Annotated in this window: 49 protein-coding genes and 1 tRNA gene; 33 read left to right on the top strand and 17 right to left on the bottom strand. The window is 37.6% G+C overall.

Annotated features, from left to right (window positions below):
• The first annotated feature begins 626 nt into the window (after positions 1-626).
• The 6 genes from rho to AYT27_RS08690 are packed head-to-tail and all read left to right on the top strand — an operon-like array spanning position 627 to position 7,549.
• Entirely contained in the window at positions 627-1,892 is a 1,266-nt protein-coding gene (rho, locus tag AYT27_RS08715) for a transcription termination factor Rho (RefSeq protein ID WP_011181430.1), read from the top strand.
• Between the two features lie 32 nt (positions 1,893-1,924).
• Positions 1,925-3,232, top strand: coding sequence for a tRNA uridine-5-carboxymethylaminomethyl(34) synthesis GTPase MnmE (gene mnmE, locus AYT27_RS08710; protein WP_011181429.1), 1,308 nt, complete (start codon positions 1,925-1,927; stop codon positions 3,230-3,232).
• A 45-nt stretch (positions 3,233-3,277) separates the two neighbouring features.
• Positions 3,278-5,146, top strand: a complete 1,869-nt coding sequence (gene mnmG / locus AYT27_RS08705; RefSeq protein WP_011181428.1) for a tRNA uridine-5-carboxymethylaminomethyl(34) synthesis enzyme MnmG — start codon at positions 3,278-3,280, stop codon at positions 5,144-5,146.
• On the top strand, positions 5,146-5,793 hold the full coding sequence (rsmG, locus tag AYT27_RS08700; RefSeq protein WP_011181427.1) for a 16S rRNA (guanine(527)-N(7))-methyltransferase RsmG: 648 nt from the start codon (positions 5,146-5,148) through the stop codon (positions 5,791-5,793). Before mnmG ends, rsmG begins: the two co-directional genes overlap by 1 nt.
• 6 nt (positions 5,794-5,799) lie before the next feature.
• Positions 5,800-6,597 (top strand): ParA family protein, encoded by a 798-nt coding sequence (locus tag AYT27_RS08695; protein ID WP_011181426.1) that lies wholly within the window; start codon positions 5,800-5,802, stop codon positions 6,595-6,597.
• Positions 6,598-6,643: 46 nt separating this feature from the next.
• Positions 6,644-7,549, top strand: coding sequence for a ParB/RepB/Spo0J family partition protein (locus AYT27_RS08690; protein ID WP_011181425.1), 906 nt, complete (start codon positions 6,644-6,646; stop codon positions 7,547-7,549).
• A gap of 814 nt (positions 7,550-8,363) precedes the next feature.
• Here AYT27_RS08690 and gloB read toward each other — a convergent pair.
• The 5 genes from gloB to dapF are packed head-to-tail and all read right to left on the bottom strand — an operon-like array spanning position 8,364 to position 13,268.
• The gene (gene gloB, locus AYT27_RS08685; RefSeq protein ID WP_011181424.1) at positions 8,364-9,125 is read right to left on the bottom strand and encodes a hydroxyacylglutathione hydrolase; all 762 of its coding nucleotides are present in this window, start codon (positions 9,123-9,125) and stop codon (positions 8,364-8,366) included.
• A 57-nt stretch (positions 9,126-9,182) separates the two neighbouring features.
• On the bottom strand, positions 9,183-9,872 hold the full coding sequence (locus AYT27_RS08680; protein WP_011181423.1) for a septation protein A: 690 nt from the start codon (positions 9,870-9,872) through the stop codon (positions 9,183-9,185).
• Entirely contained in the window at positions 9,869-11,119 is a 1,251-nt protein-coding gene (gene ftsY / locus AYT27_RS08675) for a signal recognition particle-docking protein FtsY (protein ID WP_011181422.1), read from the bottom strand. Before ftsY ends, AYT27_RS08680 begins: the two co-directional genes overlap by 4 nt.
• 14 nt (positions 11,120-11,133) lie before the next feature.
• Complete coding sequence (gene mtaB, locus AYT27_RS08670; protein WP_011181421.1) at positions 11,134-12,417, bottom strand: tRNA (N(6)-L-threonylcarbamoyladenosine(37)-C(2))-methylthiotransferase MtaB; 1,284 nt, start codon at positions 12,415-12,417, stop codon at positions 11,134-11,136.
• The gene (gene dapF, locus AYT27_RS08665; RefSeq protein WP_011181420.1) at positions 12,417-13,268 is read right to left on the bottom strand and encodes a diaminopimelate epimerase; all 852 of its coding nucleotides are present in this window, start codon (positions 13,266-13,268) and stop codon (positions 12,417-12,419) included. Before dapF ends, mtaB begins: the two co-directional genes overlap by 1 nt.
• A 234-nt stretch (positions 13,269-13,502) precedes the next feature.
• Here dapF and AYT27_RS08660 point away from each other — a divergent pair, with 234 nt between their 5' ends.
• The 9 genes from AYT27_RS08660 (at position 13,503) to AYT27_RS08620 (ending at position 25,922) form a co-directional block, all read left to right on the top strand.
• Positions 13,503-14,039: an AprI/Inh family metalloprotease inhibitor gene (locus tag AYT27_RS08660; RefSeq protein WP_011181419.1), complete on the top strand. Its 537-nt coding sequence runs from the start codon at positions 13,503-13,505 to the stop codon at positions 14,037-14,039.
• A gap of 86 nt (positions 14,040-14,125) precedes the next feature.
• The gene (gene zapE, locus AYT27_RS08655) at positions 14,126-15,331 is read left to right on the top strand and encodes a cell division protein ZapE (protein WP_011181418.1); all 1,206 of its coding nucleotides are present in this window, start codon (positions 14,126-14,128) and stop codon (positions 15,329-15,331) included.
• Positions 15,332-15,606: 275 nt separating this feature from the next.
• Positions 15,607-16,569: a malate dehydrogenase gene (gene mdh / locus AYT27_RS08650; protein ID WP_011181417.1), complete on the top strand. Its 963-nt coding sequence runs from the start codon at positions 15,607-15,609 to the stop codon at positions 16,567-16,569.
• A gap of 95 nt (positions 16,570-16,664) precedes the next feature.
• A complete protein-coding gene (gene sucC, locus AYT27_RS08645) occupies positions 16,665-17,861 on the top strand; it encodes an ADP-forming succinate--CoA ligase subunit beta (protein ID WP_011181416.1) in 1,197 nt (398 codons plus the stop codon).
• Positions 17,862-17,864: 3 nt separating this feature from the next.
• Positions 17,865-18,767, top strand: coding sequence for a succinate--CoA ligase subunit alpha (sucD, locus tag AYT27_RS08640; protein WP_011181415.1), 903 nt, complete (start codon positions 17,865-17,867; stop codon positions 18,765-18,767).
• 157 nt (positions 18,768-18,924) lie between these two features.
• Positions 18,925-21,924, top strand: coding sequence for a 2-oxoglutarate dehydrogenase E1 component (locus AYT27_RS08635; protein WP_011181414.1), 3,000 nt, complete (start codon positions 18,925-18,927; stop codon positions 21,922-21,924).
• Between the two features lie 30 nt (positions 21,925-21,954).
• Complete coding sequence (gene odhB, locus AYT27_RS08630; protein WP_011181413.1) at positions 21,955-23,175, top strand: 2-oxoglutarate dehydrogenase complex dihydrolipoyllysine-residue succinyltransferase; 1,221 nt, start codon at positions 21,955-21,957, stop codon at positions 23,173-23,175.
• Positions 23,176-23,207: 32 nt separating this feature from the next.
• Entirely contained in the window at positions 23,208-24,614 is a 1,407-nt protein-coding gene (gene lpdA, locus AYT27_RS08625; RefSeq protein ID WP_011181412.1) for a dihydrolipoyl dehydrogenase, read from the top strand.
• Between the two features lie 1,125 nt (positions 24,615-25,739).
• The gene (locus tag AYT27_RS08620; protein WP_236087008.1) at positions 25,740-25,922 is read left to right on the top strand and encodes a DUF4102 domain-containing protein; all 183 of its coding nucleotides are present in this window, start codon (positions 25,740-25,742) and stop codon (positions 25,920-25,922) included.
• A 276-nt stretch (positions 25,923-26,198) separates the two neighbouring features.
• On the opposite strand, the gene AYT27_RS09025 is transcribed toward AYT27_RS08620, so the two are convergent.
• From AYT27_RS09025 to AYT27_RS08605, 3 genes are all read right to left on the bottom strand, one after another.
• On the bottom strand, positions 26,199-26,351 hold the full coding sequence (locus AYT27_RS09025) for a hypothetical protein (protein WP_155245613.1): 153 nt from the start codon (positions 26,349-26,351) through the stop codon (positions 26,199-26,201).
• Positions 26,352-27,142: 791 nt separating this feature from the next.
• Positions 27,143-28,375 (bottom strand): saccharopine dehydrogenase family protein, encoded by a 1,233-nt coding sequence (locus tag AYT27_RS08610; protein WP_011181410.1) that lies wholly within the window; start codon positions 28,373-28,375, stop codon positions 27,143-27,145.
• A gap of 56 nt (positions 28,376-28,431) precedes the next feature.
• The gene (locus AYT27_RS08605) at positions 28,432-29,529 is read right to left on the bottom strand and encodes a carboxynorspermidine decarboxylase (RefSeq protein WP_011181409.1); all 1,098 of its coding nucleotides are present in this window, start codon (positions 29,527-29,529) and stop codon (positions 28,432-28,434) included.
• A 168-nt stretch (positions 29,530-29,697) separates the two neighbouring features.
• Here AYT27_RS08605 and AYT27_RS08600 point away from each other — a divergent pair, with 168 nt between their 5' ends.
• From AYT27_RS08600 to mnhG, 7 genes are all read left to right on the top strand, one after another.
• Positions 29,698-30,183, top strand: a complete 486-nt coding sequence (locus AYT27_RS08600) for a BA14K family protein (RefSeq protein ID WP_011181408.1) — start codon at positions 29,698-29,700, stop codon at positions 30,181-30,183.
• A gap of 189 nt (positions 30,184-30,372) precedes the next feature.
• Complete coding sequence (locus AYT27_RS08595; RefSeq protein WP_011181407.1) at positions 30,373-33,294, top strand: monovalent cation/H+ antiporter subunit A; 2,922 nt, start codon at positions 30,373-30,375, stop codon at positions 33,292-33,294.
• Positions 33,294-33,635, top strand: coding sequence for a Na+/H+ antiporter subunit C (locus AYT27_RS08590; protein WP_011181406.1), 342 nt, complete (start codon positions 33,294-33,296; stop codon positions 33,633-33,635). Before AYT27_RS08595 ends, AYT27_RS08590 begins: the two co-directional genes overlap by 1 nt.
• Entirely contained in the window at positions 33,635-35,257 is a 1,623-nt protein-coding gene (locus AYT27_RS08585) for a monovalent cation/H+ antiporter subunit D (RefSeq protein ID WP_011181405.1), read from the top strand. The genes AYT27_RS08590 and AYT27_RS08585 overlap by 1 nt, the downstream gene beginning before the upstream one ends.
• Positions 35,254-35,739 (top strand): Na+/H+ antiporter subunit E, encoded by a 486-nt coding sequence (locus tag AYT27_RS08580; protein ID WP_011181404.1) that lies wholly within the window; start codon positions 35,254-35,256, stop codon positions 35,737-35,739. The genes AYT27_RS08585 and AYT27_RS08580 overlap by 4 nt, the downstream gene beginning before the upstream one ends.
• Positions 35,736-36,017 (top strand): K+/H+ antiporter subunit F, encoded by a 282-nt coding sequence (locus tag AYT27_RS08575; protein WP_011181403.1) that lies wholly within the window; start codon positions 35,736-35,738, stop codon positions 36,015-36,017. Before AYT27_RS08580 ends, AYT27_RS08575 begins: the two co-directional genes overlap by 4 nt.
• Entirely contained in the window at positions 36,014-36,424 is a 411-nt protein-coding gene (gene mnhG, locus AYT27_RS08570; protein ID WP_011181402.1) for a monovalent cation/H(+) antiporter subunit G, read from the top strand. The genes AYT27_RS08575 and mnhG overlap by 4 nt, the downstream gene beginning before the upstream one ends.
• A 17-nt stretch (positions 36,425-36,441) precedes the next feature.
• Here the strand turns inward: mnhG and AYT27_RS08565 are convergent, their stop codons facing one another.
• The 5 genes from AYT27_RS08565 to AYT27_RS08550 all read right to left on the bottom strand — a co-directional run bounded on the left by AYT27_RS08565 (position 36,442) and on the right by AYT27_RS08550 (position 39,400).
• Entirely contained in the window at positions 36,442-36,834 is a 393-nt protein-coding gene (locus AYT27_RS08565; protein WP_011181401.1) for an MliC family protein, read from the bottom strand.
• Between the two features lie 17 nt (positions 36,835-36,851).
• Positions 36,852-37,247: an MliC family protein gene (locus AYT27_RS08560; protein ID WP_011181400.1), complete on the bottom strand. Its 396-nt coding sequence runs from the start codon at positions 37,245-37,247 to the stop codon at positions 36,852-36,854.
• Positions 37,244-37,393, bottom strand: a complete 150-nt coding sequence (locus AYT27_RS08930; RefSeq protein ID WP_155245601.1) for a hypothetical protein — start codon at positions 37,391-37,393, stop codon at positions 37,244-37,246. Before AYT27_RS08930 ends, AYT27_RS08560 begins: the two co-directional genes overlap by 4 nt.
• 266 nt (positions 37,394-37,659) lie before the next feature.
• A complete protein-coding gene (gene aroB, locus AYT27_RS08555) occupies positions 37,660-38,793 on the bottom strand; it encodes a 3-dehydroquinate synthase (protein ID WP_011181399.1) in 1,134 nt (377 codons plus the stop codon).
• Positions 38,768-39,400, bottom strand: coding sequence for a shikimate kinase (locus AYT27_RS08550; protein WP_011181398.1), 633 nt, complete (start codon positions 39,398-39,400; stop codon positions 38,768-38,770). The genes aroB and AYT27_RS08550 overlap by 26 nt, the downstream gene beginning before the upstream one ends.
• A 258-nt stretch (positions 39,401-39,658) precedes the next feature.
• Between AYT27_RS08550 and AYT27_RS08545 the strand changes: the two genes are divergently transcribed.
• From AYT27_RS08545 to AYT27_RS08535, 3 genes are all read left to right on the top strand, one after another.
• On the top strand, positions 39,659-40,597 hold the full coding sequence (locus AYT27_RS08545) for a site-specific tyrosine recombinase XerD (protein ID WP_011181397.1): 939 nt from the start codon (positions 39,659-39,661) through the stop codon (positions 40,595-40,597).
• A gap of 73 nt (positions 40,598-40,670) precedes the next feature.
• A complete protein-coding gene (locus AYT27_RS08540) occupies positions 40,671-41,627 on the top strand; it encodes an acetyl-CoA carboxylase carboxyltransferase subunit alpha (protein ID WP_011181396.1) in 957 nt (318 codons plus the stop codon).
• Between the two features lie 37 nt (positions 41,628-41,664).
• The gene (locus AYT27_RS08535) at positions 41,665-42,408 is read left to right on the top strand and encodes a L,D-transpeptidase family protein (protein ID WP_011181395.1); all 744 of its coding nucleotides are present in this window, start codon (positions 41,665-41,667) and stop codon (positions 42,406-42,408) included.
• 996 nt (positions 42,409-43,404) lie between these two features.
• Here the strand turns inward: AYT27_RS08535 and AYT27_RS08525 are convergent.
• The 3 genes from AYT27_RS08525 to AYT27_RS08515 form a co-directional block, all read right to left on the bottom strand.
• Positions 43,405-44,466, bottom strand: a complete 1,062-nt coding sequence (locus tag AYT27_RS08525) for a CobW family GTP-binding protein (protein WP_011181393.1) — start codon at positions 44,464-44,466, stop codon at positions 43,405-43,407.
• Between the two features lie 5 nt (positions 44,467-44,471).
• Positions 44,472-45,578 carry a D-alanyl-D-alanine carboxypeptidase family protein gene (locus tag AYT27_RS08520; RefSeq protein WP_011181392.1) on the bottom strand — a complete coding sequence of 369 codons (1,107 nt, stop codon included), beginning with the start codon at positions 45,576-45,578 and terminating at the stop codon, positions 44,472-44,474.
• 978 nt (positions 45,579-46,556) lie between these two features.
• Positions 46,557-47,363 carry a lysophospholipid acyltransferase family protein gene (locus AYT27_RS08515; RefSeq protein ID WP_011181391.1) on the bottom strand — a complete coding sequence of 269 codons (807 nt, stop codon included), beginning with the start codon at positions 47,361-47,363 and terminating at the stop codon, positions 46,557-46,559.
• A 131-nt stretch (positions 47,364-47,494) separates the two neighbouring features.
• On the opposite strand from AYT27_RS08515, the gene thiD reads away from it, so the two are divergent.
• The 3 genes from thiD to AYT27_RS09610 all read left to right on the top strand — a co-directional run bounded on the left by thiD (position 47,495) and on the right by AYT27_RS09610 (position 50,582).
• Positions 47,495-48,358, top strand: a complete 864-nt coding sequence (gene thiD, locus AYT27_RS08510) for a bifunctional hydroxymethylpyrimidine kinase/phosphomethylpyrimidine kinase (protein ID WP_011181390.1) — start codon at positions 47,495-47,497, stop codon at positions 48,356-48,358.
• Between the two features lie 676 nt (positions 48,359-49,034).
• Positions 49,035-49,604, top strand: coding sequence for an NADPH-dependent FMN reductase (locus AYT27_RS08505; RefSeq protein ID WP_011181389.1), 570 nt, complete (start codon positions 49,035-49,037; stop codon positions 49,602-49,604).
• Between the two features lie 855 nt (positions 49,605-50,459).
• Entirely contained in the window at positions 50,460-50,582 is a 123-nt protein-coding gene (locus tag AYT27_RS09610; protein WP_263283916.1) for a hypothetical protein, read from the top strand.
• 353 nt (positions 50,583-50,935) lie between these two features.
• Here AYT27_RS09610 and AYT27_RS08500 read toward each other — a convergent pair.
• Positions 50,936-51,010 (bottom strand) — tRNA-Gly (locus AYT27_RS08500).
• Positions 51,011-51,203: 193 nt separating this feature from the next.
• On the opposite strand from AYT27_RS08500, the gene AYT27_RS08495 reads away from it, so the two are divergent.
• The 5 genes from AYT27_RS08495 to AYT27_RS08475 all read left to right on the top strand — a co-directional run bounded on the left by AYT27_RS08495 (position 51,204) and on the right by AYT27_RS08475 (position 56,485).
• The gene (locus tag AYT27_RS08495; RefSeq protein WP_011181388.1) at positions 51,204-52,181 is read left to right on the top strand and encodes an ABC transporter substrate-binding protein; all 978 of its coding nucleotides are present in this window, start codon (positions 51,204-51,206) and stop codon (positions 52,179-52,181) included.
• A 64-nt stretch (positions 52,182-52,245) separates the two neighbouring features.
• Positions 52,246-53,142: an ABC transporter permease gene (locus AYT27_RS08490; RefSeq protein WP_011181387.1), complete on the top strand. Its 897-nt coding sequence runs from the start codon at positions 52,246-52,248 to the stop codon at positions 53,140-53,142.
• Positions 53,135-53,929 carry an ABC transporter ATP-binding protein gene (locus AYT27_RS08485; RefSeq protein ID WP_011181386.1) on the top strand — a complete coding sequence of 265 codons (795 nt, stop codon included), beginning with the start codon at positions 53,135-53,137 and terminating at the stop codon, positions 53,927-53,929. The genes AYT27_RS08490 and AYT27_RS08485 overlap by 8 nt, the downstream gene beginning before the upstream one ends.
• A 4-nt stretch (positions 53,930-53,933) precedes the next feature.
• Positions 53,934-54,986, top strand: coding sequence for a DNA polymerase III subunit delta (holA, locus tag AYT27_RS08480; protein WP_011181385.1), 1,053 nt, complete (start codon positions 53,934-53,936; stop codon positions 54,984-54,986).
• Positions 54,987-55,552: 566 nt separating this feature from the next.
• Entirely contained in the window at positions 55,553-56,485 is a 933-nt protein-coding gene (locus AYT27_RS08475; RefSeq protein ID WP_011181384.1) for a prephenate/arogenate dehydrogenase family protein, read from the top strand.
• Positions 56,486-57,671 lie beyond the last annotated feature (1,186 nt).

Below are 57,671 nucleotides of genomic sequence, written 5' to 3'. Positions count from 1 at the left end.
AATAAATGTGCATATATAGTTTTAACCTTTTATAAAGTAAAAATTTAGAGAAATTTTTCCATTATTATGCACAAATTGAATAATTCTTATAACTAAAATTCTCTTAGAAAAAAGAATGGGGATAATATCCTTAAAGTAGAGTTCTAATTTATTTTTTTCTCTTTTCATTTGTGGATAAAACTGAGGATGAATGTAGTATAAATAATAATCCCCATTAAACACAGATTTAAATAAAAAAAATCATCAGTTCTTAAATTATTAAAGAAAAAATTTTGGAAAAAATAAAATTTCTTTTGAAGATTAATTAATTAAGGATATAAAGCATCCATATTTTTTCTTAACCTATTTGAGAATAGTGTATCACGTAAGTTCTTTAAAATATTATTAATTTTTTTTATGAATGATTTTCTTTTAAAAAGTTTTATGAATCATTTCAATTTGTAGAAGTGATTATTTTTTATATGGTTGTAGAATTGTATATGGAAAATAAATCTTATGAAGGACACTTGCAGTTTAGGAAAGTTAAGTATAGAATATTCCTACCTTACTAAAAGTGTTCTATTCTTTAAATTTCCCATAAATTGATTTTAAAAAACAATTTCCCCACCTACTAAAGAGCGTATTTCATGCAAGAAATGAAACTACAAGAACTTAAAAGTAAAAATCCCGTTGAACTTGTTTTTTTTGCTGAAACATTAGAAGTTGAAAATGCTTCTCTTATGCGTAAACAAGAATTAATGTTTGCTATTTTGAAAAAACTTGCTTTGCAAGATGTAGAAATTATAGGAGAAGGAGTTGTTGAAGTTTTACAAGATGGATTTGGATTTTTGCGATCTGCCGATGCAAATTATCTTCCCGGGCCTGATGATATTTATCTTTCACCTGCGCAAATTCAATCTTTTTCTTTAAAAACGGGGGATACTATTGAAGGTCCTATACGGAGTCCAAAGGAAGGAGAGCGTTATTTTGCTCTTCTCAAAATTAATACAATTAATTTTGAAAATCCCGAAAAAATTCGTTATAAAATACATTTTGATAATCTCACCCCTCTTTATTCAAACGAACGTTTTCAAATGGAAATACAAGATCCTACTGAGAAGGATATGTCATCACGGGTGATTGATTTGATCTCTCCCTTGGGAAAAGGACAGAGAGGTCTTATTGTAGCACCTCCTAGAACAGGAAAAACTGTTTTACTTCAAAATATTGCTCATTCTATTACCACTAATCATCCTGAATGTTATCTTATTGTCCTTTTAATCGATGAAAGGCCAGAAGAAGTCACTGATATGCAACGTTCTGTAAAAGGAGAGGTGGTTTCTTCTACTTTTGATGAACCAGCAATACGTCATGTACAAGTAGCTGAAATGGTTATTGAAAAAGCCAAACGTCTCGTTGAATATGGGCGTGATGTGGTTATTCTTCTTGATTCTATTACACGTTTAGGACGTGCTTATAATACAGTCGTTCCTTCATCAGGTAAGGTTTTGACAGGTGGTGTAGATGCAAATGCTTTGCAGCGTCCAAAACGTTTTTTTGGGGCAGCACGTAATATTGAAGAAGGTGGATCTTTAACTATTATTGCAACGGCTTTGATTGATACAGGTAGCCGTATGGATGAAGTTATTTTTGAAGAATTTAAAGGAACGGGTAATTCGGAAATTGTTCTTGATCGTAAAGTTGCTGATAAGCGTATTTTTCCTGCTATGGATATTTTAAAGTCAGGAACACGTAAGGAAGAACTTTTAGTAGCACGACAAGATTTACATAAAATTTTTGTACTTCGTCGCATTTTAGCACCTATGAATGTTACAGATGCAATTGAATTTTTGATTGACAAGTTAAAACAAACAAAAAACAATAGTGAATTTTTTGATTCAATGAATACGTAGAAGTTTTAAGTTTTTTGATTTAGGATAATCCTGTGGATACAATCTTTGCTGTTTCGAGTGGATTGTTGCCTTCAGGGGTTGCTGTCATTCGGCTTTCAGGTTCTCATGTTGTGCATGTTGTTACAACGCTTTGTGGTTGTTTACCTAAAGCGCGGTTTATGCATTATGGAAATCTTACAGCTCGTGATGGTAGTTTTTTAGATTCTGCTTTAACTGTTTTTTTTCCTGCTCCTCATAGTTTTACAGGGGAAGATTGTGCGGAATTTCATTTGCATGGAGGAAAAGCTGTTGTTAATCGTTTTCTTGATGAATTGTCCACATTTAAAGGGTGTCGCATTGCAGAGCCAGGTGAATTTTCACGCCGTGCTTTTATGGAGGGAAAATTAGATCTTGTTCAAGCAGAAGGTCTTGCTGATTTAATAGAAGCAGAGACGGAAAGTCAGCGACGTTTAGCAGTTATGGGTACAAGTGGGCGTTTAACGACGCTTTATCGTGATTGGCGTCATAAACTTATGAAAATTCGTGCTTTTATTGAAGCGGAACTTGATTTTTCTGATGAAGCTGATATCCCCAACACGGTATCTGATAAAGTTTGGAAAGATGTTGAAAATCTTTGCATTTCTCTTCGAGAACATATTGCTGAAGGGGAGCGTGCGAGTATTTTACGTGATGGGTTTAAAATTGTCATTGTAGGTGCTCCAAATTCTGGAAAATCAAGCATTATGAATCGTTTGGCTGGAAAACCTGTTGCTATTGTGACAGAAGAAGCAGGAACAACACGTGATGCTTTAGAAGTAAGACTTGTTTTGGGTGGTTTACCGGTTTTTTTAATAGATACTGCTGGTTTTAGAGAAACAGATAACAAAATAGAACAGTTAGGAATAGAAGTTGCAAAGCAGCATGTTAGGGACGCTGACTTGGTTATTTTAGTTTATGATATGCAAAATCCTAAGGAAGTTTATTTACCAGAAACGTCTGCTGAAATATGGCGTGTAGGCAATAAATTTGATCTTTATGAAGAGAATAAAGAGCCATGGTTAATACAATTTTCGGCATTAACGGGTTTAAATTTTGATCATTTTATGAAGGAACTTGAATCGTTTTGTTTACGTCGTGTTTCTGAGATTGGAAATCTTTTTCCTGCGCGTAAGAGACAACTTCAATTATTAAAAGAAGCTGTTAAGGAGATTGAAAATTCTGTGAATTATGACTCTCTTGATCTCAGTTTACGTGCAGAACATCTTCGTCGTGCCAGTGATTTTCTTGGAAAAATTACCGGAGATATAGATGTTGAGGATTTGCTTGATATTATTTTTTCAGAGTTTTGTATTGGCAAATAATGATTCACGTGAAACTTGAAAACAATTTTTTGTGGAATGAATTAAATGCAATTATATGATGTTGTTGTTATTGGAGGTGGTCATGCTGGCTGCGAAGCAGCTTATGCATCAGCGCGTGCTGGAGCACAGACAGCACTCATTACACATAAAATATCAGCACTAGGAACAATGTCGTGTAATCCGGCTATTGGAGGGCTTGGAAAAGGACATCTGGTTCGTGAAATAGATGCTTTTGATGGGCTCATGGGACGAGCAGCAGATGCAGCTGGAATTCAATTTCGACTTCTTAATCGACGAAAAGGACCAGCAGTAAGAGGTCCGCGCGCGCAAGCTGACCGACAACTCTATAAAGAAGCAATTCAAAAGCTTTTACAAAAACAAGATAATCTTATTCTCATTGAAGATGAAGTTATTGATCTGATTGTTAAAGATAAGAGTATTTCAGGTGTTATATTAAAAAAACAAGGAATACTCCCTTCTGGTGCTGTTGTTTTGACAACAGGTACCTTTTTAAATGGTTTTATTCATATTGGTGATAAAACATGGGCTGCTGGACGTATGGGAGAACAGTCAAGTATAAAACTTGCTGAACGTTTAAAAAGTTATGGCATAAATCTTGGTCGATTAAAAACAGGAACTCCTGCTCGTCTTAGCAAAAAAACAATCCGTTGGGAATGTCTTCCTAAACAGCAAGCTGACGAAAATCCTGTACCTTTTTCTCTTTTGACTGAAAAAATTGAACAGCCTCAAATTGAATGTGCCATAACACGTACAAATGCACAAACACATCAGATTATTCGTGAAAATATTCATCGCTCTGCTTTATATTCAGGAAATATTGAAGGATTAGGACCACGTTATTGTCCTTCAATTGAAGATAAGATTGTTAAATTTGGAGAACGTGATGGGCATCAGATTTTCCTAGAACCAGAAGGATTAAATGATGATACTATTTATCCAAATGGTCTTTCTACTTCTCTTCCTGAAGATGTACAAGTTTCTTTATTGAAAACAATTGAAGGATTGGAAAATGTTACAATTCTACAATCTGGTTACGCTATTGAATATGATTTTGTTAATCCACAACAGTTAACTAAAACTTTGGAGTTACGTTCTTTACCAGGATTATTTTTAGCTGGCCAAATTAATGGGACAACAGGATATGAAGAAGCCGCAGCACAAGGTCTTTTGGCTGGACTAAATGCCGCACGTAAGGTAGGTGGATTAGATGAAATACTTATAAGTCGTTCTACTGCTTATATTGGTGTTATGGTAGATGATTTAGTCTCGCGTGGGGTTTGTGAACCTTATAGAATGTTTACATCACGTGCTGAATTTCGTTTATCTCTGCGATCTGATAATGCTGATGCTCGTTTGACACCTTTAGCACAACAATTAGGTATTGTAAGTAAATTACGTTGGGAGTGCTATCAGAAAAAACAACAGCGTCTTGATCAAGCGCGATCACTATGCCAAGAGCTTTTTCTAACGCCTAATCAAGCATCTGCTCATGGGTTGCAAGTGAATCATGATGGAATTCGGCGTTCAGCTTATGATCTTCTTGCTTATCCTCATATGAGTATAGAGCGTCTTTCACATATTTGGCCACAGTTACAATCCATTGATTCTAAAACAGTTGAATCTGTAGAAATTGAAGCACAATATGCAGTTTATTTGGAAAAACAAGCACAAGATATCCTTGCTCTTCAACGAGATGAGCGTTTAGAAATTCCTTCTTCTCTTGATGTTCAGGCAATTTCTGGTCTTTCTAATGAGCTCAAAACAAAAATTCAAAAAATATCGCCACGTTCAATTGCTGATGCACAAAAAATTGATGGTATGACGCCAGCAGCATTATCACTTATTATCACTTATATTCAACGTCAAAGACGTGAAAAGGCTAAATCAGCTTAATGGATTTTTCTATAGAACAAAAATATCAAGAGCTTTTAAAAATAATTTCTTCTGTTTCACGTGAAACGATGCAGGATTTAATGCATTTTGAATCTTTGATAATACAATGGAATAAACATATTAATTTAATATCTTCTTCAACAATACCTCTTTTATGGACACGTCATATTTTGGATTCAGCACAAATCTACCCTTTACACAGTGATCTTCTGCATTGGTGTGATCTTGGATCAGGTGGTGGATTTCCTGCAATTGTTATTGCTATTTTTATGAAAGAAAAAAAAACAGGACATATTGATCTCGTTGAAAGCAATGGAAAAAAAGTAGCTTTTTTACGAACAGTTATTGCTCAACTTGATCTTCCAGCAACGGTTTATCATTGTAGAATTGAAGATGTAACTCAAAAAATAAAAAATCCAGAGGTTATAACAGCACGGGGATTAGCTTGCCTAGATGATCTTTTAAGGCTTATTTTTCCTTTATTAACACAAAAAACAATCGCTCTTTTGCAAAAAGGTCGGGATTACTCTAAAGAAATAAAAAATGCCTCTGCCAATTGGCAGTTTGATCTGCTAAAACATAAGAGTAAAATTGATGAAAATTCTGTTATTTTAGAAATTTCTCAGGTTCGATCATTTAGAGGGTAAAGCAAAATGAGCGAAATGCGGATTATCGCTATTGCAAACCAAAAAGGTGGAGTTGGAAAAACAACCACAGCAATAAATCTTGCAACAGCTTTGGCAGCCATTGGAGAAAATGTTCTCATTATGGATATTGATCCACAAGGTAATGCGAGTACAGGACTGGGAATTGATCGTAATAGCCGTCCTTTATCGTCTTATGATGTTATGATTTCAGGAATTTCAGTGACAAAAGCAGCTTTGAAAACAGCTGTACCCAATCTTTCTATTGTACCCTCTACACTTGATCTCTTAGGTGTAGAAATGGAAATTGCTTCTTCACAAGATCGTATTCAACGATTGCGTAAGGCTCTTTATGATGATCCTAAGATGGCTAAAAAATTTAGTTATATTTTGATTGATTGTCCGCCCTCTCTAAATCTTCTTACTCTCAATGCTATGGGAGCTGCAGATTCTGTTTTGGTACCTATGCAATGTGAATTTTTAGCACTTGAAGGTTTAAGTCAATTGCTTGAAACAGTAAAGCAAGTGCAATCTGTTCTTAATCCTTCTTTAGAAATTCAAGGTATTGTTCTTACCATGTATGATGGACGGAATAATCTCTCCAATCAGGTGGTTGAAGATGTACGCTCTTTTATGGGAGATAAAGTTTATCGTACTGTTATTCCAAGAAATGTACGTGTTTCTGAAGCCCCCTCTTTTGGTAAACCAGTTTTGCTTTATGATCTCAAATGTGCTGGTAGTCAAGCTTATTTGCGTTTGGCTTCGGAGGTGATACAAAGAGAAAAACAAGCACAGGCTGCTGCTTAGAAATATGAAAAATAATTTTTATAAAGAAAACTCAAAGAGTAAAATTATGAATGATGATCAATCAAAAAAAAGACTGGGACGTGGATTAGCAGCATTGATTGGCGATATCAATTTGAACAACAATCCTACACGTTCAACAAGTGCTGAAAAATTGTCAGAGTCCAGTACAGTTTCTACATTTTCTGAGAAGCTTGTTCCACTTGAATCCATTTTGTGTAATCCACATAATCCGCGGCGCCATTTTACCGAAGAAGAACTTGATAATTTGGCTCAATCAATTCGTCAACACGGTATTGTTCAACCTATTATTGTAAGACCTTCACGCAATCATCCACATTGTTTTGAATTGATTGCTGGTGAACGGCGATGGCGTGCTGCTCAACGTGTTCATTTAAGTCAATTGCCGGTTATTGTTCGCGATGTAGATAATAAAACGGCTTTAGAATTGGCAATTATTGAAAATGTTCAACGTGCTGATCTTAATCCTATTGAAGAAGCAATGGGATATGAAATTTTGCTGAATGAACATGGCTATACGCAAGCAGATTTAGCACAAGTGATTGGAAAAAGTCGAAGTCATGTTGCAAATACGCTTCGTTTGTTGAAATTGCCATCAAAGGTACAAAAATTTTTAACTGATGGACAACTTTCTGCTGGTCATGCACGCTGTCTTATAACTGTTGATAATCCATTGGACTTGGCAGAAAAAATTATTCGTGAAGGTCTCTCTGTACGCCAAACAGAAATATTAGTCTATGAGCAGGCAAATCCTAAGGTCAAAAAACGCACTTCTCTGGAAAAAGATGCAGAAACAAAATCTTTAGAAAAATTGCTTGCAGACGTAATTGGAATGAAAGTTATCATTCGGCATGGTAAAAAAGGTGGTGATTTAAAAATACACTATTCTTCTTTAGAACAATTAGATGATATTTGCAGACGTTTGCAAAGTTAACCGAATCAATTGTTTAAAATGGCAAGAATCCTATCAATGTGTTTTTGATTGAATTTTAAATTGTTAAAAAGACAGTTTATTGCTTTAGAAAATTTTTTGTCTTCAAAAACTATGATTGCAGTAAGTGTTTCTCGAAGTACTATGAAAAAAATAAAATAATCTTTAGGTGTGAGATTATTTTTTTAAAAAATATTCGTTAATTTTAGCTGCTTAGAAAAAGAAGCGGTGAAATTTTTAATACTTTTATCAATAAACACTTAGATTAGAACTCCGAATATAGTAAGATTCTCTAATCATAAGTCTTTTCATATTGAAAAAATTAAAATCACTTACTTGTCCGTCATAAGTGGAGTTGGTATGCAGATAAAAACTAGTGAAGCCAAGGAATAGAATGCTTCTTATGAATCTTTTCAATATAAGAATTGCTCAACATTGAGGATTGGTAAATAGTATGATGGTGTTGGCTTATTACTTCATGAGCTTAAAAATTGTGGTATACAATGGCTTTATCTTTACACTATTTGTAGGTGCTATCATAAAATGGGCTTACGAGTATTGAAAAATGTTTTTTTAAAAAAAGTGCATGAATTTAGTAACACAATGGCGTTCTGTTTTACATTTCCTATATGTGATTTTTCTGGTTTTTGAGGGAGTTTTTTAACTTATTTTTTCCTGTTAAGAGGTAAACTGCTACTATATTATATTTGGATTATTGATAGGTGATAAAACAAAATGGTTATCTATTTGTTTTGCAATTGATATTTGAGCGTATGTTATAAACGAAAAAGCAAATGCAATGCTAATTTAAATATACTTAAAAATTGTCCTTTCTTTTGCGGATTTCAGCAAAGACTTCTTCATCTGTTTCTTTTTCCATCCTAAGGGTTTTTCGCAAAGTTCTATTATCCCAGCGAAGAAAAGGATTGTTTTTTTTTTCTTGCCCTAATGTTACAGGTAAAGTCATGGCATTTTTTGCACGCAACAAAAAAACATCTTCTGCTCTTTGTTGAAGTTTTTGATTGTATGGATCAAGTGTCAATGCAAAAAGAGCGTTACTTTTAGTGTATTCATGGCCACAATAAAGAAGTGTTTCATCGGGAAGCTGACGAAGCTTTTTTAAAGAGTTTAGCATTTGTGCCGGTGTTCCTTCGAAAAGACGTCCACAGCCCAGTGAAAAAAGTGTATCTCCGGCAAAGAGTAAATTTTCTTGAGGAAAGTAATAGGATAATGCTCCTAATGTATGACCAGGTGTTGAAAGTGCTAAAATTGTGTGGGTACCAAATAAGAAGCTTTCATCAGGTTTAAGTGTTTGATCAATGTGACTAATTTTTTCTTTTTCTGCTTCTGGTCCAATAACAATGGCTTTATAAATTTGCTTTAACTCTGCTAGCGCTTCCACATGGTCATGATGATGATGCGTTAAAAAGATAGTCTGAAGCGTCCAGTTGCGGCGTTTTAGAGCATTTTGAATTGCGTTGCTTTCAGGTGCATCAATTGCTGCTGTGTAACCGCTCGTTTCATCATGAATGAGCACACCAAAATTATCTTCTCGACAGATGAACTGTTCAATTAACACTTCTTCCCTCCGTGAACGGTGGACAGTAATAAATCTATAAAATAATTTTATATTTGTTTAAGAATTAGTTTTATCCTCTTCTTTAAAAAGATCTTTTGAATGTTTCATTATAAGAGGCATTTGTGTTAACATAAAAAAAACTGTTATAGGCATAATGGCAAAGACTTTAAAATTTGTCCAAAAATTATCGCTAAAATTGCGCCAAATTACTTCATTTAAAACAGCGAGAAAAATGAAAAAAAATGCCCAGCGATAAGTAAGTTTTTTCCACCCTAAATCATCAAGTTTAAAAGTGGAATCAAAAATATAACGCAAAAGTGGTTTTTTAAAAAACAGACCACCAAAGAGAACAAGAGCAAACAAACTATTAATGATTGTCGGTTTCATTTTGATAAAAGTATCGTTATGAAGCCAAAGAGTTAAAGATCCAAAGACCAAAACAAATATCCCAGAGATAAGAGGCATAATAGGAATTTTTCGCGCAAGTATCCATGATAAGACTAAAGCAACAATAATTGCCATCATGAAAATAGCTGTGGCCGGAAAAAGAGGTTTATTAAATCTTTTAAAAATTTCAATATTGTTTATCAGCCATTCGCCTTTATAATTAGCAAGAAAAAAAATAACTAATGGCCCCATTTCTAAGAGAAATTTAAGTGTTGGTGAAAGAGGTGCTTTTTGATTAGTATTGATATTTTTTGAATCGTGGTTATTGTATGAATTATGCTCAAAAAAAGATTTTTTCATGAGTGTCTTCCTGCAATAGTTTTGGCAAAGTCAGAGGCAGAAAAAGGTTGGAGATCCTCAATATTTTCCCCTATACCTATAAAATAAACAGGTAATTTATATTTTGCTGCAATGGCAACAAGAATTCCTCCTCGTGCAGTTCCATCGAGTTTTGTCATGACTAATCCATTTACACCAGCAATATCGCGAAAAATGTCTACTTGATTGAGCGCATTTTGCCCAGTGGTTGCATCAAGGGTTTGAAGTATTGTATGAGGTGCTTGAGGATTATGTTTACCTAAAACGCGAATAATTTTTGCCAATTCGTCCATCAGTTCAGTTTTGTTTTGTAAACGTCCCGCTGTGTCAATGATCAAGACATCACTGTTTGCTTTTTTTGCTTTTTCATAAGCATCAAATGCTAAGCTAGCCGCATCTGCACCTAATTTCGTTGAAATAACAGGAGCACCTATGCGTTCACCCCAAATATGCAATTGCTCAATGGCGGCAGCACGAAACGTATCTCCAGCGGCAAGCATAACTTTTAATCCTCCTTTAGTGAGTTTTGCTGCAAGTTTTCCAATGGTTGTTGTTTTTCCTGTACCATTTACACCTACTAGTAAAATAACATGAGGCTTATGATTAAGATCAAGTTCCAGTGGAATTGCAACAGGTTTTAGCACTTTTTCGATTTCATTTGCTATGATGCTGTGAACGTCATCTGGAGATAGATTTTTTTTGTAACGACTAGAAGCTAAGGTATCGGTGATGTGAGTAGCAGTTTCCACACCAAGATCCGCTTGAATAAGAATGTCTTCCAGTTCTTGTAACTTGTCTTTATCAAGTTTTTCTTTAACAAAGACTTCGCCAATGGATTTACTTAAGCGCTGTGAGGAAAGAGCTAATCCTTTTTTAAGACGTCCAAACCACGCTCTTTTTTCCTGTTCAACAGAGGACACAGGCAAAATTTCTTCAATTTTTTTTTCACTGATTATATCTGTGATAATTACTTTACTAGAATGGTGTTCTTTGCTGGAATATGATTCAAAAGGTTGATTTTTTTCATCATATTTTGCAGATGCTATATTTTGATTTTCTGTTTGTTCCTTTGTTTTTCTGTCTATAGAGGATAAATCGTTTTTTGTGATTTCACTTTTATCCTTATTTTCGTCTACTCTATCGTTTTCATAAGGGGTGGAAACTTGTTCTATTTTCTGTTCTTTAGACTTGTTGAAGGAAAATATTTTTTTTATAAAGGGTTTTGTCATAAAGATTTCCCTACTCAGGCTGCGTTCAACTTTGGAAGGACAGCAATCAATTTATCTTTATCGTGGCCAACAATAAGAGCTTTAACAATTGTTCCGGCTTTAGCACCTTCAATTTTTGCAAGAGTATAATCTTCTGTTCGTCCAATACCATCTTTTTCAACGAGAATCTTTTGTTGACTATTTTGTAAGTGAAAAAGATGTTTTTGATAAGCTTTGTCACCTGCTTTGCGCAACCTTTCTGCACGCATTTTGATTATTTTACGATTGATTTGTGGCATGCGTGCAGCAGGGGTTCCTTCTCTTGGACTAAAGGGAAAAACGTGGAGATGTGTTAAATGACAATCATTTACCAACGAGAGACTATTTTGGAACATCTCTTCTGTTTCAGTAGGAAAACCAGCAATTAAATCAGCACCATATACCATTGTAGGACGTTTTGCACGTAAATCCTGACAAAATTGAATTGCATGTTCGCGTAAATGTCGTCGTTTCATTCTCTTTAGAATCATATTATCGCCTGCCTGCAAGGAGAGATGCAAGTGTGGCATAATTCTTTTTTCATAGGCTAAAAGATTGATGAGTTCTTCATCTGCTTCAATGGAATCAATAGATGAAAGACGTAGTCGAGGTAAATCAGGAATGTGATGTAAAATGGCTGAAGTTAATTTTCCTAGAGTTGCTTTTCCAGGGAGGTCGTGACCATAACTTGTAAGATCAACACCTGTCAGAACTACCTCTTGAATACCGTTGCCTGTCAGCTTTTTAATTTGTTCAATAACAGATCCCATGGGAACTGAACGTGATGGTCCCCGCCCGTAAGGGATAATACAAAATGTACATCGATGATCGCATCCATTTTGTACCTGCACAAAAGCGCGTGTGCGTTCTTCCATCGCACTTACCATATGTGAAGCAATTTTTTCTACTTCCATGATGTTATTAATACGCAATTTTTCAGAATGGTTTATACCAAAATCGGGGAGTTGTCGATAGGAATGAGCATGGAGTTTGTCTTCATTTCCTAAAACAAGGTCGACCTCTGTCATAGAAGCAAAATTTTGTGCTTCTGTTTGTGCGGCACATCCTGTAACAATAATGCGCGCATGAGGATTTTCACGTCTTGCTTTGCGGATAGCTTGTTTTGCTTGTCGCACAGCTTCAGCTGTGACAGCACAGGTATTAAAGATGATAGCGCCGTCTTTGAGTTGATCTAGTCCTGAAGAAGTACTTTCTTTGCGTATAATTTCCGATTCATAGCTGTTTAGTCGACAACCAAATGTTACAATTTCTATCGACATCAAAAATCATCCTTTTTGTAGCTTCCTGTTAAGGGGTTAAGAAAACCACTAAATCCATATTTGACTGGGCCTGTCATGATAATGTGATCGTCTTCTCTATAAAAAATATTAAGTGTTCCCCCTGGTAAATTCACATCAATATTGCGTTTTGTCAGTCCACGTCGATAGGCGGCTACTGCACTCGCACAAGCTGCGCTCCCGCATGCTTGTGTTAATCCAGCTCCTCTCTCCCATGTGCGTAAATTTAGGCTTTCCTGTGATGTTACACAAGCAATGGAAATATTGCATCGTTGTGGAAAAAGGGGATCGTGTTCAAGTTTTGACCCATATTTTTCTAAGGGAATATATTGAATATCATTTTCAACAAAAAAAATAGCATGGAGATTACCAATGGATACAAGGCAAGCATCTCTTAAGGGACCTGCAGTAAGTTCTACGTGATTGGTATCAATTATTTCACGTGAAACAGGCATTTCTTTTGCATTGAAATTTGGGCACCCCATGTCAACAGAAATGAGGTTATCGATTTGGCGTTTACCTTCAACAATTCCAGCAGGTGTCTCCAATCGAAAGATCTCACCATAATTGTGGTCTGTGAGCCATGCTATGACACAACGAGTACCGTTACCACATGCATTAGCCATTGAACCGTCAGCATTCCATATTTCGATGCGAAAATCAGCTTCTTTTTTCGTTGGTAGATGAATAGCCATAATTTGATCAAAATATGTTTGGGAATCTGCTGCTAAGGAAAGAATTGCTTGTGGTGTGAGAGCATGTGTGCTTTCACGCATATCAGCAACAATGATTTGATTGCCAAGACCGTCCATTTTGCTAAATGGCGTTTTCATGAAATTTCTCTATTTTTCTTTATTAGTCATTAAAGAGTATATGACTGAAAATCTTATGAACTTCCAGTGTTTAATGCAATATAAAACGAATAGAAAAATTATTATTTTTCAAAATAAGCAATTTTTAGCCTGTTCTTTTTAATTTATTAATTTATTTTTGTAGAATGCCCTATAAAAACTGTTTACTCATTTCTTTGAGTGAATCTATTTGTTGTCATGGGAAAGAGCATAGATATGATATTTTCAAAAAAAACATTTTTAATTGTAATATCGATTATAACGTTCTTAACGGGTTGTTCAACATCGCGGTTTGAGAATAATGATAGAGGTGGTTCTTTAGAGTTTTTTTACCCTGTTCAGTCAATATCAGTTCCTCAAACAATGTCTGATTTATCGTCATCTCCTCAGACAACAAATACTTTATTGTATGAAAAAGGAGATTCTCAAAGTGATGGACAAATGGCTAATCTCGAATTGCCAGGAAATGCCATTGATTTGTTTCCTGCAAGTATTGCTGGGGTGTGGAATCTTTCTATGGGTGGTAAGGTTTGCCGAATTGCAACGCCGCAAACAAAATTTGGACAAGGATATCGCGCTGGCCCTTTACATTGTCCAGGAATCTTTTCTCAAGTAAATTCTTGGACTGTTAAAGGAAAAAGATTATATTTCTATAATAATTCAGGACGTATTGTTGTTACCCTTTATTCTTCTAATGTTGATCGTTTTGAGGGATACACACTTGATGGTTATCCCGTTGTTTTAAGCCGTTAGATCATCTTTAGCCATTTATGAAAAAAAACAGATATATTAAGGAAGTCTTGAATTTCATTGATGGCAGTTGAAAAAAGGTTGTTTGGATGATTTTAGTCTCAACACGCTATCAAGAGCTGGTATCTAAAGGAGAAATCAGTTTGGACCCAGCTCAATTGGCTTTAACAGAACATTTTGATCATTTATTACAAAATGTTGCGGAACAAAACATTTCTCGGCCGTGGTGGGCTTTCTGGCATTTTTTTAAGAGAAAAAAACAAAACTCTGTTGCAAAACAAAAGAGTGCTGCTAATCCCTTTCAAGGATTGTATATTTATGGTGAAGTAGGACGAGGAAAAACCATGCTGATGGATTTGTTCTTTTCTTGTTTGCCACAAAAACGTAAAAAACGTGCCCATTTTAATGATTTTATGGCCGATGTGCATGAGCGCATTAATATTTATCGTCAAGCATCAAAAGATGGAAAAACTGGACAAAAGACCCCTATTTTAGCCGTTGTTGAAGATCTTGCACAAGAAGCACAGGTCCTTTGTTTTGACGAATTTAGCGTAACGGATATCGCTGATGCCATGGTGTTGGGACGTCTTATCTCTGCCTTATTTGATAAAGGGATTTTCTTTGTTGCAACTTCAAATGTTGCTCCTGATAATCTTTATTATAACGGTTTAAATCGAGAGCTCTTTTTGCCTTTTATCCAAGTTTTAAAAGCACATGTTCATGTGATCAATCTTGGTGCAAAAACAGATTATCGTCTTGAAAAATCAAATTTTCAACAGGTGTATATAACGCCACTAGGGTTGGAAGCAAATCAACGTATGGATCAGGCGTGGATGCTGGTCCTGAAAGGGCAAAAGGAAACATCTGATGAATTCTCCATAAAAGGGCGTGTTATTCATATTCCACGCTCTGGTGTTGGTTGTGCACGCTTTGATTATCAAGATTTATGTGCAAAGCCTTTAGCAGCAGTTGAGTATTTAGCATTAGGGGAACGGTATCATACGATTTTTGTCGATAATGTACCAGTGATGGATGATACATGTCGCAATGAAACAAAACGGTTTATTTTGTTTATTGATGTTCTTTATGAACGCTACATAAGATTGTTTATGTCAGCGGCGGTGAAGCTTGATGATTTGTATAAAGGGTATGCGCAAACGTCTGAAACATTTGAATTTCAAAGAACACAATCGCGTCTTTTCGAGATGCAAAGTCAGGATTATTTAAAAATTTGGGCAGAACGTTTTTGTGAAGGAGAACAATTAATCAGTGCTTTACCTTTACGTAAGCTGTAAAAACAATAACTCTTTGAATTTAAAAGAAGTGTAATAATTTTGTTGTATTTTTTTTAAATTCACTTTATCGATACACAATAGTAGTTTTCTCATTGCCTTTTTTGTGGAGGGGACTTTTTTCTATGAGAAGAAGAAAGAGAGAAAGTTGATGGATCTAGGGTCTTTCTCCTTTTTATGATAGTGTTGAAAAGATGGCTAAAATCAAAATAAATGTTTAGCGTACCAGCGGCACTGGATGATTATACGCTAAATTATCTAATGTTAGGAAAAATAAAATGGCACGAAAGAAAATAGCTCTTATTGGTTCGGGTATGATTGGGGGTACTTTAGCACATATAATTGGACTTAAAGAACTTGGTGATGTCGTCTTATTTGATATTGCAGAAGGTATACCACAAGGTAAAGCTCTTGATATCGCCGAATCTTCACCAGTTGACGGTTTTGATGTCAGTTTAACCGGTGCTAATTCCTATGATGTGATTGAAGGTGCCGATGTTGTTATTGTAACAGCAGGTGTTGCAAGAAAACCCGGTATGAGCCGTGATGACCTTTTGGGCATTAATTTAAAGGTAATGGAACAAGTTGGTGCGGGGATTAAAAAATATGCATCTTCAGCATTCGTTATTTGTATTACAAATCCTCTTGATGCAATGGTCTGGGCTTTGCAAAAATTTTCAGGTCTTCCAACACAAAAAGTGGTTGGTATGGCTGGTATTCTCGATTCAGCACGTTTTCGTCATTTCTTATCAGAGGAATTTAAGATCTCTGTTAAAGATGTGACTGCATTCGTTTTAGGAGGACACGGTGATTCAATGGTGCCTTTGGTGCGTTATTCAACAGTTGGTGGTATTTCTCTACCCGATCTTGTGAAAATGGGCTGGACGACGCAAGAAAAGATTGATCAAATTATTCAACGTACCCGTGATGGTGGTGCAGAAATTGTTAGTTTGTTAAAAACAGGTTCTGCTTTTTATGCACCAGCAGCTTCTGCTGTCTCTATGGCTGAAGCCTATTTGAAAGACACCAAGCGTGTTGTTCCTGTCGCAGCTTATCTTTCAGGGCAATATGGGGTCAAAGATACCTATGTTGGTGTTCCGGTTGTCATTGGTGCTGGGGGCGTTGAGCGCGTGATTGAAATCGATCTTGATAAAGAGGAGAAAGCTGCTTTTGAAAAATCAGTGAGTGCAGTGCAAAAACTTTGTGAAGCTTGTATTGCTGTTGCACCAGGACTCAAATAACTCAAGCAAGACCCTGTTCATTAAAACAGAATATTTAAAAATATTATGACGATTCAAAGATTAATTTAAGATCCATAAAAGAAAAGGACAAGTGAATGAATATCCATGAATATCAGGCCAAACGTCTGCTTCATGAATATGGAGCACCAATTGCAAATGGTGTTGCTGTTTATTCTGTAGAGCAAGCTGAAAAATGGGCAAAAAAATTGCCCGGGCCACTCTATGTGGTTAAAAGTCAGATTCACGCTGGTGGTCGTGGTAAAGGGAAGTTTAAAGAACTAGATCCTGATGCAAAAGGTGGTGTTCGACTTGCAAAATCCGTTGAAGAAGTCGTTGCAAATGTGAAAGAGATGCTTGGTAAAACTTTGGTCACTAAGCAAACGGGACCAGAGGGTAAGCAAGTCAATCGCCTTTATATTGAAGATGGTGCTGATATCGAACGGGAGCTTTATCTTTCGCTTTTGGTTGATCGTAACGTTGGTCGAGTGGCTTTTGTTGTTTCAACAGAGGGGGGAATGGATATTGAAACAGTGGCTGAAGAAACACCAGAAAAAATATTAACTCTCCCCATTAACTCTACCCAAGGTGTTACTTCTTCCGATTGTGCAAGGCTTTGTGATGCATTGGATTTACACGATAGTGCACGAGAAGATGGTGAAAAACTTTTCCCAATTCTCTATAAAGCGTTTTGTGAAAAAGATATGAGCCTTCTTGAAATCAATCCGCTTATTGTGATGACAAATGGTCATTTGCGTGTTCTTGATGCAAAAGTTTCTTTTGATAATAATGCTCTATTTCGTCATCCAGACATTTTAGAGTTGCGCGATACTTCAGAAGAAGATCCAAAAGAGATTGAAGCATCAAAGCATGATCTTGCTTATGTTGCTCTTGAGGGCACAATTGGTTGTATGGTCAATGGTGCAGGTCTTGCTATGGCAACAATGGATATCATTAAGCTTTATGGAGCTGAACCAGCAAATTTCCTTGATGTTGGTGGTGGAGCTTCAAAAGAAAAAGTAACCGCTGCTTTTAAGATTATCACTGCTGATCCAAATGTTAAGGGCATTTTGGTTAATATTTTTGGTGGAATTATGCGTTGTGATGTCATTGCTGAGGGTGTGGTTGCTGCTGTTCGGGAAGTTGGTTTAAAGGTTCCTTTGGTTGTTCGTCTTGAAGGCACGAATGTTGAGCAGGGGAAAGCGATTATCAGTGATAGTGGTCTGAACGTTATTCCTGCTGATGATTTAGATGATGCTGCTCAAAAAATTGTTGCAGCCGTGAAGGGAGCTTAAGCTATGTCAATTCTTGTGAATAAAGATACGAAAGTTCTCGTTCAAGGGCTTACAGGAAAAACAGGAACTTTTCATACAGAACAAGCGCTTGCTTATCATGGTACCCAAATGGTTGGCGGCGTTAATCCTAAAAAGGGTGGTGAGACATGGGAGGGTTCAAAAGGTGAAACTCTTCCTATTTTTGCTAGTGTTGCGGAAGGAAAAGAAAAAACAGGTGCAGATGCTTCCGTTATTTATGTTCCTCCTGCAGGGGCAGCAGCAGCTATTATAGAGGCTGTTGAAGCTGAAATCCGTTTAATTATCTGTATTACGGAAGGCATTCCTGTTATGGATATGGTGAAAGTAAAAGCGAGATTAGAAAAATCAAAATCACGTCTCATTGGTCCTAATTGTCCTGGCATTCTCACACCAAATGAATGTAAAATCGGTATTATGCCTGGTTCTATTTTTAGAAAAGGCTCTGTTGGGGTTGTCTCACGGTCGGGAACTTTGACTTATGAAGCCGTCTTTCAAACCAGTCATGAAGGTCTTGGACAGACAACAGCTATTGGTATTGGCGGCGATCCTGTTAAGGGCACTGAATTTATTGATGTGTTAGAAATGTTTTTAGCAGATGATGAAACTCAATCTATTGTTATGATTGGTGAGATTGGTGGTTCTGCCGAAGAAGAAGCAGCACAGTTTCTCCAAGATGAGGCAAAAAAAGGCCGTAAAAAGCCGGTGGTTGGTTTTATTGCTGGTCGTACAGCTCCTCCAGGACGCACAATGGGGCATGCGGGTGCTGTTATTTCTGGTGGAAAAGGTGGTGCAGAAGATAAAATCGCAGCAATGGAATCAGCAGGAATTAAAGTTTCTCCTTCACCCTCACAGATAGGAAAGACATTGATGTCAGTTTTGAAGGGATAAAAGAAAACTTTATTTGAATAAGCAGATATTTTCAGATGAAGTCTTGAATATAAAAAAGGTAGAACTTTTTAATATTTTCTAACCCTCATTTGCTTTATAAGCATTTAAAGATTGCAAAAGAATGTAAGGAGACGGAATAGATTTTCCGGAGAGATAGATGGCAAGGCAAGACGAAATAAATAGTCTTTTTGCGCAAACGTCGTTTCTGTATGGTGGAAATGCCGATTATATAGATCAACTTTATGCCGATTATGAAAAAGATCCCACCAGTGTGGATTCACAGTGGCGTACTTTTTTTGAAAACCTTCAGGATAAAAAAGAAGATGTTCTCAAAAATGCTCAAGGCGCTACGTGGCAACGTGATCATTGGCCATTAAAGGCAAATGGTGAGCTTGTTTCTGCTCTCGATGGTGATTGGCCTGTTCTTGAAAAGCATGTTGGTGATAAATTAAAAGAAAAAGCAGCAACCGGTGCTGTGCAAAAAGGAAGAATCTCTAGCGAACAAGACATTATTCGAGCAACGCGTGATTCTATTCATGCGCTTATGATGATTCGTGCTTTTCGAGCACGGGGGCATCTTCGTGCAAAACTCGATCCTCTTCAGTTGGCGGAAAAGATTGAAGATTACAAAGAACTTTCTCCAGAAGCTTACGGTTTTACTCCTGCTGATTATGAACGTCCAATTTTTATTGATAATGTTTTAGGACTGGAATACGCGACGATTCCACAGATGCTTGAAATCCTTAATCGTACCTATTGTTCAACAATTGGTATAGAGTATATGCATATTTCTGATCCTGTTCAAAAAGCATGGCTTCAAGAGCGTATTGAAGGACCAAATAATCACATCGCCTTTACGCAAAAAGGTAAGAAAGAGATCCTTAATAAGCTTATTGAAGCGGAAGGGTTCGAACAGTTTTTAGACACTAAATATAAAGGGACAAAGCGTTTTGGGATTGATGGTGGTGAAGCGCTGATACCTGCTCTTAAGGAGATTATTAAATGCGGTAGTTCTTTGGGTGTGCAGGAAGTCGTTTTAGGAATGGCCCATCGTGGTCGTTTAAACGTTCTTTCTCAAGTTCTTGCAAAGCCACATAGGGCTATTTTTCATGAATTCAAAGGGGGGTCTTATAAGCCCGATGATGTAGAGGGCTCGGGTGATGTCAAATATCATTTGGGAACCTCGGCTGATCTTGAATTTGATGGTAAAAAAGTTCATTTATCGCTTTTGGCTAATCCATCTCATCTTGAGATTGTTGATCCTGTTGTTATTGGAAAGGCACGCGCTAAACAAGACCAACTTATTGGGCCTACACGCACTGATACACTGCCATTAAGTGAACGTTCAAAGGTCTTGCCCTTACTTATTCATGGTGATGCTGCTTTTGCAGGACAAGGTGTTATTCAAGAAACTTTTGGTCTTTCTGGTCTAAAAGGTTATCGCGTTGCGGGTTCAATTCATTTTATTATCAATAATCAGATTGGTTTTACAACAAATCCACGCTTTTCGCGTTCTTCACCTTATCCATCAGATGTTGCAAAAATGATTGATGCACCGATTTTCCATGTGAATGGTGATGATCCCGAAGCAGTTGTCTTTGTTGCAAAATTAGCGACAGAGTTTCGTCAAATTTTCCATAAACCAGTGGTAATTGATATGTTCTGTTATCGTCGTTATGGGCATAATGAAGGCGATGAACCTTCCTTTACACAGCCGCTTATGTATAAGGCTATACGTAACCACAAAACGACTCTTCAGCTTTATGGTGATCAGTTGATAGAAGAAGGGGTGATTACTGTAGAAGAGATTGAACAGCAAAAGAAATTATGGCGTGATAAACTTGAAGTTGAGCTTGAAGCAAGTACTTCTTATAAGCCAAATAAAGCTGATTGGCTTGATGGTAGCTGGACGGGTCTTAAAGCTTCCAATAACGTTGATGAGCAACATAGTGGAACGACGGGGGTTGATTTAAAAACTTTAAAGGAAATTGGTGAAAAACTTGTCGAAATACCAGCGGATTTTCATGTTCATAAAACAATTCAACGCTTTTTAAACAATCGTGCTAAAATTTTTGAAACCGGTGAGGGGGTTGATTGGGCAACGGCTGAAGCTTTGGCTTTTGGTTCGCTTTGCTTAGAAGGAGCACCAGTTCGTCTTTCTGGTGAGGATGTTGAACGTGGAACTTTTTCACAACGTCATTCAGTTCTTTATGACCAAGAAAATGAAGCGCGTTATATCCCTTTAAATAATTTACAAAAGGGACAGGCACTTTATGAGGTGGTTAATTCTATGCTTTCTGAAGAAGCTGTTCTTGGTTTTGAATATGGATATTCCCTTGCTGAACCACGGGGATTAACGCTTTGGGAAGCACAGTTTGGTGATTTTTCTAATGGTGCACAGGTCATTTTTGACCAATTTATTTCATCTGCAGAGCGCAAATGGCTTCGTATGTCCGGTCTTGTCTGTTTGTTACCTCATGGTTTTGAAGGACAAGGACCAGAGCACTCTTCGGCACGTTTGGAACGTTTCCTGCAACTTTGTGCGGAAGATAATATGCAGGTTGCTAATTGTACAACCCCTGCAAATTATTTTCATATTTTGCGTCGACAGATTAAACGTGATTTTCGTAAGCCATTAATTTTGATGACACCAAAATCACTTTTACGTCATAAACGGGCGGTTTCTTTCCTCAATGAAATGGGATTAGAGACACGTTTTCATCGTTTATTGCTTGATGATGCAGAAGTTCTCAAAAATTCTGTGGTTAAATTGCAAAAAGATAATAAAATTCGCCGCATTGTTCTTTGTACAGGCAAAGTTTATTACGACCTTTATGAAGAGCGTGAAAAAAGGGGAATTGATGATGTGTATTTATTGCGCGTTGAGCAGCTTTATCCTTTTCCAGCCAAAGCTTTGGTAGATGTATTGTCTCGCTTCTTACAGGCAGAGGTTATTTGGTGTCAAGAAGAGCCAAAAAATATGGGAGCGTGGTCGTTTATTGAGCCTTATCTGGAATGGGTTTTGACGCATATTAATGCCCAATATTCTCGTGCACGCTATGCTGGGCGTCCTGCGAGTGCTTCACCAGCCACTGGATTGATGGTACAACATGCTGAACAGCTTGCCGCGTTTCTTGAAGACGCGTTAGGTTCTTAACTTAATTACTCTGATGTATGGAAAAATATTATGACTACTGAAATCCGTGTTCCTACTTTAGGCGAATCAGTTACTGAGGCGACAGTTGGTAAGTGGTTTAAAAAGCTTGGCGAAGCTGTGGCTGTGGATGAACCCTTGATTGAATTAGAAACTGATAAGGTAACCGTTGAGGTTCCTTCGCCTGTTGCAGGAAAATTATCTGAAATCATCGCAAAAGAAGGTGATACGGTTGAAGTAAAAGCTCTGTTAGGATTAGTGGAAGCTGGAGCTGCTGGTATTTCCCAATCATTTTCACCTTCTGCTACGCCTATTCCAGAAGTGCCATCTGAATTGAAGCAGTCTTCTTCCAGTGGTGCAATGCAGAAAGATACAATGCCGCCCTCTCCTTCAGCAGCAAAATTGATGGCTGAAAATAATATTGCAAAAAGCAATATTTCAGGTTCTGGAAAACGTGGACAAATCCTCAAAGAAGATGTTCTTGGTGTCTTAGAACAAGAAGTAAAAGCGCCATCTGTTTCTGCAGCTTCCTCTTCGGCTTCTCTTGTTCAAGAAAAGCATGAAGAGCGGGTTCGTATGACAAAATTGCGTCAAACAATTGCGCGTCGTCTTAAAGATGCACAGAATACAGCAGCAATGTTAACTACATTTAATGAGGTTGATATGTCGGCTGTGATGGATTTGCGCAAGCGTTATAAGGATCTTTTTGAAAAGAAACATGGTGTTAAACTCGGCTTTATGGGATTTTTTACCAAGGCTGTTTGTCATGCATTAAAAGAACTTCCTGCTGTTAATGCGGAAATTGATGGAACGGATATTGTTTACAAAAATTACGTCAATGTTGGAATTGCTGTTGGAACGGATAAAGGACTTGTCGTTCCGGTAGTGCGTCATGCAGATCAGATGTCGTTAGCAGAGATTGAAAAGGAAATTGGTCGTTTGGGGCGTCTTGCTCGTGATGGAAAATTAGCGGTTTCTGATATGCAAGGTGGAACTTTTACCATTACCAATGGGGGTGTTTATGGTTCGTTAATGTCGACACCGATTTTAAATGCACCACAGTCCGGTATCTTGGGAATGCACGCGATTAAAGAACGAGCAATGGTTGTTGGCGGGCAAATAGTCATTCGCCCCATGATGTATCTGGCGCTTTCATATGATCACCGTATTGTAGATGGACAAGAGGCTGTCACTTTCCTTGTGCGTGTTAAGGAAAGTTTAGAAGATCCGGAACGCCTGGTTCTTGACTTGTAAAAGTACAGTTTTCAGGATGAAAGGAAAAACAGATGTCTTATGATGTAGTTGTGATCGGGGCAGGTCCAGGTGGTTATGTGGCAGCAATCAAAGCAGCACAGTTGGGGCTTAAAACAGCGATTATTGAAAAACGTATGACACTAGGTGGTACATGTCTCAATGTTGGCTGTATTCCTTCTAAAGCATTGTTGCATGCTTCAGAAGTCTTTGCTGAGACGCAACATGGTTTTGAAACGCTTGGTATTTCTATTGCAAAATCTAAGCTTAATCTTGAACAAATGATGGCGCATAAAAAAGCTGTTGTCACTGCAAATACGAGTGGTGTTTCTTTTTTGATGAAGAAAAATAAAATTGACACTTTTTTTGGTACTGCCAAAATTTTAAACGCAGGTCAGATCGAAGTTGTTGCAAGGGATGGTAACAAACAAACGATTGAAACAAAAAATATTATTATTGCTACTGGTTCAGAGAGCTCAGGCATTCCGGGTGTGAATGTTGAAATTGATGAAAAGGTTATTGTATCCTCTACAGGAGCACTTGCTCTTGAAAAAGTTCCAACGCGTATGATTGTTGTGGGCGCTGGTGTTATTGGTTCAGAGCTTGGTTCGGTTTGGAGCCGTTTAGGGGCTAAAGTTACCATTATTGAATATCTTAATAAAGTTTTAGGATCAATGGATGGTGAAGTCTCACGGCAATTCCAAAAAATAATGGAAAAACAAGGAATTGAATATAAGATTGGTGCAAAAGTAACAGCTATTACACAATCTGGTTCAGTTGCTCAGGTGACTTTTGAGGCTGTTAAGGGTGGTCCTTCTGAAACTCTAGAAGCTGATGTCGTGCTTATTGCTACTGGACGTTTTCCATATACAGAAGGACTTGGCTTGGAAGAGGCTGGTGTTCAGTTGGATGAACGGGGGTTTATTACAATTGATGCGCATTGGCAAACGAATATTCCAGGAGTTTATGCGATTGGTGATGTCGTTAAAGGACCAATGTTGGCACATAAGGCAGAGGAAGAAGGCGTTGCTGTGGCAGAAATTTTAGCGGGTCAAAAGGGACATGTTAATTTTGATGTCATTCCTAGTGTTGTTTACACACAGCCAGAAATTGCTAGTGTAGGCAAGACAGAAGAAGAACTTAAAGCAGCCGGTATCGATTATAATGTTGGAAAATTTCCTTTCATGGCCAATGGTCGTGCGCGTGCCATGCAAAAGAGTGATGGATTTGTTAAAATTCTTGCTGATAAAAAGACAGATCGGGTTTTGGGCGGACATATTTTGGGGTTTGGTGCTGGTGAAATGATTCATGAAATTGCAGTTTTAATGGAATTTGGTGGTTCATCAGAAGATCTGGGACGTTGTTGTCATGCGCATCCTACTTTATCAGAGGCAGTGCGCGAAGCAGCTTTGGCAACATTTGCTAAACCCCTTCATATCTAGTTTCTGTGAACCTTCGTTAAAACTTGAGAGTAGAAGAGTTGGTAACATTCCATTTGTAACAGGTATGTTACTAAGGGCAAGTTCTCTCTCAAGTAAAGGAATCGGCAAAAGAGTTTAGCATTTAAGATAAACTTCTGATATTTGCGTGAGGGCTAAAAATTTCCCTGTCGTGTTTTTAAAGGTGTTTCTTCTTTTTTTAAATATGCGCTCAAAGATGAAGGTTTCCCTTTATCTTCAGGCAAGAGATTATATCATTTCTAAACGTTATGAGTCCTCTTTGTTCGAAGAGAATCTCATATTCGGTTTTGAAAGCGGTTGCCAAAGGCATTGTGGATTATGATGGCTAACTTTGTGGAGATTGATACGAGCCTGGCTCAAATTTACCCTGCACGGTAATTTGAGGTCAGCGTGAAAAGAGAAGTGTTGGCAAAAAGCAAGCTAAAATCGTATTTAAAAGTTTCATGCTGTGGTGAATTTAGCCAGGCTTTACATTTTCTTCTCACTTTGATGATTGGAATGATATTATCCAAGTATCCTCAGTTTTTTGAAGGAGATCAGGATATAAAAAATTATTACCGCTAAAAATTCTGTTTCAGAGCATAAAGAGAATGAGTAAGAAAAAAATAACCTCTCTGTTTTTCTGCTTTCTTTAACTAAGAAAAAATTGCGGTAGAGTGATGTATATTTTTTTAGAGATTGCTTTTTTAATGAAATTAAAAATTTCAGACATCTATTTTGGCGATTTGATAAAAAAGTTTTTTCTTTTATGGGGGGTGCTTCAATGGTCCTTCGGCTTAGAGAATTAAGTGCATAGAGTGAGAGAAGTTTTTTAGGAATTTTTGTTATGATTCTTGAAGAAGCATTAAAGGTGCTTTTTGTTTTTGTGGGTTGATATGTTGTAGTATATTTTACCATGCAATTTGCAGCAAGTGAACAACGGACAACATATTGATTTATAATGATAATTTAGCATTGTTCAACTTGAATGAAAACCCTGAATGCCGCAGGATTCTCTCATTTCAAATCTTTCCATGTTGAATTAATCAAAATCATTCGCGTGCATGTTACAAATGGGATGAGCGTGTGGATAAAAACTATTAAAGACAAGGAGTCAATATGCCCCTTATGAATCGTCTTAAGTGCCAAGGGTTGGTGCAATATTTTGAGTTGGTAAAATGGTATGATGCTGCTGGCTTGAAGCGTCATAATTGTAAAGAAGATGGTGCCCGATGGATTTATTGTTATATCCTTCATAGATGCCGTCGCGAAATGGGTTTGGATACATTAAGAGATGTCTCTTTAAAATAAATCCGTGAATTGGCAACCCAATGGCGTTCTGTTTTGCTGCAATAGGATCAAGACCTGTTGTAGAAAAAAAGAAATTATTGCAAGAAAGCAGAAGCGTTTGTTCCAAAGTTTTTAGAGCTTCTGATGATAAAGGTATGCGAAATTCTATTATAGTGTCACGCCTTCCTTTCATATTCTCAGTAGGGTTAGTTTGTATAGCGCCGTCAATCTGATTTTATGAATATGGTACAAAGGATTTGTACGAACACTTGTAAGGATAAGAAGATGCAAAGCCAGTTATGTCATTGTTATCGTTTTACTCAGTGTCTGATAAAAAGCCGGAATATCTCTCCAATCCATAGCTGGTCTATTAGTGGTTTTATCACCTTGTTTTCTTAGTAAAGCTCGTGCTTTTTCTTTTTTTTGTAAATCAATATCTAAACCTAGCACAGCAGCGTGTTTGAGATAAAGATTAAGGCAGTTTAGTGCTTTCTCTGCTGTTGCAGCTTTTGTATGCAGATCGGAAGAACATTGCGTATATCTATTTGTATAATCTCTGAAAAGGCAACAGCCTCATTGGGGAAGAATATGAAGTTGTACAGATAGAAACCAGCTCCCAGCCTTATCATCACCCTTTAATTCGGCTTACGGCTTTCAAAAGCATTGAAGAGTAATATCTTATTCAATAATGGAGAGTGCGCATTGCCTCACATTTTTGTTTCTCATGTTCTTAATAGGGTCATATGCCTCAACGTAAAACAGGACATCATTCTGTATTTCATTCACACACTTGTTTTAAAGAGACATCCAGCACACCTAAGCTCCTTTCACGATGATGACGGCGTTTTTTGTGAAGGATATAATGGGAAATCCGTTGTGCACTACCCTCTTTATGCTTATGAAGGAGTAAGTCGGCACTGTTATTCTCTTGGTTAGCGCAAAATGTTGTGACAGCCCTTGGTACTTAAGATGGTTCATAAGGGGCATTTTTATTTTTTTAAGTTGTTTTTATCCGCACGCCGCCCCGCCCCCTTTTTGTAACATGCAAGAGAATGGTTTTGAGTGATTCACGATGAGAGTGTTTGAAATGAGAAGATCTTAGGATATTCGGAGTTCTCATTCAAATTGCAAAGCGATGAATTATCTTTATAAATCAATATCTTGTCTGTTTTTTAAAAAACCGCTCTTTTTAGGAGCGGTTTTCTGCATCTCTCGTTAGTCTATAAAGAATAAATTTAAAATTATAATTTTTTCTCTTCTTGCTGTTCTCTTATAAAGGTAGGAAGCCCCATATAATCGAGATATTTGAGAAAAGGATGCGGTGGTAGTTCTTCTACGTTAGCCATGGTTTTAACATCCCATTTGCCAGTGGCAATAAGAAGGGCAGTTGCTGCTGCTGGTACACCCGCTGTATAGGAAATAGCTTGTGCACCGGTTTCATTAAAAGCTTGTTTATGATCAGCTATATTATAGATAAAAACTTCTCTTTGTTTTCCATCTTTTTCACCTCTAATGAGGTCTCCAATACAGGTTTTTCCTGTATAATCTGGCGCTAAAGAAGAGGGATTAGGTAAGACGGCTTTTACGACTTTTAAAGGAACAATTTCTTGCCCCTCTGCCGTTTTAATTGGTTGTTCGGATAAGAGCCCTAGTTTTTTCAAAACAGTAAAAACAGTAATATAACGTTCACTAAACCCCATCCAGAAGCGGATATTTTGAACATCAAGATTTTTGGATAATGAATGAATTTCATCATGTCCCGTCATATAGGCTTTTTGTTTTCCAACAACCGGGAGATCCCATTCACGGCTGATTTCAAACATTTGATTGGAAGTCCATTTTTTATTTTGCCATGACCATACTTGTCCTGTAAATTCGCGAAAGTTAATTTCTGGATCAAAGTTGGTGGCAAACCAACGTCCATGGTTTCCGGCATTAATATCAATGATATCAATATCTGTGATTTTGTCGAAATAATCATTGTTCGCTAAAGCTGCATAAGCATTCACGACGCCTGGATCAAAGCCTGCACCTAAAATGGCAGTTATACCAGCTTTTTCACATTCTTGACGCCTAGGCCATTCATAATTGCTATACCAAGGAGGTGTTTCACAAATTTTCAAAGGATCTTCATGAATTGCAGTATCGATATAAGCGCACTTAGTTTCGATACAGGCTGAGAGAACAGACATATTAAGAAAAGAAGAGCCAACATTGATAACAATTTCGCATTTGATTTTTTGGATGAGTTGTACAATTTCTCCTACATCCATTGCATTGAGTTTATGGCTTTTGAGAATGCCTTCTACTTTCATTGCTTTTTTATTTTTAATGGATGCAACAATTGCTTCACATTTTTTGAGTGTTCGTGAAGCGATATGAATTTCACCGAGAATATCGTTGTTTTGGGCGCATTTATGCGCAACAACTTGTGCAACACCTCCAGCACCAATAATGAGAATATTTTTCTTCATTTTTAGGTTATCTCCTTCATTAATATTGCCGCATGATGGTTTTTTGTAGATTTGAATTATGAAAGGCTTTTTTGATAATCATTATAACTAAATTGACGTTGAATTGTTAGAGCTCCATTACACTCTTTAATAACAATGGCTGGCATTGTAACGCCATTAAACCAGTTCTTTTTAACCATTGTATAGCCTGCAGTATCCTGAAAAGATAATCTATCACCTATTTTGAGAGGTTCAGGGAACCGAAATGTTCCAAAAATATCACCAGCAAGACAAGATTTTCCACAAACCATGATTTCATAGGGACCTTGATTTTGTTCTAGTTTTGCATTTTCACGATAGATTAAAAGATCAAGCATATGAGCTTCTATTGAGCTATCAACTATGGCAAGGTTTTTTTCATTATACAATGTATCAAGCACACTTACTTCTAATGTCGTGCTTTTGGTGATGGCGGCTTCTCCTGGTTCTAGAAAAATGGTGACGTCATAAGTTTTTGAAAAATGTTTTAAGCGTTCTGCAAAAGTTTCTAGAGGATAATTTTCAGCTGTAAAATGAATTCCACCTCCAAGGCTTATCCAGTCAACCGCAGCAAAGAGTTCTGCAAATCTTTCTTCCATATGCTTCAGCATTTGGTCAAAAAGATTAAAATCAGCATTTTCACAATTATTATGAATCATTAAGCCGTTTATAAGGGGCAAAACTTCTTTAATAGCCTTTTGATTGGTTTCGCCTAAGCGGCTAAAAGGGCGAGAGGGATTGGCAAGATCAAAGTTTGATGCGCTGATTCCTGGATTTAACCTTAAACCCCGTTGGATGGTTTTTGTCACATTGGCAAAACGTTGAAGCTGTTGGATGGAGTTAAAGATAATTTTATCTGCATAACTACAGGTTTCATCAATTTCATAATCTGCCCAAGCTACTGAATAGGCATGGGTTTCTTTGCCAAACTTTTCTTTTCCTAAACGGAGTTCATAAAGGGAAGATGAGGTCGTTCCATCCATGTATTTAGACATTAAATCAAAAACACTCCATGTGGCAAAGCATTTCAAAGCGAGCAAAACTTTTGCTCCCGACATTTCTCGTAAACGAGCGATAATTTCCATATTCCTTATGAGTTTAGATTTATCGATAAGATAATAGGGAGTTTTAATCATTTTTTATCCACTTTTTGAAGGATCTTATTCTTGAGACTAACGTTTAGTACATGGAGTAGCAGAATGTCTCAAGCGAAAAAGAATCGTAAAAGAGAATCTACGTATCGTTTTGTGATGAAAATACTCTTTGTAATCTAATTTTGGTTCCGTTTTTGTGAGATTTGTATTATGCCTATGATGAAGAGTTTTTATTATGCTTTGATTATTACACTTATCGGAAGTGTTTTCGTAATAGTAACCAATATCATTGTTTCTGCGCAAAAAAGTGATCCTGAAGTGAGGGCATCTTACCCATTTTCTGTTCAAGAGAATACAGTTCCTTTGATTGTTACAGGGCGTAGGGAACTTAATGGTTTCAAAGGCTATCGTCATTATCGACGTGGTTATCGTAAATATAGTGATGATTGGTGGTATCCTGAAACGGCATTCGTTGCATTTCCCCATCTAAACGCAAAGCACGTGCCCTTAAAAGAAAGATCAGCTTCGCAAAGAATGCTTTTGATTTCTTCTTTGAAAGAAAAAGAACCATGGATGCTTAAACAACATCTTGATTCTTGTCGTGCGCGTTATCGTTCTTACAATGAAAATGACAATAGCTATCAGCCTTATTATGGACCTCGTAAGCAGTGTCTTTCTCGCTTTTTTAAGAGATAGAACAATGAAAAATCTTTAAGGCACTTTGCATGTGGGACAGTTTTTTCATCTAACGGTTGTTTCGTGAAAATTTTAACTGCTTTTAAGTTTTATTAAATCTTATTGTCGTAAATGCTAGATGGGGAGGTGATAATGCAAATTTTCATTTTGTCATCGACAAAATGTTAAAGGCAGGATGGAGTTTGAAAAATGACAACACGGGAAGCAATGTTGATATTGCTTGTTTTGCTTCCCTTTTGTGGAAGTGCTGTTATTGGCTTTTTTCGTTCGACAGCAAAAAATAATGAAGCGTGGTTTGCTGGGGTCATTGCACTTTTCAGCCTTCTTTTTACAATAATGCTTTATCCAGCGGTTCACGCAAACGGTATGGTGCGTCTAGATATCTCTTGGCTTCCAGAGTGGGGGAGTAATTTGATCCTCCGTATGGATGGGTTGTCATGGCTTTTTTGCTTACTCATTACAGGAATTGGGCTGCTTGTTGTCGTCTATGCACGCTATTATATGGATCCGGCTGATTCTGTACCACGATTTTTTTCCTTTTTTTTGGCCTTTATGGGATCAATGACAGGAATAGTCTTATCAGGTAATCTCGTTTTTTTAGTAGTTTTCTGGGAACTCACCAGTATTTTTTCTTTTTTGTTGATTGGCTATTGGTACCATAATGCAAGTGCACGTGATGGTGCGCGTATGGCTATAACAATCACAGGTTTTGGTGGTTTCGTCCTTTTTATTGGGGTATTATTGATTGGATATATCGTTGGCAGTTTTGATTTGGATAAAATATTGCAATCTGGAGATCTGATTCGGTCAAGCTCTCTTTATAGTCCTATCTTTATTTGTATTTTATTGGGAGCATTAACGAAAAGTGCACAGTTTCCATTTCACTTTTGGTTGCCTCATGCGATGGCTGCTCCTACCCCTGTCTCGTCTTATTTGCATTCGGCAACAATGGTGAAGGCTGGGCTGTTTTTGCTTGTTCGTTTATGGCCAGTTTTATCGGGGACAGAATCTTGGTTTTGGCTGGTTGGCTTTTCAGGACTCTCGACATTGCTGCTTGGCGCCTATTTTTCTATGTTTCAGCAAGATTTGAAAGGTCTTCTTGCTTATTCAACTATTAGTCATCTTGGATTGATTACAACGCTTTTAAGTCTTGGGAGTCCACAGGCATGTGTTGCAGCGATCTTTCATATGGCCAATCATGCTACTTTTAAAGCTTCTTTATTTATGGCAGCTGGTATTATTGATCACGAAACAGGGACGCGTGATATGCGTAAACTGACAGGTCTTTATCGCTCTATGCCTATTACGGCAACTCTCGCTTTGGTGGCGAGCGCAGCAATGGCTGGAGTTCCTTTGCTGAATGGTTTTTTATCAAAAGAAATGTTTTTTGCTGAAGCTGTTGAAAAACATATGGAATCATGGCTCGATTGGATTGCACCTTATGTGGCAACGCTCGCTAGCCTCTTTAGTGTTACCTATTCTATACGTTTTATTCATGGTGTCTTTTTAGGACCAAAACCTGTCAATTTACCAAAAACTCCACACGAACCACCGCATTTTATGCGTCTTCCAATGGAACTTTTGGTATTTGTTTGTTTAGCGGTTGGTATTATGCCTCATTTAACAATCGGGCCTATTTTGGATAATGCAGTTGTTTCTGTTTTAGGATCAATGACAGTTCCTTATAGTTTGGCTGTTTGGCATGGGTTTAATACTCCATTAATGATGAGTTTTGTGGCTTTATTAGGAGGTGCATTGCTTTATGTTGTCGGGTATCGTTATTTTTTATCCTGTGATGATGGAGCACCTTTTTTTCGTCACTTAAACGGACCCCGTATTTTTGAACGCATTCTCGTGATTATTTCTTGGAAATGGGCGCGTGCGGTGGAATCTGTTTTATCAACACGTCGTTTGCAGATACAGTTGCACTGGATTTTCTTGATGTGTTTTGCATTTGTTGCTCTTTTGCTTTGGTCTGATGGTTTCATTTCAGCAGGTTCATTACCACTTTTCCCGTTTGATCTTCCTTTTCTTGCCCTTTGGTTGGTTGGGGTATCGTGCGCGCTTTTAGTTGCTTGGCAAGCAAAATTTCACCGTCTTGCATCACTCATGCTGTTGGGGGGAGCAGGGTTGATGACTTGTGCAACCTTTTTATGGCTTTCTGCGCCTGATTTGGCAATAACGCAATTGGTTGTTGAGGTTGTGACTGTTGTTTTGTTATTGCTTGGTTTGCGATGGTTGCCTAAGCGTTTATATGATTCTGCTCCAACCCCTGTTCGCTTTTTTGTACGTTTGCGCCGTATGCGTGATTTCATCATAGCACTTGTGGGAGGCGCTGGTGTAGCTTGGCTATCCTTTGCTGTGATGACACGACCTCAAGGTCAGACAGTTTCTGATTTTTTTCTGACGAATGCTTATTCGAATGCTGGTGGTCGTAATGTTGTAAATGTGTTGTTGGTTGATTTCCGTGGCTTTGATACTATGGGAGAAATTGTCGTTTTGGGTGTTGTTTCCCTCACTGTTTTTGCACTATTGCGGCGGTTTCGTCCTGCTCCTGAAAGTATTAATGCGCCTTTTCAACAACGTATTCAGAAAGCTTTTGATATGGCACGGTCTGATCAAAATGTGGGAGATACAGTGTTCAATTATCTCACTATTCCTGCTGTTGTTATGGGGTGGCTCTTTCCCATTATTATTGCTTTTTCAGTTTACTTATTTATGCGGGGACATAATCTTCCAGGAGGTGGATTTGTCGGTGGTGTGACTTTAGCGATAGGCTTTATTTTGCAATATCTTGCTCGTGATATTCGTTGGGTGGAAAACCATTTGAAGGTTTTGCCTTTACGTTGGATGGGCTTTGGCTTGTTGTTGTCAGTCTTAACGGGAATGGGGGCGTTGCTTTTTGGGTATCCTTTTTTAACCTCCTTTTTTCAAGATACGCATTTGCCACTGATTGGAAACATTCCTGTATCATCTACTTTTTTATTTGATTTGGGTGTGTTTTCTCTTGTGTTGGGAGCAACAGTTCTTATTTTGATTGCCCTTGCACACCAGTCAATTCGTAGTTACCGAATCGGTAAGAAACCTCTTTTGAAAGAGAAGGAAAATTAATGGAAATTATTCTTTCTTTAAGCATTGGTGTTCTTGTTGGATCAGGAATTTGGCTTGTTTTGCGTCCACGAACTTTTCAAGTCATTCTTGGTTTGTCTTTAATTTCTTATGGTGTCAATCTTTTTATGTTTTCAATGAGTAGACCGCGTAGTAACGCTGCGCCAATTGTTGATCCTGCCACTGTTATTAATCCAGCTAATTATGTCGATCCTCTCCCACAAGCCTTGGTTTTAACTGCGATTGTTATTGGTTTTGCAACGACAGCTTTATTTTTGGTTATCCTTCTGGTTTCACGCGGTTTAACGGGTTCAGATCACGTTGATGGACGTGAGGTGCAGTGATGAAAATTGGAGTAAATCATCTCCTTATTTTACCTATTCTTTTGCCATTAATTACTGGAGCACTTCTCCTTTTCTATGATGAACGCCGTTCAAAACTTAAATCATTAATCAGCATTTCTTCTACCGGATTATTAGTCATTGTTGCTGTTTTATTGATTATCCATGCTCTTAAAGTTGCGCCGGCTGCCGATGTTTATCGGCTTGGCAATTGGCCTTCTCCCTTTGGAATTGTGTTGGTCCTTGATCGTTTAAGTTCTATGATGCTTTTACTTTCCAGCTTGTTGATCACAGCCGCGTTGGTTTTTGCACAGGCTCATTGGTATAAAGCTGGTCCTCATTTTCAGTCACTGATGCAATTTTTCATGGTTGGAATAAACGGCGCTTTTTTGACAGGTGATTTGTTCAATTTATTTGTGTTTTTTGAAGTTATGTTAACGGCTTCTTATGGGCTTGTGTTGCATGGCTCTGGGCAGTTACGTGTACGTGCAGGATTGCATTATGTCGTCGTTAATCTTATTGCTTCGTTGTTTTTTTTAGTTGGTACGGCACTCATTTATGGAATCGTTGGTACTCTTAATATGGCCGATTTGGCTGTAAAAATGAAACATATAACCTCTGCGGATATTGTTTTATTTGAAATAGGCGCGGCGCTTTTGGGGATTGCTTTTTTACTCAAAGTGGGTATGTGGCCACTTAATTTTTGGTTGATGCCGACTTATAGTGCCGCAGCAGCACCCGTTGGAGCTTCTTTTGCACTTTTAAGCAAGGTGGGTATTTATATTGTTTTACGTCTGACATTGCTATGGTTTGGTCCTGAAAGTGAATATTTTAGTCATTTTGGTAAAATGGTTTTATTTTATGGTGGACTTGCCACTATGGCTTTTGGTTTTATTGGGGTCTTGGCGAGCCAAGTTTTGGTGCGTTTGGTGGCTTATAGCATTCTTGTCTCTTCTGGTACTTTGTTGGCAACCATTGGGATCGGCAATATAGCACTCACAGCAGGTGCACTCTTTTATATTGTTTCTTCAACTTTAGCCTTTGGTGCTTTTTTTCTTTTGGTGGAGTTGGTTGAACGCTGTCAAGATGTGGCTGCCAATGTTTTAACTGTTACAATGGAAGTCTATGGTGACGATGAAGAAGAGGAAGAGGATGAAGTTGGTACTTATTTGCCGGTAACTTTGGCAATTCTTGGAGTCTGTTTTGGTATCTGTGCCATTTTGATTATTGGTCTACCACCTTTTTCTGGTTTTATTGCTAAATTTATGATGTTTATGGCAATCTTAAACCACAATAAAGAAGATTTTGCTGCTTCTTTACCGGTTCATTATGATTGGCTTTTTGTGATTTTTGTTACCATTTCTGGTTTTGCAGCTTTAATTGCTCTGACACGAACGGGTATTCGAACTTTTTGGGTGTCTCATGAAGGTACAGTTCCGCGTGTGCAGGTGATCGAATTTGTACCTATTGCTGTTCTCCTTACTTTGTGTGTTCTTATAACAATTATAGCCGGTCCTGTTAGTCATTATATGTCTGAAACTGCTAAGACTTTGTATGAACCCCGGAACTATATTGGAAGTGTTTTAGATGATTTTTCTCTCAAAAATAGGGAGATGAATCAATGAAATATTTTTGTCTATTTCCTTTTTTCAGTGCAGTCATTGTTTTTATGTGGCTGACTTTAAATGGTTTTAATTTAGGTCAATTGCTTTTAGGTATTATAATTGCTTTATTTTGTAGCTGGATGATGCGGCTTCTTGAACTGGAAAAGGTTACCATTAAAAGTTGGAGTGCGGTCTTTCGCCTGATTTTTCATGTGTTTATTGATTCTATAATTTCAAATATTGCCGTGGCGTGGTTCATTGTAACAAAAAAGTCTCGAGAACAGCAATCAGGTTTTATTGTTGTGCCTCTTTCGCTTGAGAGCCGTACTGCGTTAGCTCTTTTAGCTTGCATCCTTTCGGTAACTCCAGGAACTTTTTGGATTGCTTATAATAGAAAAAATGGTGAACTTTTGCTTCATGTCTTAAATTTAAAAAACAGATATGATTACCAACAGTTAATCAAGCAACGGTATGAGCAATTACTTTTGGAGATTTTCTCATGAGTATAGTAATCCTTTATTGGGGGATTTTCCTTTCGCAGTTTTTTTTAAGTCTGGCGATGATCTTCGCACTGTTTCGGTTGATTCGTGGTCCTCGGGCGCAGGATCGTGTTGTTGGTTTGGATGCTCTTTATATAACCACTATTCTTTTATTTCTTACGTTCGATATCCGTTCAGGAACAACCATTTATTTTGTAGCAGCTTTTATTATTGGGCTGTTAGGTCCTGTCTCAAGTATTGCTTTGGCAAAATTTTTAATGCGCGGAGAAATTATTGAATGAAGGATGAGATATCGCTTATAGTTGCTCTTTTTATCACTGTTTTCTTAATATTAGGATCGGGACTGACACTGATTGGAACAATAGGTTTGGTGCGTTTTTCCAGTTTTTATAAGCGTTTACATATGCTTTCGGTGGCTACAAGTTGGGGCGTTGGCAGTATTCTTATTGCTTCGTTTCTTTATGCAACTTTTGTAGATTATTGTTTTGCTTTTCGTGAAATATTGCTGATGTTTTTTTTGTTTTTGACAGCACCGGTAGCTTCTATATTGCTCTCACAGGCAGCGGCTTATCGACACCATTCAGAAGATCAGTCAGAAAAACCGCTGGCTCTCTTATTGCATCAGACGCAAGAAAAATTGTCCGAATCAGAAAAAACATCATGCGATGAAAGCCAGTGCGGTTTTTGAAGTTGAACAGCCTTATTTTACTCTGTGCTTTTTTCTTCTACACAGTGGATGGGTTTTTCTTCTTTAGGATCATTAATGAGATCATAAAGTATGACTTCGTTTTTGGTTGCCCACCAAATATATTCGCTTCCTACATATTTTGCTCCAGAAGCAGCAATGACATTGGAACCAATGATGCGCTTATCTTTCCATTTTAAATCAACAAGCGCAATAGTACCAGCAGTGTGATAGGTTGCTTCAACACGCTCTTTAACTGTTCCCATATCGCATTGATAGAAAATGGTCTGAGTTGTTGGTTCTGGATCATCTGGAACCTGAATGATTAAGGAATTCGCAAAGGCATTGATTGAACCGAAGAGTGATAAACTTAAAGCGACGAAAAATCGTACATTAAAAGGTTGTTTTTTCATAATATTTCCTGAGTTGTTTAGAATAATAAGATTGATTCATCTGTACAGAGTATAGGTTTTTTTTCCTCTGGATCATCCAAAAGATCATAAAGTGTGACTTCGTTATTTTTCTTCCACCATATATACTGAGCTCCTGCATATTTTATTCCCATATTAGAAATGATTTTGGTGGCGATAATGCGATCATTGTTCCATTTGAAATCAACTAACGAAATATTGTCAGCATTTAGATAGATTGCTTCAACACGTTTTTTATTGGTTCCGGCTTTACACTCATAGGCAATGGTCTGAGTTGTTGGTTCTGGATCATCTGGAACTTCAATGATTAAAGAACCAGAGAAGGCATTGTTTGAGCTAAAGAGTGATAAATTTAAAGCGGCGAAAAATCCTAAAATGTGTAAAGTTTTTTTCATAATGCTTCCTCACTGAGCAGAAAGAATAATTTGACTGATACGATGGTGTCTACGGCAGGATTCGAACCTGCGGCCCCAGGATTCATACCACTTCGATTTTCACCGCCAGCTTTATAAGCTGTTTGTGGTCTGGACTGTCTCTTCACCGTAAAGCGTATGCTCTTTAGGTGCTGCCCGTTCAGTCTCTACACCTTCCTCCTCTTTCAAGAGAGGTTTGGCTCGGGATTGGCATATAGTTTTCGTCTCCTATGAAGCTTTCCCCGAATTTGAGCAGATCCACTTTGAGGATTTCTCCTTAAGGCGCCCAATTTCTTTAGGAATCCTGTGCTCTATCCTACTGAGCTACGCAGACATCATCATACTTACTCTTTTAATAGAAGTATAAAAACGAATCAATTATATTCAATATGAATTAACCAATTTCCGCTAATTTTTGTTCTAGAAAGGTTAAAACTGCTTCCCGGGGGACATTTTTTGCAATAAATGATTGACCAAGTCCACGTATTAAGATGAAGGTTAAATCATTTTGCAAAACTTTTTTATCTTGGGCAATGAAAGTCATCAGAGTTTCAGCATTTGGTAATTTACCTGGGATATCCTTTAACTGCGTAGGCAATCTCATAGCTTTAAAGTGTGTTTTAATGCGTTGTATGAGTGTTGGACTTATTAAATTGAGTTGAGCAGAGAATTGGTGCGCTAGAATCATCCCAATGGCTACGGCTTCGCCGTGAATTAAACGATTTGGGTCATAGGCGGTTGCTGTTTCAAGCATGTGTCCAAATGTATGACCAAGATTTAAGAGTGCGCGTTCTCCTGTTTCGTATTCATCACGCGCTACAATGTCTGCTTTAAATTGGCATGAGCGGACAATGGCTTGTATTCGTGTTGGACCATTGGAAAAAACTTTTTGTCCGTTTTTTTCTAGCCATTCAAAAAAATCAGGCTGGTTAATGAGACCATATTTGACCATTTCGGCGTAACCAGCGCGAAATTCACGTGCTGGCAGTGTATCAAGAAGGTCAGTATCAGTAATGACGCATTGTGGTTGATAAAAAGTACCAATAAGATTTTTACCATATTGGCTATTGATGCCTGTTTTTCCCCCAACAGAGGAGTCAATTTGTGCAAGCAGTGTTGTGGGCATCTGAATAAAGTTCATTCCACGACGTATAATACTGGCGGCAAACCCTCCTAAGTCTCCAATGACACCACCTCCAAAAGCAATAACGCAATCACCTCTTTCTAGACGTGCAGCAAGAATTTTATCAATGACAGTTTGCAGGGTTGAGAATGATTTTGATTGTTCTCCTGCTTCAACAATAATTGGAACAGTATGAATTTTATTTTTTGTGAGTTCTTCTTGTAATATCTCTAAATGGATAGATGCAACATTTGTATCTGTAACAATTGCTAAACGCGTTTGATGAAAACTTTTTCTGTGAAGAGAATGTTTAATCTGCAAAGCAGCTTTTGCAACCAAACTTGAACCAATAATGATATCGTAACAGTGTTTGTCTACTTTAACAGTGACAGTTTTGGTTTGCATGCTGGTTATTCCTATCATTCTTTTCTGTATCGAGGTAGTGTTGTACAGACCGTATGACATTTTGTGCTACGGTTTGACGGTTTTCCTTATGACTGTTAATTGTTAAGTTTGCTTTTGCATAGATAGGATAGCGCTGTTTCATGAGTTTTTGCATAGTTTCTTTAGGATTTTCTGTTTGAAGAAGTGGGCGTGTTGGACGCTTTGAGACACGTTGCATGAGGGTATCAAGATCGACTTTAAGCCATATGGATATACCATTTTTATGAACGGCTTTTCGGATATCTTCGTTTATGTAGGCACCACCACCTGTTGCTAAAACAAGAGGTCTGTTTTTCATGAGATTTAGAATAACGCGTTGTTCAAGAGCCCGGAATTCTGATTCACCATAAGTTTTAAAGAGTTCAGTGATAGTCATTTGTGCAGCTTTTTCAATTTCTTGATCAGAATCATAGAAAGGTAAACAGAGCATGGTGGCAATACGTTTTCCGATCACCGATTTGCCTACACCCATAAGACCAATAAGTACAAGTGCTCGGTTATCAAGAGACGATAAAAGTTGATTCTTTATTTTTGTTATCGGAATATGTTTTGGTCGATTACTTTTCATGGTTTTATTTCGGCATTTATCCGCTTTAAAGTCAATTCCTGTTAATCTTTATAAGGCATGATAAGCGATAAAGTATTTTGGGGTAGTATTGTCTTATGCCAACATTGACCAGATTTTTAATGATTCTTTTCATTTTGCTTACTGTTTTTTTCAGTATAATGGTCGCTCTCGTGGTTTGGGTTGAACCGATAACTGTGGATATGTATGTCGATGTCCCTTTGGATTCATGGAACCTTTCTTCAAAAGCGAATTAATGAAATGAAAAGTAATACTGTGATAGACCATTTTCTTGAGATGATGAGTGCTGAGCGAGGGGCTTGTGAGCATACGCTTGCAGCTTATCAACGTGATTTACAGTGGGCACAAGACGAATTGTTTTCGCACTCTGTTTCACTTTTTTCAGCACAAAGAGAAGATTTAATTGGTCTTTTGTCGCTTATGCATACTCTTGGTTTTGCGGCGTCTTCGCAAGCACGTCGTTTATCAACTTTACGTCAGTTTTATCAATTTCTTTATGCCGAAGGATTGAGAGCAGATGATCCGTCTCATAATATTGATGCACCGCGTCAGGGGCGTCCTTTGCCTAAAGTTGTTAGTGAGAATGTGGTGACGAAATTGCTCGATTTAGCGCAGTTGGAAGTCAATCAGGAAGATTATGGGTCCAAAGGTCACTTTCGCGCATTGCGTTTACAATTGTTGATTGAAATGCTTTATGCAACAGGGCTGCGTATCAGTGAGTTGGTGAGCCTTCCGGTGCAGGCTGTCCGCGGAAAAGATTACAGTATTTTGGTTCGAGGTAAGGGCAAAAAAGAGCGAATGGTGCTGTTATCAAAAAAAGCATGTCAAGTTCTTTCTCAGTGGTTAAGCTTGCGTGATCAGGGAAAATATGCTGAAAGTCTTTATCTTTTTCCTGCACGTTCAGAGACAGGGTATATTGCTCGTCAGGTCGTTGCACGGGATTTGAAAAGTCTCGCTAGAAGAGCAGGCATAAAAAGTGGTGGTTTTTCTCCCCATGTGTTGCGTCATGCTTTTGCTAGTCATCTTTTGCAAAATGGTGCTGATTTGCGTGCCGTTCAACATTTGTTAGGTCACTCTGATATTGCAACCACTCAGATTTATACACATGTTTTGGAAGAAGGACTTTATCGTTTAGTCAATGAACATCATCCACTTGCCGATGAGCAGAAGGCTAGGTAAAGAAGATGTTTTTGAAAAATACTTTATAAAGCAAATTAGAAATGTATAACTTACACCAAATAAGTTGGATGCGATGTATAATTATCTTGATTTTGAAAAACCAGTTGCTGATCTCGATGGGAAAATTCTTGAATTAAAAAAGATTTCTCAGGAAGAAGGCAGTCTTGATATGAGTGACGAGATCGCGCGTCTTGAAATGCGTTCTAAAACGGCATTGCGCGATATTTATAAAAAATTATCGCCTTGGCAAAAAACACAAGTGGCTCGTCATCCTGATCGTCCCCATTTTATGGACTATTCTGCACGGTTACTCAGTGATGTTACACCTTTGGCAGGAGACCGCAAGTTTGCTGAAGATGAGGCTATCCAAGCAGGGTTCGCACGCTTTAAAGGTGAAGCAGTCGCTTACATAGGTCAAGAGAAGGGTCATGATACGCAAACACGTTTGCGCTACAATTTTGGTTCTGCACGTCCAGAAGGGTATCGCAAAGCTGTACGTATTATGGAAATGGCTGATCGTTTTGGTTTGCCTTTACTCACTTTTGTCGATACGGCAGGGGCTTATCCTGGTGTCAGTGCTGAAGAGCGCGGTCAAGCAGAAGCAATTGCCCAATCAACAGCAGCAACTTTGCGTTTAAAAGTTCCTGTTGTTTCGGTTGTTATTGGGGAAGGCGGTTCTGGGGGTGCAATAGCAATTGCTGCGGCCAACAAAGTTTATATGTTAGAGCATGCAATTTACTCTGTTATTTCTCCAGAAGGAGCAGCTTCTATTTTATGGCGTGATCCAACTCGTGCCAAAGATGCGGCAATGAATATGCGTATTACTGCGCAAGATCTCTATCAGTTAAAGATTATTGATGGCATTATTCCGGAGCCCTTAGGAGGAGCACATAGAGGAAAAGAGGCTGTGATTGATGCGACCGGTGATATTATCTCTTTTGCTTTAGAGGCTATGGCTGGCAAAGAAGGTGATGTTCTTAAACAAGAACGTCGGGAAAAATATCTTCAAATTGGCCGTTCTCTAGCATAACTTGTTTTTGTGAGGGGTTGAATAGGAGTTTTATTCGATGATATTCAAAAGATTCCTCATAATATACGTTTTGTTTGCAACTGGAATATTAACAGCATGTGAGGGACGATTGCCAGCTTCTATTCGTGCTAAGGTTGAACAGCCACTTCCACGAGAAGTTCAAAATAGAATGGTTTTGTATAATGTTGATCCTTATGCGCCGATTATGATGCGGTTTTTTAAGGAAGAAAATATTGCCGAAATTTGGAAACAGTCTCGTTCAGGATCTTTTGTGCTGATAGCCCGCTATGACATTTGCAAATGGTCAGGTCAGCTTGGACCTAAATATAAGGAAGGGGATTTTCAGACACCAGAAGGTTTTTATACTATTAGTGCAAGTCAAATGAATCCTTATTCGAAATATTATCTTTCCTTTAATATAGGATTTCCCAACTTGTATGATCAAGCTCATGGTCGCACAGGGAGCAATCTTATGGTGCACGGTTCTTGCTTTTCTGCTGGTTGTTATTCCATGAGCGATAAAAATATGGCACAAATTTATGCTTTTGCACGGGATGCTTTTAGAGGTGGGCAGCGAAAATTTCAGTTGCAGGCTTTTCCTTTCCGCATGACTGATGCTAACATGGCGCGTCATAGCTCTGACCCTCATTATCAATTCTGGATGATGCTTAAAAAAGGCTACGATCTCTTTGAGAAGAATCGTAAGCCTCCAACGGTTGATGTTTATGAAAAGCGTTATGTTTTTAATACTGGTAAAACTGTTGTTTCCTTAAAACCATGAGTCTTATTTTATCGTAAAATAGAGATTTTTTGCCTCTTTCAGAATGTTTTGTTCTTCTAAAGAGTTACATGTGAACATTTATGCTGGTTTTTAAATTAAAGCAGGGATCAGGAGTTCCATAAAAAAGCTTTTTATCAAATCACAAGGAGATCCCTCTAAAAAGTTTAAGTTTATTAAAAAACCATTTTATAAAGGCATTTATCATTGTTATGCGCTATTTTCTTCGTTGTGAGACAAACAAAGGCAAAAAAAGAAAGAGATGTCGTTATGCTTCCTCAGCCGCTTTTTCGTATCTGTGAAACATAATCTTTATTAGGAATAACTTATGTATTTTAAATTCTTCAAGAAGTTAAAATGCTGGGATAATATCATTTCAATCACCCGCATGAAAAGACAACATAAAACTTGACCTAAGATACTAACCACAGCATCACTTCTTCATGGTTAAGTCTTGTCTTGCTTCTTCACGATGCTTCCCACTTATGCTGACCTTATCTATAGACTGTAGCATAGGGAGGAGCCTGGGTAAAAGGTGATATTGATCCTCTATAGTCTATCGTTTCTTGACAAGCTTTTCCTCAATTGGATATGAGATCACTTTCTGAAACCAAGAGTTCATACCGTTTAAAGATATTACGCCATTTTTTAAGCATAAAGGAAAATCTCATCTTCCCCTGAGCTTTCTCTTTAAAAGTAACGTGAACACTCTCCACAAACAACGGATAAAGTTTTTCCTTTTCACGCGTTTGTAAGAGACTTATTTTCAATAAATGGAACATTCTTTAAATGGAATATCCTTTGCCAATCTTTACACTTGGCGGAATATTTTACCTAGGTAATGTGTTTGTTCTTTCCAAATGGAACATTATAATTCTCTACTTTGCTTTCAAATTTTAACTCTTAAAACATGGAAATGAGGATGTATTAGAGTCTCTTTGAAAACCTGCTCTCTCTATCGGTTGAAAATTTTCCTTCATATGAAACTTAGAGAAAAAACTAAAATTTTATTCCTGGAATAAGCAGTGGGTTCTCCAATATGGCGGTTTTGTCTGCAGTATCTATTGCTGGTTTGTTTAAAAGAGCATTGAAGAGTTTTTGTATTGCTTCTTTTTCAATACCATCGGCAATGATGACAAAACGGGTTTGTGTAATTCCTTTTGGCCATGCTGGAAGTCTTATTGGTGGATGAAAAAATGTTTGTACGCTGTGTAGCACAAGTGGACGTAGGGGATCATCATGCAATGCAATAATTGCTTTGATCCGTAATAGTTTTGCGCCATAAAAATTTTTTAGGAGATCTAAAAAAGTATCAAGGGTGGCGTAATCAATGGTCTCTTCATAGTCTAGAGAAAAAGCACGAATGGTCGATTGGTGCGTATGATCGTGTGGAGCAATAGAGCAGCATTGTTTAAGCCGCGTGTTTTCTGTTTTTTCATCCCATAATATTTTACTTATGAATGCAGTTGAACAGAAATGGTCAGAATGAACATCGATGATTTGCGCTATAGGATTAATTGCTTTGAGTGTGGTAAGAAGCGTGTTTGAAAGCGTTTTTGGATGAGTAAGGTCTGTTTTTGTGAGGATAATTTTGTCAGCAAGTGATAATTGTTTGTGTATTTCAGGGTGGCGTTTGAATATGGAAAGCGTGTTTAATGTATCGAATGTTACAAGAACAGCGTCGATGGACAATGTTTGCATTAAAAGTGGATGATTTAGCAGAGCTTGTAAAATAGGTGCGGGATCAGCCATTCCTGTTGTTTCAATGATAATGCGATTGAGTTTTTTGAGATGTCCTGTATGAACGCGATCAATCAAATCGATTAATGTATCAATGAGATCACTGCGTAAATTACAACATAAGCAACCATTAGCGAGTTCAATGATCCCTTCTGTTGTTTTTTTAACCAAAAGGTGATCAATACTCACGTCACCAAATTCATTGATGATAACAGCGCTGTCAGCCAAAAGAGGATCGCGCAACATCCGGTTGAGCAAAGTCGTTTTGCCCGAGCCTAGAAAGCCGGTAATAAGCGTGAGAGGAATGCGCTTTGTTTTCATAAGAATTATCGCGTGTGGTGTACGGCCTTTTTCAGGGCGTGATTTGTGTGTTTTTTACTTGGAATGGAAATTTTTTTTAGTGGTTTTCCTTTGACTTTAGGTTTCTTTGGTGTACTAATGAGTCTTACTGGTAAAGGAAGAACAGAAGAAGGTGGAGGCGCTATAAAAGGTGAAGTGAGGATAATATTTCCTTGGTCATCATAAGAATTCGCATTCATTTTTACGGCTTCAGGCGTGCATGTTTGTTGTCTCATGTCTCTTGCGTGGGTCATTTTAGTGCCATAAGGCTCGAGTGTTTCTAGTGTTAATTGTAACGATCCTTGACGCGAAAATCCTGTTTCAAGCAGTTTTGCAGCTTTTTTTTCTCTTTCACTGATGTTTTTAGATCCTAAAATGACAGCAATAATTGTGCGTTTATTGCGGGTCGCTGAGGCAACAAGATTAAAGCCAGATGCACAAATAAAGCCTGTTTTCATACCGTCTATTCCATCAAAACGACCAATGAGGTTATTTGAATTGGGTTGGATCTTGCGTTTGTTACCAAAATCAATGGCTGGAATAGAAAAATAATGGGCATATTGAGGAAATTCTCTGCGAATCTGAATTGCTAAAAGAGCAATATCACGCGCTGTGGAATAATTATTTGGATCTGGTAAGCCACTTGCATTGGCAAAATGGGTTCCAAACATCCCTAGACGTTGAGCTTCAGCATTCATTTTTTTCACAAAGGCTTTCTGTGAACCAGCAACTGCTTCACTCATGGCAATGGCTAAATCATTGGTCGATTTAACCATGGTGATACTTAATGCTGTATCAAGTGTAAGAACAGAACCAGCTTTATAACCTGAACGATATGTGGGCGCTTTTGCCGCATATTCGCTAATGGTGATGTGTTTGTTGGATGAAATTTCTCCTCGACTCATGGCGCGAAAAATAACATAAGCGGTCATTAATTTTGTTAAGGAAGCAGGATACCAACGCTCAAAGGCTTGATTGTGTTCTAAAATGCGTCCAGTTTTAACATCGACAGAAATAAAGGGTTGAGCTAGAGCAAGGCTGCTTGTAAAGCTTAAAACAAAAGACAAAAACAATTTATAGAGGAGTCGCTGCATTAAGTGAATCCAATTCCTTCTTATTATAGTGATTTAGAATTATTTCAATTTAGCACACAATGCTTTTGAGTCCATAATCAGCGAGGAAAAATGGTTAATGACTTATTTGTTTTTCTTCGGGGGTAAAAACCAGTGTTCATTTTTTACAATCTTCCTTTAATGCGGTTTTACGGCTTTCAAAAATATCAAGAATATTTTCTTTTCAATCATGAATATTGCTGAGGAGCTTACATTTTTATTTTTTGCGTTCTTTTTTCAGAGGATTGCCTCTTTCACGAAAGAACAGTAAGCTATTCTGTTGTTCATTTACGGTTGTGCTTAAAAAGCTCACTTTCCTGACAATGGCATTTCTTGGCAGTATTGATGCAAGGGAGAGCTCTTGGTTATTACCATATTTATTCTTACTGAAAAGATGCGTCGGCATTATACGAGGCCGCTTGTGAAGAGTATAATGATAAAGCCATTGTGCACTACCGCCTTTATGCTTTGAAGGTAAACGCTGTGTGCTATCATTCTCTTTGTCAGTTCAAAATGTTGCGATATCCCTTGCATTGAGGTGGGTCATAAGAAGCATATTTACTCCTTTCTTAAAGAGTTTTTACCTACATGCTAACGTTGCTTGTGATGTGCAAGCGAATGATTTTGATTTGTTCATTATGAGAGGGTTTGAGGTGAGAGAATCTTATGATATTTTGGTCGTTCATTCAACATGCAAAATGATAAATTATTCCTATAAATCAATATCTTGTTATTACACTTTGTTTCTAGGCTCTCAATGTTATAGCACTTGCTCTTACTAAGATAGTTCATAAAAAGTATAATTGAATCTTTGTTTTAAACAATATTCCTCCATCATTTCCTCGTGTGAGGTATAAACAGATATTTTTTAATTCTGAATCAGAGGATTTGAAATGAAAAAAATTTACCGTATTTAATATTCTCAATTTAAAAGGTAAATTGAGAGATTATCTTTATAAATCAATTTTTTGCTTTACAGTCCTTCAGTTGTTGAAGCTTTTTAAGAGCGCAGGGAGGCATAGGTGGAGGGGTAGGGTCTTGTGCTGCTAATAAAAGCAATTCATCACAGGTTTTTTCTGTTTTTTGGATGAGTTGGTCTAGAAAATCACGCTTGCTTAAACCTGGGTCTATGGGGGGAAGAATGCGAACGCGGATTGTTCCAGGATAGCGGCGAAAATTGCTACGTGGCCAATATAAGCCGGCATTGTGTGCAATGGGAACAACTTGAAGTCCCAATTCATGATAGAGAGCAACAATTCCTGATTTATAATCTGGTTCTTGACCTGGCTGTCGGCGTGTTCCTTCGGGAAAGATCAGAATTTGGCGCCCTTGTTTTGCTTTTTCTTTGGCTTTTTGTATGATGGTTTTTAAGGCTTTAATAGGTGTTGTTCGGTTAATGGGGATAATTTGTGTTTTTGCCATATACCAGCCAAAAAATGGAATCCACGTTAATTCACGTTTTAGGATAAGAGCCGGGTCTTCAAAATAGGGGACAAGGCTAAAGGTTTCCCACGCAGATTGATGCTTTGGAGCGATGATGTAGGCTCCTTTGGGGAGGTTTTCTAAACCTTCGATTTCATAGTTTGTGCCTGCAATGTATTTTTGCAAAAAAAGTGTGACACGCGCCCATGTTTTAGGGACAATCCATGCTTTTTTGCGTGGCATTAAAAAATAGATGGGAGCGTAAAGAATCATCTGGATAAAAGTCGTTGTATAAAAAGCGAGGGTAAAAAGAAAAGAACGAAGGATAAGCACTAAATTTTCCATTTAATATCTACAAGAAGATTGTTTATATAACTTACTTTGACACTGGAAAACACCTCTCTTTTATGTTTTTTTTAATATCTAATTTGGGGATGGTTTCTTTTTTGATGTTTAGAATATAAGGAAAAGGGTGGATGAAATTACAGGTTAGCCAAGACACTCTTTTTATTCCACGGATTTTATCTATTGCGGGAACAGATCCTTCTGGTGGCGCTGGAATGCAAGCGGATTTGAAAGTTTTTTCAGCTATGAAAACCTATGGAATGAGTGTGGTGACCGCTGTGGTTGCACAAAATACTCAAGGTGTACGTGCTTTTCAGGCGTTGGATGCTTCTTTTGTTGCTGACCAAATTGATGCGGTTTTTGAAGATATTCATGTTGATGCTGTTAAAATTGGTATGGTAGCAAATGCTCAAATTGCTCGGACTGTCGCAGAACGTCTTGCTTATCACAAAGCGCGCTTCATTGTTTTTGATCCCGTTATGGTGGCAAAAAGTGGCGATGTCCTTTTAAAGTCTGATGCGATTGAAATTATGCGTGATGTTCTTGTGCCGATGTCAACTTTGATCACGCCAAATTTACCTGAGGCATCTCTATTGTTGGGATGTGAGGTAAAGTGGTCTTTAGACGCTATGTACCAATATGGTCCACAGCTTCTGACTCTAGGGTGTCATGCAGTTCTTTTGAAGGGTGGGCATTTGGACGTTTTTTCTCGTACAAATGAGGCGAATTATGATTATTCTAGTCCAGATCTTTATTGTGATTGTGAAGATCTTGTCATGCTTGAAGCCCCTCGTTTTATAACCACTCATGATCATGGTACAGGTTGTACTATTTCAGCTGCCATCGCAGCTTTGTTGCCTACAAAGCCTTTGGTTGATGCGGTTAAACAAGCAAAAGACTATTTAAATGGGGCTTTATCTACCTCAAGTGCTTTACAAGTAGGGAAAGGACGTGGTCCCCTTCACCATTTTTATGAATTATGGAAGAATGTATGAAACAAATAATTGTAAAGCAAAAATTTTCTGCTCTGTTGTATGTTTCGTTGTTATACTTTCCATGGTTATACAAAAACTAATCAAAATAAGTGTCGTTTGACAGGCGGTTTTTTACTAAATGGAAAAAGATGGGATGAGGAAAAAAAAGGTGATCATTTCCTGTTTTTATGACTACTTTTTATCATTCAATGAGAGTTTTATTAAAATAGATTTTGATATCTAAGAATCAAAAAAAGAGTAAAAAATCGCGAAGATCAGGATTTGATACAAAAATAAAAGAAGGTTTTTAAAGAGTTTGAAAAAACTCGGGAGATAGCCTTTAAAAGACCTTTGAAAAAAAATTAAACAAAGAATTTAATGTGCTTTAAAAACAACCAAATATGAACAAAGCTCTCTATAAGCATTAATTGGTAATAGAAGTATCTTTATTAGTTATACAATACAGACAGTAGATCTTTCTTAGTCTGGAATTTTAGAATTTATGAGAGCTATTATTCTCATTTCACTTCCAAGTTCTTTTTTCGTATTTGTTTTTTCAACAGTATTGTGAATGTTGATTGATTTTAGACCACGCTATGTCATCACAATTACTGTTATGATAGATGGCGTTTTTATATCAGTCATTTAGTTAGATTTGCCGGGAGAAAATATGGAGAAAATATAAAGGAGAATTCTATTGAATATTACGATTATTTTGGGGTCTGTACGTCAACCATCATTAACAAGAACTTTAGCCCATTGCTTGGCTGATTGCCTCTTGATGCGGGATGCATCGCTTAATTGGGTTGATTTGCGTGAACAGCCCTTGCCGATTGTTGATCCAGATTATCATAGCCATGTAGAGGATAATCCAAGCGCTGCGGTACGTCAGTTTATTAAAAAAATCGCTGCGGCTGATGGTGTTATTCTTGCGAGTCCTCTTTATCAAGGGTCTTATTCGGGTGTTTTAAAAAATGCTCTTGATCATTTGACCTATGATGCCTTTTTAAGAAAACCGATTGGGCTTATCTCTCATGGTAGTACAGTCCAAAAATGTGCACAACCTTGTGAACATTTATTGCCGGTGGTGCGCACGCTTTATGGTTATCCGCTGCAATGTCAAGTTACTTCGGCTAAGCAAGATTTTGCATCGGATGATGAAGGTCGTACATGGAAAATCATAAGTGAAGAGGTGCGGGAGCGTTGTGAGCGGCTTGCTGATGAAATGTGCGAATTTTTAAACCAGAAGAGAGAGATCATAGGATAAAAAATTGAGCAATATCGTTATCGTTATTTAGTGGTAGGCGACACGGGAATACTTTCCCCTTTGGTTAATAGCTAGAGCTGCAAGAAGTGATTGTTGTCACGCCGCTTTTTTTCTCATCAAGTTCAGCTTGAGGCACTGCAAAAAACTATATGTTTGTACCGCTGGATCATTATTGTGCAGCTGTGGGGGTACAGTTTTTAGAAGCTGTGACGCAATGGCATGGGTTAAAATTTGTATATTGTGGGTTCGTTTATCTGCTTATACATTTTTTGCGCATTAATTGTTGGCTCTTTTGGCTAAGCCACTATGTATTCTTCATGTTTTTGGTTTCAACGTTCATGGATAAAATGATTGTTAATTGCATACATAGAAATAAGGGAGGTTTCATATTAGTTAAGTTAGGACGAAAAACAACTTCAAATGGTTGATGGTCACTTACCGACCAAGAGATAAGCTAACAGATATTAGACGCAATAAAAATTCGTGTGGAAGAGTTGTGTGAATGAACTAAAATCGTGATTATTTGAGAGGGCGATGGGGATGAGGAATTTTTTGTATATTCTTTTGAAACGCAAGTACTTGTTATGAAAAGGGTAATATAAAAGCTGGTCAAGATGTTTCTGTGGCTTAGCTGGAGGGTATCTCGCACAAAGTTTAGAAAGAATGAATCATAAAAGTTTAAGCTAAAATGCCTATCAGTGTGGAAATTGTGCAAGACAAATTTATGGTTGATACAATTAGCGAGCACAAAACAATATCATATGATGAAGCAGAAGACATTGTAGAAGAGTTAAAGTCATTAATCACTAAAGAGGAAAAACTACCGATATATTAAAAGTGTAATGGGCGGTTGAGATGCGTAATTTGAATGCGTGTTTTTCTGATGCACAAAAGAGAGCCGTTGTACAAGCTCTTGCTGCAGCAGATGCTATGCTGGTTATCCATAAATGCGGTCAAAGAGGTAGTTGTAAAGCTTAAAAGACAAACGATGTGTTTACCTGAATTTGAAGTTTTATGGATGAAGATCAATAAAAAACCATTTATCGTTTGTAAGACGTATTAGAGATAGAGAGATAAAAACTTAAGCCAATTTAAATTTATACAAGGGTGAAGATAATTTATTTCGTATAACGTCTCACATAAAGCGATTCCTGCTAGGGAGTTTTTCATTACTAATTGTGACTTTTAAGAGAAGATAAAAAGGATTCATTAAAGAGGTTTTCGATGACCTTTTAAAGGTCTTTGAAGACCCTGTGAGAACCCCTTTAAAACCCCGTGAAAAAAAATAAATTGCTGCAAAACCCGCTGTCAAGCTACAATCATACAAATTATGGAGCGGGCGATGGGATTCGAACCCACGACCCCAACCTTGGCAAGGTTGTGCTCTACCCCTGAGCTACACCCGCTCACCGATTCGAAACATATTTGCTTCAGATGCTGCTTGTATGGCGTAGGCTTTAACGAATTGCAACAAAAAAATAACATTTCAGTTCAATTTATTTTGCGAATTTTTTAGAAATAAAAATAAAAATTGATTTTGAAAGTACTCTTCAATAAGTTACTCACTCTTTAACTGTTGCAAAAGAGGGGTAGAGTGAAGTGTCGAAAAGAGTCAACATATTATGGATCGCGATTGCAGCTATTTTTGTCATGAATAGTTTTGCAAAAGCGGGGGATAAAGTTAAACATGTTAAAGTTGCACTGACACAAATTATGGCACATCCTGCTGCTGATGCTGTCCGTAAAGGAGTTTTGGATGTACTTGCAGAAAATGGTTATAAACAGGGTGAAAATTTCGAACTCACTTTTTTATCGGCACAGGGCAATATTTCTACAGCAACGCAAATTGCACGTAAATTTGTTGGTGATAAACCCGATGTTATCGTAGCAATTACCACGCCTTCAGCACAAACGATGCTTGCGGCAACAAAAACAATCCCTATTGTTTTTGCTGCAATTTCTGACCCTGTTGGAGCTAAAATAGTATCTTCACTTACCAAACCTGGTGGTAATGTAACAGGAACTTCTGATCGTATAGATGTGGCAGCAACTGTTAAACTTTTGCAGGAAGTAAAACCAGATTTGAAAAAAATTGGTTATCTTTATAATGCTTCTGAAGCCAATTCTGTTTCAACACTTAAGATGTTAAAGGACGTTGCAAGTAAAGCAGGGATTGAGATCATTCCTTCATCTGCGCCTAAACCTTCTGATGTTCAAGCGGCAACACGGGCTTTAGTTGGTAAGGTGGATGTCATTTTTATTCCCGCTGATAATACGGTTCTTTCTGTTTTAGAGGGTGCAACAAAGGTTACACAGGAAGCAAATGTGCCTGTATTTACCGTCGATTTTAACTCTATTGGACGCGGTCCCTTCATGACACAGGGCGTGAATTTTTACGATGTAGGGGTTGAAGCTGGGAAACTGGTTGTGCGTATTCTAAAGGGTGAAAAACCTGGCGATATTGATGTTGTGCAGGCCGCTAATAATGATATTAGAATTGATATGAAAGCAGCCCAAAAGGTTGGTATTGTTATTCCACAGACAGTGATAGAACGCGCGACAAAGATTCTTCAATAGTTTTTCATTGATATAATATCGATACAATAAAAATGCATTAAGTTTTTATGGGGATGATCTTTGAATGAGTATATTTGCGTTTTCTGGCGCTGTGGAGTTAGGTCTTATTTATGCATTTGTTGCTATAGGGGTTTATCTCTCGTTTCGCGTTTTGGATTTTCCTGATTTAACTGTTGATGGTTCCTTTCTTCTTGGATCCTGTGTTTGTGGTGTTTTGATTCTTTTGGGTTTTAATGCATGGATTGCTATGGCATGTGCTTTTTGTGCAGGTATGATAGCGGGTTTATTAACAGCTTTGCTAAATTTGCGTTTTGGCATTTTGAATCTTTTGGCTTCCATTTTGACAATGTCGGCACTTTATACAGTTAATCTTCGTATTATGGGGATTATGGGAGGGTCTAATATTAACTTGGCACTTGCTGATACGGCTTTAACACCCTTGTATAATCTTTTTGGCTTGTCTGATATCTTTGTGCGTCCTCTTTTCGTTGGTACTGTATTGCTGGTGGTGGCATTTTTGATCTGGCGGTTTTTGGAAAGTGAAATAGGTCTTGCTATGAGAGCAATGGGAGTTAATCCACGGATGGCTACGGCGCAAGGGGTTCATACGTCAGCATTGGTGTATTTTGGTATGGGTCTTTCCAATGCCTGTGTTGCGCTTGGGGGCTCCCTTTATATTCAAACCGCCATTGCTACCGATATTACTGGTGGAGCTGGTACGATTGTTTTCGGTTTAGCGGCGGTTATTATTGGGGAAACTCTCTTTCGTACGCGCAATATTTTTTGGATTATTATGAGCTGTATTGTCGGATCTGTCCTTTATCGTGTTGCTGTGCAGTTTGCGTTTGAGGCAAACGGGATTGGTATTGATACGTCGACGGACCTTCAGTTGATTACTGCACTTTTAGTTGTTGCAGCCCTTGTAATACCACGCTATTGGGGGAGGCATAAACATGATTGAATTTTCTCATGTAGGTGTCACTTTTAAACCGCAAACGCCGTTGGAAAAACAGGCCTTAATCGATATTAACCTCAAGATTGATCGAGGGAGTTTTGTTACTGTTATTGGGTCAAATGGCGCTGGTAAATCGACTTTGCTGAGTGTTTTGGCAGGTGCAATTCTTCCTACGACAGGAAAAGTGGTGATTAATGGACAAAATGTTTCCAGGCAATCAGTCAGTGAGAGAGCTGAGAAGGTTGCTTGTGTTTTTCAAGATTCATTGATGGGAAGCTGTGGTTCTTTAACAATTGAAGAAAATTTGGCTCTTGCTGCTTTTCGCGGGAAACGCCGTGGTTTGCGTTCAGCTTTAAATCATGAAAAACGGCAATTTTTCCGAGATGAAATTGCTCAATTAGGCATTGGTCTTGAAGCGTATATCCATAATCCTATGGACAGTTTATCCGGTGGACAACGTCAAGCAGTTTGTCTTGTGATGGCTACTTTAGCATATGCAGATGTTTTATTGCTTGATGAACATACTTCAGCATTAGATCCAGGAATGGCTGATTTTGTGATGCGGTTAACTGAAAAAATCGTTGAAGAGAAAAAATTAACAACTATTATGGTGACGCACTCTATGCGTCAAGCTCTTGATCATGGAGATCGCACACTGATGTTGCACGACGGAAAAGTGATTTTGGATGTGTGTCAAGAAGAACGTAAAGGTTTGAATGTCAACGATTTAATTGGTATGTTTCAAAAAGTGCGTGGGGAAGCCCTTGATGATGATGAACTATTAATGGATTAATATTTTGGTTCAGAAAAAAGCGCATGAAGTTGATCATTTTCTAAAGCGTTTTTCGCGTTCTTTTCCTATTGTTCTTATTTACGGACCGGATCGCGGTCTTGTTTGCGAGCGTGTACAACATTTTATTAAGCTCACGCAGATAGCTGTAGAAGATCCTTTTTGCAGTGTTCGTTTGGATGCTGCTGAAATTGATAAAGATCCTGCTCGATTGCTAGATGAGGCACGTACTTTATCTCTTTTGGGGGGTGATCGTTTGATATGGGTGTCTAATGGCGCTAATCAAAAAAACTTCCTTGATGCACTTAAGATTTTAATTAAAGAACCACCAGAGAAAAGTTTTATTCTCATTGAGGCAGGGGATCTCAAAAAAGGAACAGGGCTCCGAAATATTATTGAGACCGCATCGATAGCCATGGCTCTGCCTTGTTTTGCGGATGATATTCGTGCTCTCGATGCGTTAATTGATGAAGTTTTGGGTCATTTTAAGATGACCCTTGCTTTGGATGCACGTAAGTGGTTGCTTCATCATTTGGGAGGGGATCATCTTGTTTCGCGTAGTGAATTGGAAAAGCTCTGTCTTTATACCTTGGAGAAAAAACATATTATTCTTGAGGATGTGAAAGCTGTGGTGAGCGATGTTAGTGCGCTTTCTCAAGATGAAGTGATCGATACCGTTTTATTAGGAGATGTGGCAGGTTTTGAAGCGCATTTTAGCCGATATGCAACACTGCAAGGCGCACTTTTTTTTATTTTGAGTACTGCGCAAAGACATTTTCAGCAATTACAGATTTTGCGTTATCAAATAGATGTTGAGGGTAAAAATATGTTTACAGCGATTTCTCAAGCGCAACCGCCGATTTTTTTTCAGCGGAAAAAAACCATTGAACGTGCTTTGAGTTATTGGGGAAGAGAACAAATTTCTTATGCCATGGAACGAATCCAACATGCTGTTTTAGAGAGTCGTAAAAATCCGCTTTTGGGTGAAGCTATTATTCGTCAAGCTTTGTTGAGACTAGCAATTGTTGCGCGGCGCCAAATGACTGCTTTAAAATATTGAACTTGGTTGGAAAAGTGAATTTTCCTCATATTTGCTTGATTTATAGCATCGTAGTGAAGAAAAAAATGTTTTTAGAATCACGGTATCTTTTTGCACGAGTGTTTAAAGAAATTTCCAGAATGTAAAAAATTGTTTTAATTATCATCACCTTAGGATTTTTAAACGATATAATTCTAAGATTTTGCCAAAAAGGCTTGGTATTTTCTTACATTCTAGAGAATTTTTTGGAATAAAACTGGTGGTATTTTTTGCAAAGTGGTTATTATTATTGATTGAAAATTTATGAAAAGCATTTGTATTTTATGCAGTGACGCATGCTTGTAAGCAATGAATTAAAAAATTTAGAGTTTGATGTTACGTTTTATCACTCATTTGGAAGTACATTTTCCAAATAAAAGGAATCTGTTACTAGCTTGCGCAGATGATGATTGGGAGGCGCATGATTTTATTATTCCATTTTCTTTTGTCGGTTGTGGTTTTTTAAATGTTTGATACATAACTCTTGAATAAACAAGAGACCACTTGTGGCTTTGTTATTGTTTTCAAAGAGTTTTTAAAGGTAAAAAATGCTCGATGTTCAGTTTGAAAAAATAGCACTCATTGGAATCGGTCTGATTGGGTCTTCTTTAGCAAGAGTCATTAAAAAGAATAATCTTGCGGCTCATATTTCTATTGCAACGCGTCGTCAAGAAACGCTGATAAGAGCACGCGAATTGCAACTTGGGGATTTTTATACCACGGATAAGGCAGAAGCTGTTGAAGGAGCCGATTTGGTTATTCTTTCTGTTCCTGTAGGAGCCAGTGCGCAAGTGGCAAAATCACTTCATGATCATTTAAAACCTGGAGCGATTGTGAGTGATGTTGGTTCTACAAAAGCGTTGGTTATTGCAGAAATGGCACCTTTATTGCCAAAAACAGTTCATTTTATTCCTGGTCATCCGATTGCTGGAACAGAATATTCAGGACCGGATGCTGGTTTTGCTGATTTGTTTATGAATCGTTGGTGTATTTTAACGCCTTTGGCTGAAAGTGATGCTGGAGCTGTAGCGCAATTGACAGCATTTTGGGAAGCTTGTGGTGCGCGTGTTGAGAAGATGGATGCTAAACATCATGACCTTGTTTTGGCTATTGTTTCTCATTTGCCGCATTTAATTGCTTATAATACTGTTGGAACGGCGAGTGATTTAGAAAAGGTGACGAATTCAGAAGTTATTGCTTATTCCGCTTCAGGTTTTCGTGATTTTACCCGTTTGGCTTCTTCTGATCCCGTTATGTGGCGCGATATTTGTTTGCATAATAAGGATGCTATTTTAGAAATGTTGAACCGTTTTAGTGAAGGACTTTCTTTTTTAGAACAAGCAATTCGTATGGGAGATGGGGAGACACTGTTTAATTTTTTTACGCGTACGCGTGCTGTTCGCCGTAATATCATTGAGGCAGGGCAGGAAATTGATGCTCCTGATTTTGGACGTCAAAGTGTTTCTAAAGAAAGCACGTAAAAATAAGGGATTTTTTTTATTAAATTTTGCTGATTTTTTCTAGAAATCCATAAGAAGTTTTCTCTTCACGTGTTGAACGTGCTAACTTTATTTTCAGTTATCGATTGCGATAAAGAAAATGGGAAATTGCTTGGATGTAGGCAAGGGCTCGGACAGATGGTTATACTTGGCACTCTAAGATATAGGATGCCTTAGAGGCAACTTATTGATTTATCATTATAAATCATTAATTTTCTTGTTGAAACAAACATTCAGCACATTCAGCACTAAAAACGTTAAACGCTATAATAATGGCGTTGGTCTTTGGCTTTTATAAGCATGAGGATGGAGGAGCTCAGACGGTATTATAGTTATACGATTCATAGATAATGCTGAGAAATGAGGTTAGGGGTGTGTAAAGATATATTTTTAAGAAAGTATGCGAGTTGACTGAACAAAGGTCTTGATATTATCCGTGGTCTGTACCTGTTAAAGAACGTGATAGGTTGCAGTGTGAGAGAATGTATCATCTCTATTGCGTTTGAAAGAAATTACTTTTGATGCCATTAAAAGGCTTTAGATTTCATAAGGTATAACATTATGATTGTTATTACCCATTTTTATTTCCTACTCCGGTGAAAAAATACTGTGGTTATAATAATGTTAGTTAAAAAAAATAAATGATAACGTAATTTCATTCATATAAAAAATATTGCCTTATTTTTCTTTAAATATATACAATTCATCTGATTGATAGTTTCAAACAATTATCTCCTTAAGATTGTGATCTAAGGTTTCTATAAAAGATAGAAATTTTGCGAAATATTTGGAAAAATGATCGCTTAAGATTTCGTTACTTTTTTAGCAAAAACTATACCATTCTTTAAATTTATCATTTCATACAATTAATAATCTCATCATTAAAATGTGCTCTTTGAACACATGTGATTTATGTTATTGATAATTTCAAAAGATTAGATCTTAACAGTGACTATCGAGTTTATAATAAAATATATTATGAACTGTTATGATGATAGCTGTTTTGCATTTCATTTGAATGCTTATATGCTTCAAATAATTGCATTATGATTTGCTTTTTATGTTCTGTTCATATGTGGCAATCTTTTATTAAAACACGTATTAAAGTGTGGATTCTTAAGAGGATTCAAACAAAATAAAACAATATAATATATTAATTTTTTATATT

This window comes from Bartonella henselae str. Houston-1, assembly GCF_000046705.1.
Taxonomy (GTDB): Bacteria; Pseudomonadota; Alphaproteobacteria; order Rhizobiales; family Rhizobiaceae; genus Bartonella; species Bartonella henselae.
The sequence above is the reverse complement of the archived record's forward strand: the minus strand, read 5'-3'. Positions and strand labels throughout refer to the sequence as shown.

Excerpts from the sequence above, each read along its gene's own strand:
- AYT27_RS08475 (WP_011181384.1), top strand. The coding sequence starts at position 55,553 with ATGCTCGATGTTCAGTTTGAAAAAATAGCACTCATTGGAATCGGTCTG.
- AYT27_RS08515 (WP_011181391.1), bottom strand. The coding sequence starts at position 47,363 with ATGGAAAATTTAGTGCTTATCCTTCGTTCTTTTCTTTTTACCCTCGCT.
- aroB (WP_011181399.1), bottom strand. The coding sequence starts at position 38,793 with ATGCAAACCAAAACTGTCACTGTTAAAGTAGACAAACACTGTTACGAT.
- AYT27_RS08565 (WP_011181401.1), bottom strand. The coding sequence starts at position 36,834 with ATGAAAAAACAACCTTTTAATGTACGATTTTTCGTCGCTTTAAGTTTA.
- AYT27_RS08550 (WP_011181398.1), bottom strand. The coding sequence starts at position 39,400 with ATGAAAAGTAATCGACCAAAACATATTCCGATAACAAAAATAAAGAAT.
- AYT27_RS08545 (WP_011181397.1), top strand. The coding sequence starts at position 39,659 with ATGAAAAGTAATACTGTGATAGACCATTTTCTTGAGATGATGAGTGCT.
- AYT27_RS08695 (WP_011181426.1), top strand. The coding sequence starts at position 5,800 with ATGAGCGAAATGCGGATTATCGCTATTGCAAACCAAAAAGGTGGAGTT.
- AYT27_RS08490 (WP_011181387.1), top strand. The coding sequence starts at position 52,246 with ATGAGTATATTTGCGTTTTCTGGCGCTGTGGAGTTAGGTCTTATTTAT.
- mnmG (WP_011181428.1), top strand. The coding sequence starts at position 3,278 with ATGCAATTATATGATGTTGTTGTTATTGGAGGTGGTCATGCTGGCTGC.
- thiD (WP_011181390.1), top strand. The coding sequence starts at position 47,495 with ATGAAATTACAGGTTAGCCAAGACACTCTTTTTATTCCACGGATTTTA.
- mnhG (WP_011181402.1), top strand. The coding sequence starts at position 36,014 with ATGAAGGATGAGATATCGCTTATAGTTGCTCTTTTTATCACTGTTTTC.
- AYT27_RS08690 (WP_011181425.1), top strand. The coding sequence starts at position 6,644 with ATGAATGATGATCAATCAAAAAAAAGACTGGGACGTGGATTAGCAGCA.
- AYT27_RS08620 (WP_236087008.1), top strand. The coding sequence starts at position 25,740 with ATGAATCGTCTTAAGTGCCAAGGGTTGGTGCAATATTTTGAGTTGGTA.
- AYT27_RS08660 (WP_011181419.1), top strand. The coding sequence starts at position 13,503 with ATGATATTTTCAAAAAAAACATTTTTAATTGTAATATCGATTATAACG.
- AYT27_RS08600 (WP_011181408.1), top strand. The coding sequence starts at position 29,698 with ATGCCTATGATGAAGAGTTTTTATTATGCTTTGATTATTACACTTATC.
- AYT27_RS08585 (WP_011181405.1), top strand. The coding sequence starts at position 33,635 with ATGAAAATTGGAGTAAATCATCTCCTTATTTTACCTATTCTTTTGCCA.
- AYT27_RS08525 (WP_011181393.1), bottom strand. The coding sequence starts at position 44,466 with ATGAAAACAAAGCGCATTCCTCTCACGCTTATTACCGGCTTTCTAGGC.
- AYT27_RS08520 (WP_011181392.1), bottom strand. The coding sequence starts at position 45,578 with ATGCAGCGACTCCTCTATAAATTGTTTTTGTCTTTTGTTTTAAGCTTT.
- ftsY (WP_011181422.1), bottom strand. The coding sequence starts at position 11,119 with ATGACAAAACCCTTTATAAAAAAAATATTTTCCTTCAACAAGTCTAAA.
- AYT27_RS09610 (WP_263283916.1), top strand. The coding sequence starts at position 50,460 with ATGCGTAATTTGAATGCGTGTTTTTCTGATGCACAAAAGAGAGCCGTT.
- AYT27_RS08605 (WP_011181409.1), bottom strand. The coding sequence starts at position 29,529 with ATGATTAAAACTCCCTATTATCTTATCGATAAATCTAAACTCATAAGG.
- AYT27_RS08610 (WP_011181410.1), bottom strand. The coding sequence starts at position 28,375 with ATGAAGAAAAATATTCTCATTATTGGTGCTGGAGGTGTTGCACAAGTT.
- rsmG (WP_011181427.1), top strand. The coding sequence starts at position 5,146 with ATGGATTTTTCTATAGAACAAAAATATCAAGAGCTTTTAAAAATAATT.
- AYT27_RS08535 (WP_011181395.1), top strand. The coding sequence starts at position 41,665 with ATGATATTCAAAAGATTCCTCATAATATACGTTTTGTTTGCAACTGGA.
- lpdA (WP_011181412.1), top strand. The coding sequence starts at position 23,208 with ATGTCTTATGATGTAGTTGTGATCGGGGCAGGTCCAGGTGGTTATGTG.
- odhB (WP_011181413.1), top strand. The coding sequence starts at position 21,955 with ATGACTACTGAAATCCGTGTTCCTACTTTAGGCGAATCAGTTACTGAG.
- rho (WP_011181430.1), top strand. The coding sequence starts at position 627 with ATGCAAGAAATGAAACTACAAGAACTTAAAAGTAAAAATCCCGTTGAA.
- mdh (WP_011181417.1), top strand. The coding sequence starts at position 15,607 with ATGGCACGAAAGAAAATAGCTCTTATTGGTTCGGGTATGATTGGGGGT.
- AYT27_RS08580 (WP_011181404.1), top strand. The coding sequence starts at position 35,254 with ATGAAATATTTTTGTCTATTTCCTTTTTTCAGTGCAGTCATTGTTTTT.
- AYT27_RS08590 (WP_011181406.1), top strand. The coding sequence starts at position 33,294 with ATGGAAATTATTCTTTCTTTAAGCATTGGTGTTCTTGTTGGATCAGGA.
- sucC (WP_011181416.1), top strand. The coding sequence starts at position 16,665 with ATGAATATCCATGAATATCAGGCCAAACGTCTGCTTCATGAATATGGA.
- mtaB (WP_011181421.1), bottom strand. The coding sequence starts at position 12,417 with ATGTCGATAGAAATTGTAACATTTGGTTGTCGACTAAACAGCTATGAA.
- zapE (WP_011181418.1), top strand. The coding sequence starts at position 14,126 with ATGATTTTAGTCTCAACACGCTATCAAGAGCTGGTATCTAAAGGAGAA.
- AYT27_RS08575 (WP_011181403.1), top strand. The coding sequence starts at position 35,736 with ATGAGTATAGTAATCCTTTATTGGGGGATTTTCCTTTCGCAGTTTTTT.
- AYT27_RS08595 (WP_011181407.1), top strand. The coding sequence starts at position 30,373 with ATGACAACACGGGAAGCAATGTTGATATTGCTTGTTTTGCTTCCCTTT.
- AYT27_RS08485 (WP_011181386.1), top strand. The coding sequence starts at position 53,135 with ATGATTGAATTTTCTCATGTAGGTGTCACTTTTAAACCGCAAACGCCG.
- sucD (WP_011181415.1), top strand. The coding sequence starts at position 17,865 with ATGTCAATTCTTGTGAATAAAGATACGAAAGTTCTCGTTCAAGGGCTT.
- dapF (WP_011181420.1), bottom strand. The coding sequence starts at position 13,268 with ATGAAAACGCCATTTAGCAAAATGGACGGTCTTGGCAATCAAATCATT.
- AYT27_RS08680 (WP_011181423.1), bottom strand. The coding sequence starts at position 9,872 with ATGAAAAAATCTTTTTTTGAGCATAATTCATACAATAACCACGATTCA.
- AYT27_RS08560 (WP_011181400.1), bottom strand. The coding sequence starts at position 37,247 with ATGAAAAAAACTTTACACATTTTAGGATTTTTCGCCGCTTTAAATTTA.
- AYT27_RS08540 (WP_011181396.1), top strand. The coding sequence starts at position 40,671 with ATGTATAATTATCTTGATTTTGAAAAACCAGTTGCTGATCTCGATGGG.
- AYT27_RS08635 (WP_011181414.1), top strand. The coding sequence starts at position 18,925 with ATGGCAAGGCAAGACGAAATAAATAGTCTTTTTGCGCAAACGTCGTTT.